The organism is Streptomyces sp. NPDC030820 (genome assembly GCF_055572075.1).
The window spans coordinates 1-57,671 of sequence record NZ_JBVIEB010000001.1 but is presented as its reverse complement, the minus strand read 5'-3'; the positions used below and the strand labels follow the sequence as shown (position 1 = coordinate 57,671).

Sequence of the window (57,671 nt, the reverse complement as noted above, 5' to 3'; positions counted from 1 at the left end):
TGCTGATCAGCGCCGACCGCTCCCGCCCCGTGGAGGAGCGCACGGCCGAGTGGTCCTGGCTGGGCTGGCTCCCGCATGTCCGGCCGGGCCACGGCCAGGACTGCCGGCTGCTGCTGGCCTACGACCGCGAGCAGGCGGCGGCCCGCACGGAGGAACTCCTGCGCCGGGTCGACGACCTCGCCGCGACCGGCAGAACCGCGGCCCACCCCACCCGCACCACGACGCCCGGCACCGCACCGGGCGCCGCCGTGCAGGGCTCCCTCTCGGGCACACTCACCCAGGCCGGCCCCTCCGAGGCGGGCCCGGCCACGAGCGACCGCGGCGGCGCCGCCATCACACCGGGCGCACCAGCCCAGGACCTCGTCCCGGGCACCCCCGCCGCGGGGTTCGGCCCTGCCGCGCAGGGCCCGGCCGACGGTGCTCAGGGGACCCGGGCCCAGGGAGCGACCTCCGCCCGGCCCGGCACCCCCGCCGCGGCGCCCGGGACCCAGGCCCATCCGGCGCTGGGCGAGTGGGACACCCCCGTCACTCCGGGCACCCCCACCCAGGAAGGCTTTTCCGGCCACCCCGGCCCCCCTGGCCACCCTGGCGGCACCCCTCGCCACCCTGGCCACCCCGGCACCCCTGGCCACCCCGGCCACGCCGGCACCCCTGGCCACCCCGGCCACCACGGCACCCCTGGCACCCTTGGCACCTATGGCCACCCTGGCCACCCCAGCACCCCCGCACACACCACCTCCGGCACTGCCGGCCCCCCGTCGCAGGGACTCGCCCCCGGCCGAACCGGCGATCCCGCACCCGGGCCCATGCCGACCACCCCTGCCCCCGGCGGCGCCCGCCCGTCGGCCACCGTCTCGACCCCCGCCCGACGTCCCTCCTGGGCCAAGGAGGACGCCGAGATCGACGCGCTGAGTGGTTTCCCCGGGCCCTACACCGTCGTCGTCGTGGACGGAGACCCCGGCGGCAGCGCGCTGCGGGACGCGGTCGCGCGGCTGGCCGTGGCCGGGCCGCGGGCCGGGATCCATGTGGTCTGTCTCGCCGAGACCGAGCCCGCCTCGCCCGCCTCCCCCGTGACGCGGACGTACGAGGCCGCGTGCGCGGCGACGCCGACGTTCCGGCACTGCGGTGCCGTGGCGCTGCTCAGCGGGGATGTCACGACGGCCCTGCGCCTGCTGCGGGTGGCGCCGGGCGGACCCGTCGGACCGGGGACGGTCGCCGCCGTGGACGCCGTGTCCGTCGCCTGGGCGGAGCGGTTCGCCCGGGCGCTGGCGCCGCTGCGGCCGGACAGCCCGGCCGGCGAGCGGGACACGCGCGTGGCGGCGCCCTTGCCGCAGTCCGCGCGGCTGCTGGACGAGTTGGGGCTGGCCAGGGCCACCCCGGCGTCGCTGATGGCGCGCTGGGCCGACGCGGCCGACGACACCCAGGCCCTGGGCGGCCGGGCGCGGGCCATACTCGGTGCCGGGCCGCGCGGGCCGCTCACCGCCGACCTGGTGGCCGACGGACCGCATCTGCTGATCGAGGGGCCGGCCGGCAGCGGTCGTACGGAGTTGCTGCGGGCCGTGGTGGCCTCGCTGGCCGCCGCCGAGCGGCCGGACCGGCTGGGCCTCGTGCTGATCGACGGCCGGGACGGGGTCGGGACCGGCCCCGCGCACGGTGAAGGACTGCGCGTGTGCACCGACATACCGCATGTCACCACCCACCTCATCGCCAACGACCCCGTACGCATGCGGGAGTTCGCCCAGTCGCTGGCCGCCGAGCTGAAGCGGCGCGCGGAGCTGCTGGGGCGGACGGACTTCGCGCAGTGGCATGCGGGGCGTGCGATGTCCGGCCGTATCGTCGCCCAGCGCACCCCGGCCCCCGCCGGCGGTGACATAGAGGCGCCGCCCAGCTCCACCCTGCGGCTGCGGCCGGGCGGGGCCGCGCGGCAGCGGGACGGGGCGGCGCCGCCGTTGCCGCGGCTCGTGGTCGTCGTGGACGACCTCGACGCGCTGGTCTCGCCCCCGCTCGGCTCGCCGGGCCGGCCCGCCGCCGGTTCGGTGATGCGCGCGCTGGAGTCGGTGGCCCGGGAGGGCGGGCGGCTCGGGGTGCATCTGGTGGCGGCGTCCGGGACCGGCGGTCGTACGGCGGAGACCGAGCCCGCGCGGCGGGCGGCCCTGCGGGTCGTGCTGGACGCTCCCCAGCAGGGGCCGGACGAACCGGCGCCGGGGCGTGGGCGGCTGGCGTACGCGGACGGGCGGGTCGTCGGTTTCCAGGGCGGCCGGGTGACGGGCCGTATCCCGCGTACCGCGACCCAGCGGCCCACGGTGGTCCCGCTGGACTGGCAGCGCATGGGCGACCCCCCGGCCCGCCGGCCGGTACGGGAGCTGGGCAACGGCCCCACCGACCTGGCCCTGCTGGCGAGCGCGGTGGAGCGGGCGGCCCGGGAGGTGTCGGCGGCAAAGGTGCCGTCCCTGCTGTAGCCGGAGACCCTGTTGTAACCAGGAAAGACGCATACACCGCCGGTCACGAGCCGGTCACGATGCGCCGCTCGACACCGCAGGCGCTCTTGCCGCCCCCGAGCGGCCCGGCGTAGACCGGACCGCACGGGACACACTCGACGACGTTCAACGAGGAACGACGAACGGGGAAGTGATGCGCACCCACAGCAGCAGCACCATCCGGACAAAGAGGACCGTCACCACACTCGCCGCTCTGCTCACCGGAGCCCTCGCCCTCGGCGCCTGCTCCAGCAGCAACGACAACGGCGAGAAGGGCAGCGGCGGGAAGACCGGCGCAGCCACCGGCTCCACCGTCAGCCTGCCGAAGCTGAACGGCGCGAACCTGGAGATCGCCGCCGTCTGGACCGGTCAGGAGCAGAAGAACTTCAAGCAGGTCCTGGCCGAGTTCGAGAAGCGAACCGGCGCGAAGGTCACCTTCGTGCCCGCCCAGGACCCGATCATCAACTTCGTCGGTTCGAAGATCGCGGGTGGCCAGCCGCCGGACGTGGCCATGCTGCCGCAGCCCGGCGCCATCAAGCAGGCCGTGCAGCGCGGGTGGGCCAAGCCGCTCGGGCCGGACGCCCTGAAGCAGCTGCAGAAGAACTACTCCCAGGGCTGGCAGGACATCGGCAAGGTCGGCGGCAAGCAGTACGGCATGTACTACAAGGCCGCCAACAAGTCGCTGATCTGGTACAACGCCAAGGTCTTCGCGAACGCGGGCGCCAAGGAGCCGAAGACCTGGCAGGACCTGCTGACCACCACCCGGGCGGTGTACGACTCGGGTGTCACGCCGTTCTCGGTGGCCGGCGCGGACGGCTGGACGCTGACGGACTGGTTCGAGAACGTCTATCTGTCCCAGGCGGGCCCGCAGAAGTACGACCAGCTCGCCCAGCACAAGATCAAGTGGACGGATCCCTCGGTCAAGCAGGCGCTGACGACCCTCGCCCAGATCTGGGGCAAGAAGGACTATCTCGCGGGCGGCCAGGACGGCGCGCTGCAGACGGAGTTCCCGACCTCGGTCACCCAGACCTTCACCGGCGGTGACCAGCCGAAGTCCGCGATGGTCTACGAGGCCGACTTCGTGCAGGTCAACATCGGTGAGACCAAGGCGAAGGTGGGCACGGACGCGAAGGTGTTCCCGTTCCCGACGGTCGGTTCCACCGCGCCGGTCGTCTCCGGCGGTGACGCGGCGGTGATCCTGAAGGACTCCAAGGCGGCGCAGGCCCTGGTCACCTTCCTCGCCTCCCCGGACGCGGCGACGATCCAGGCGAAGCTCGGCGGCTATCTCTCGCCGAACAAGAACGTGCCCATCTCGGCGTACCCGAACGCGGTGCAGCAGAAGATCGCCAAGGCGCTGATCGCGTCCGGCGACGACTTCCGCTTCGACATGTCCGACCAGGCCCCGCAGGCCTTCGGCGGCACCCCCGGCAAGGGTGAGTGGAAGGACCTGCAGGACTTCCTGAAGAACCCGACGGACGTGGCGGGCACCCAGGCGAAGCTGGAGAAGGACGCGGCGGCCGCGTACGGAAACGGGAGCTGATCCGGCCATGGCGTCGGCGGCAACGGCGGCGGGGGCCCCACCGGGTCCCGCCGCGCCCCGCAGTCGTAGGAGCGTGACCGGCACCCGCAGGACCGTGGCAGCCCTGTTTCTGCTGCCCGCCCTGGTGCTGCTCGGCGCGCTCGTGGTCTACCCGATCGGGTATTCGGTCATCCGCAGCTTCTACAACGCCTCCGGCGACGGTTTCACCGGCGTCGACAACTACCGGACGCTCTTCACCGACGACGGCATCCGCACCGCCCTGAAGAACAACGTCATCTGGGTGGTGTTCGCGCCCACGGTCTCCACCGCGCTCGGTCTGGTCTTCGCGGTGCTGACCGAACGGGTGCGCTGGGGAACGGCGTTCAAGCTGGTCGTCTTCATGCCGATGGCGATCTCGATGCTGGCGGCCGGGATCATCTTCCGGCTGGTGTACGACCAGGATCCGCACAAGGGCGTCGCGAACGCCGTGTGGGTGGGCGTCCACGACACGTTCGCGCAGTCGTCGGCGTTCCCGAAGGCCCACCCGGGCCGCGAGTCGCCGCTGGTCGCGCAGAACGGCGGCTTCATCACCAGGGCCCAGGTCCACGCGGGCCAGGCGGTCACCCTTCCCCTCGTCGGCGTCGCCCCGGACCAGATGCCGGACAGCGCGAAGAAGGCCGTGGCCGCCAGGCCCGAGCCGGGGAGGATCACCGGCACCACCTGGCAGGACTTCACGCGCGGCAAGGGCGTGGGACGGCTCGGCACGCCCGACCCGTCCGAGCTGGGCTACGCCGGGATGCGGATCGAGGCGGTGAAGGACGGCAAGGTGGTCGCCTCCACCAAGGCCGCCGGCGACGGCACCTTCACGCTGCCCGCCTCCGCCGACGGGGCCCGGCTGCGGCTCCCGGCGGGCAACTTCAAGGAGCCGTACAACGGCGTCGAATGGCTCGGCCCGGCGCTGGTCACCCCGGCGGTCATCGGGGCGTACGTGTGGATGTGGGCGGGCTTCGCGATGGTGCTGATCGCGGCCGGGCTCGCCGGTGTGCCCCGGGAGCTGCTGGAGGCGGCGCGGGTGGACGGCGCCACCGAGTGGCAGGTGTTCCGCAAGGTCACCGTGCCGCTGCTCGCGCCGGTCCTCGCGGTCGTCACCGTCACGCTGATGATCAACGTGCTGAAGGTGTTCGACCTCGTGTACATCATCGCCCCGGGCTCCTCCCAGGACGACGCCAACGTGCTCGCCCTGGAGCTTTACCGCAAGGGCTTCGCGGAGAACCAGCCGGGCGTCGCGAGCGCGATCGCGGTGCTGCTGCTGGTGCTGGTGATTCCCGTGATGCTGTTCAACATTCGCCGGCTCAGGCGGGAGGTGCGGCGATGACGGCGACCGCCGGGAGCATCGGGAAGGTGGGGCCCGTCCGGACGGTGAAGGCGCGGCAGTCCCTCGGCTCGAGGATCGCCGAGAAGCTGAGCGGCGGCCTGGTCCGGGTGTTCCTGATCGTCGTGGGCCTGTTCTGGCTGGTGCCGACGATCGGTCTGCTCATCTCCTCGCTGCGCGCGCCCGAGGACATGAGTGCGAGCGGCTGGTGGAAGGTGTTCACCAAGCCGTCCCAGCTGACCTTCGACAGCTACCGGAAGCTGCTGGAGAACGGCGACATCACCCACTCCCTCTGGAACACCGTGCTGATCACGGTCCCGGCGACGCTGCTGGTCGTCGTGGTCGGCTCCCTCGCGGGCTACGCCTTCGCGTGGATGGAGTTCCCGGGCCGGGACTGGTGGTTCCTGGGCGTGGTGAGCCTGCTGGTGGTGCCGGTGCAGGTGGCGCTGATCCCGATCGCCGAACTGTTCGGCAGGATCGGCCTGTTCGGGACCATCCTCGGGGTGATCCTGTTCCACGCCGGCTTCGGACTGCCGTTCGCGGTGTTCCTGCTGCGGAACTTCTTCGCGGAGATCCCGCGCGAGCTGCTGGAGGCGGCCCGCCTGGACGGCGCCGGTGAACTGCGGCTGTTCACACGGGTGGTGTTGCCGCTCGGCGGGCCGGCGATCGCCAGCCTCGGCATCTTCCAGTTCCTGTGGGTGTGGAACGACATGCTGGTCGCGCTGGTGTTCACCAAGTCGGGCACCCAGCCGATCACCGTCGCACTGCAGACGCAGGTACGGCAGTTCGGGAACAACATCGACGTACTGGCACCCGGCGCGTTCATCTCCATGGTGATCCCGCTGGCCGTGTTCTTCGCGTTCCAGCGGCAGTTCGTGTCCGGGGTGATGGCGGGCGCGGTCAAGTAGCCACAGCCACCGGCTGCGACGAGGGCGGGCCTTCCCGGGCCCGCCCTTTCGGGCCGGAGGTCTGGGGCTGTCCCCCGGAAGACACAGCACCTGGGGTCCCCCATATGCCGCACGAACCGTAACCAATTCACACCATCGGCCGTTCCGGTCAGAAACCCCCGCGCCGACCGACGACCCATGGATGTCCCTTGCCCAGGTTCAGTGTCATTGTCCCCGCGCACAAGGTCCAGGCGTATCTCTCCGAGTGCCTGGACTCGGTGCTCTCGCAGTCGTATCCCGATCTGGAACTGATCGCCGTCGACGACTGCTCACCGGATGCCTGCGGGGCGATCATCGACGAGTACGCGGCCCGGGACGCGCGCGTGCGGCCCGTGCACCTGACCGAGAACCAGGGGCTCGGGCCGGCCCGGAACGCGGGGATGGCCGAGGCGACCGGTGACTACCTGGTCTTCCTGGACAGCGACGACACCCTCACCCCGGACGCGCTGCGCTCGATGGCCGACCGGATCAAGGAGTCCGGCGAGCCGGACGTCCTGGTGTACGACTACGCGCGCACCTACTGGGACGGCCGGGCCGTGCGCAACCAGCTGTCCGCCCCGCTCACCGAGCAGGGCCCGGCGCCGTTCCGCCTGGAGGACCGGCCGGGTCTGCTCAGGGTGCTGATGGTGGCCTGGAACAAGGCGTGCCGGCGGGAGTTCGTGGCCGGCCACGGTTTCACCTTCCCGCCGGGCTACTACGAGGACACCCCCTGGACCTTCCCGGTGCTGATGGCGGCGGAGTCGATCGCCACCCTGGACCGGGTGTGCGTGCACTACCGGCAGCGCCGGCAGGGCAACATCCTCGGCACCACCAGCCGCAAGCACTTCGATCTCTTCGAGCAGTACGACCGGGTGTTCGCGTACGTCGAGGCCCATCCCGAACTGGCGCGGTGGCGGCCGGAGCTGTTCCGCCGCATGATCGACCACTACGCCACGGTGTTCACGAAGCGGGACCGGCTGCCGCGCGGCAGCCACGGCGAGTTCCTGCGCCGGGCCCGCGCCCACTACCGCCGCTACCGGGTCCCCGGCACCCGGATGCGGCGGCGCAACGTCCTGGTCCGCTTCGGTCTGCACCGCACCTTCCGCGCGTTCCAGCTGGTCTCGGCCGTGCGCCGGCGCATGTCCAAGACAGTGGTGAAGCTGGCCCGCGCGGTGCGCACCGGCGTGCTGCGGCTGCACTACCGGATCCAGCTGCGGCTGCCCGTCCGCACCGACCGGGCGGTGTTCACCTTCGGTGCCGGCCGGGGCCACGGCGGCGACCCCGGCGCCCTGGAGGAGGCGTTCCGCACCCACGCCCCGCAGATCCGCACCGCCTGGATCGCCCGCCCCGAGCACGAGCACGCGGTCCCGCCCGGCCCGCGCCGGCTGCGGCCCGGTACCGCCGCCTACTGGACGGCGCTGGCCCGCGCCAAGTACCTGGTCACCGACGACGTCCTGGACCCGGACCTGCGCAAGCGGCCCGGGCAGATCCTGGTCCAGACCCGGCAGGGCACCCCGCTCAAGCACATGGGCCTGGACCTCCAGGAGCGCCCCGCGGCCGCCCGCGGCACCGACTTCGCCCGGCTGCTGCGCGGCGTCGACCAGTGGGACCTCGTCCTGTCCGGCAACCGGCACTCGACCCTGACCTGGGAGCGGGTCTTCCCGGGCCACTACACCACACTGGAGTACGGCGCCCCGCGCAACGACGTCTTCCAGCGGGCGACCGCCGCGGACGTGGCCCGGCTGCGCGAGTCGCTGGGCATCCCGGAGGGCGCGGTGGCGATCCTGTACGCGCCGACCTTCCGCGACCATCTGCGCACCCAGCGTCCGCTGCTGGACCTGGAGCGGATCGTGCGCCGCCTCGGCCCGCGCTTCGTGATCCTGGCCCGCCCGCACCCCCTACACGGCGCCGGCCCCCTGGGCACGGGCGGCCGGATCATCGACGTCGGTGACCGTCCGAACGTGGAGTCGCTGTGTCTGGCCTCGGACGTGCTGCTCACCGACTACTCGTCGATCATGTTCGACTACGCCAACCTGGACCGGCCGATCGTGGTGCACACCGGCGACTGGGAGGCGTACCGGGCGGCCCGCGGTACCTACTTCGACCTGCGCGCCTTCCCGCCGGGCGCGGTCGCCCGCAGCGAGGACGAGCTGATCGACGTCTTCGCGACCGGGCACTGGCGCGGCTCGCGCTCGGCCCAGCTGCGGGCGGCGTTCCGGGAGCGGTTCTGCCCGTACGACGACGGACGCGCCGCCGAGCGGGTCGTACGGCATGTGGTGCTGGGCGAGACGGGTCTGCCGCCGGTGGTGCCGCTCCTGGAGCGCAAGCCGGTGCCGTCGGCCTGTGCGCGCTCGCCGCTGGCCACCGTGCCGCAACCCGCCGTCCCCCTTCCCGTCACCGAGAGGCGCTGAACGCCGTTGGTCCCTCCGGGAGTTCCCGTGCCCCTCAACAGAGAGAACAGAATGCCCCGCTTCAGCATCATCGTCCCGACCCACGGGGTCGCCGCCCGGCTGTCCCAGGCGCTGGACTCGGTTCTCGGCCAGTCGTTCGGCGATCTGCAGCTGATCCCGGTCTGCGACGCCCCCGACTCCCCGGCCGGCGCCGTGGCCGCCGGACACGCCGAGCGGGACTCCCGGGTGACCCCGGTCCACTCGCCGCCGTCCGCCGGTCTGGGCGGGGCGCGCAATGCGGGGCTCCAGGCCGCGACCGGCGCGTATGTGCTGTTCCTCGACGGCGACGACCTGCTGCTGCCGGGCGCGCTCGCGGCGCTGGACGCCCGGCTGACCGAGACCGCCGACGTGGACGTGCTCTATGTCGAGCACGAGCGCGCCCCCTGGTGGGAGGGGGAGCCGACCAACCCGGCCAGGCCGCTGTTCGCCGGGGCCCCGAAGGGCGCCTTCGCCCCCGCCGACCTGCCGGAGCTGACCGGCGTGCAGCTCCCGGCGTGGAGCGCGGTCCACCGCCGCAGCTTCCTCACCGAGCACGGACTCACCTTTCCCGACAGCCACTTCACCGACCTCGGCTGGGGCGGGCTGACCACGCTCGCGGCCGGCCGGATCGCGGTGCTGCGCCGGGTCGTCGTACGGCACCGGCTGCGCCGGCAGGGCAGCCGGCTCAATCTTCCGGGACCGCACCAGCACGACCTGCTCGACCAGGTGGAGCTGGTGCTGACCCGGGCCGCCGAGCAGGATCTGCCCGCCGAGCGAACGCGTGCGCTCTTCGATCAGCTGTTCACCCATGTGCTGAAGACCGCGTCCCGGCCGGAGCGGCTGCCGTCCGGGCACCGGGCGTTCTTCCGCCGTGCCGCCCGTCTCTACCGGCGCCACCGGCCGGCCGGTTTCCGGGCGCCGGACGGCAGCCTGGGGGTGCAGCACCGGCTGCTGGCGACCGGGGCGTACAGCGCGTTCCGGGCTTTGCGCGGCGCCAACCAGCTGGCCTCGAACGCAGCCGAGCGCCTGCCGCGCCCGCGCGCGGTGCGCACCCGGCTGCGCTACCACCGCGACCTGCACCGTCCGCTCGACGAGAACCTGGCCGTGTACTGCGCCTACTGGGGCCGGGGCTACGCCTGCAACCCGGCCGCGATCCACGCCAAGGCCCGCGAACTCGCCCCGCACCTGCGCTCGGTGTTCCTGGTCGAGGCCGACCAGGCGCACGCGATGCCGGAGGGCGTGGAGTACGCGGTCATCGGCTCCCGCCGCTACTGGGAGGTGCTGGCCCGGGCCAAGTACCTGATCAACAACGCCAACTTCGCCGAGGGGATCGTCAAGCGCCCCGGCAGTGTGCACCTCCAGACCCAGCACGGCACCCCGCTGAAGACGATGGGCGTGGACCAGTCGACGTACCCGGTGGTGGCCGCCCAGTCGGGCAGCTTCACCAGGCTGCTGGGCCGGGTGGACCGATGGGACTTCAACCTCTCCGCCAACCGCCACTCCACCCAGATGTGGGAGCGCGCCTTCCCCGGCTCCTGGGAGGCGCTGGAGTACGGCTATCCGCGCAACGACGTGTACTACACGGCGACCGCCGAGGACGTGGCGCGGATCAGGCGGCGGCTGGGGGTCCCGGAGGGCAGGACAGCCGTCCTCTACGCACCCACCCACCGCGACCACCACACCGGCTTCGAGCCCGGCCTGGACCTGGCGGCCTTCTGCGAGGCTGCCGGCGAGGACGTCGTCGTGCTGCTGCGCGCCCACTACTTCTACGACCAGGGGCGGCTGGGCCGCAGCGACGGCCGCATCATCGACGTCACCGCGCACCGCTCCTCCGAGGACGTGTGCCTGGCGGCGGACGCGCTGGTCACGGACTACTCATCGATCATGTTCGACTACGCGAACCTGGACCGGCCGATCGTCGTGTACGCCGACGACTGGGAGGTGTACCAGGAGACGCGGGGCGTCTACTTCGACCTGATGGCCGAGCCGCCGGGACCGGTCGCGCGCACCCCGGAGGAGCTGGCCGCCGTCTTCCGTGACGGCTCGTACGCGGGCGCGGAGGCCGCGGCGCTGCGGGCCGCGTTCCGGGGGCGGTTCTGCGAGTTCGACGACGGCCGGGCCGCCGAACGCGTCGTACGGCGGGTGCTGCTCGGCGAGCCGCCGGAGGCGCTCCCGCCCGTGATCCCGCTCGCACAGCGCGTCCCCGCCCCCGCCGCCGCGACCCTCGTGAGGAGCTGACCCGCCGTGCCCCGCTTCAGCCTGATCGTGCCCTGTTTCAAGGTGCAGGGCTTTCTGCGCGAGTGCCTGGACTCGGTGCTGCTGCAGTCCTTCGACGACTTCGAGCTGATCGCCGTGGACGACCGCTCCCCGGACGGCTGCGGCGCGATCCTCGACGAGTACGCCGAGCGCGACCCGCGGGTGAAGGTGCTGCACCTGCCGGAGAACATGGGCCTCGGCCGGGCCCGCAACGCCGGCATGCCGCAGGCCACCGGCGACTACCTGTTCTTCCTGGACAGCGACGACACCCTCACCCCGGGCGCGCTGCGGGCGGTCGCCGACCGGCTGGCGGAGGCCGAGGACCCGGACGTGCTCGTCTTCGACTACGCGCGCACCTACTGGTGGGGCGGCACCCGGCGCAACGCCCTGGCCGAGGTGCTCGCCGAGGCCGGCCCGGGCACCTTCACCGCGGACGAGTTCCCGCGGATCCTGGACCTGCTGATGGTGGTGTGGAACAAGGTCTACCGGCGGGAGTTCGTGGAGTCGGAGGGCTTCGCGTTCCCGCCGGGCTACTACGAGGACACGCCCTGGACCTTCCCGGTCATGCTCAGCGCCCGGCGGATCGCCGCGCTGGACCGGATCTGCCTGAACTACCGGCAGCGCCGGCAGGGCAACATCCTTTCCACGACCAGCCGCAAGCACTTCGACATCCACGACCAGTACGAACGGGTCTTCGCGTTCGTCGAGCAGCACCCTCGGCTCGCGCACTGGCGGCCGTATCTGCACCGCAAGATGGGCGAGCACTGCCTGGACATCCTCGCCAAGCCGGACCGGCTGCCGCCCGCCGACAAGGCCGAGTTCTTCCGGCGTACGCGGGAGATGTACCGCCGTCACAAGCCGGCACAGGGCGCCCTGGCCGGCGGCGGGGCCGGCCTGCTGGAGGGCTCCTGGACGGGGTACCGGATCAGGCGGCAGGCGGCGCGGGCCGGGGAGGAGGCGGCGCGCCGTGCCGGTCTGGTCCGCGGTGCGGCCGCCGCGCGGGCCCGCTCGGGCTGGGCGGCCGTGCACGTGCACCGCCCACTGGACCCGCAGCTGGTCGTCTACTCGGCGTCCTCGCACCGGGGCATGCTCGGCGATCCGGCCGCCGTGTACGCCAAGGCCCGGAAGGTCGCACCGCAGTTGCGCGGGGTGTGGGTGGTGAAGGACGAGGAGGCCGCCGCCCAGCTGCCGCCCGAGGTGGAGCACGTGGTCGTGGGCTCCCGGCGCTGTCTGGAGGTCACGGCGCGGGCGAAGTTCTTCGTGAACGACGTCAACTGGCCCGGCACGCTCGCCAAGCGGCCCGGCAGCGTGCACATCCACACCCACCAGGGCACCCCGCTGAAGTACATGGGCGCCGACCTGCTGGACAAGCCGGGCGCCCGACTCGGCCTGGACGTGCCGCAGATGCTGCGCCGGGCCGACCGCTGGGACTACAGCCTGGTCGCCAACCGCCACTCCGAGCTGGTCTGGGAACGGGCCTACCCCTGCCACTTCACCTCGCTGCGCACCGGCAGCCCGCGCAACGACGTGCTGGTGAACGGCGGCGCGAGCGACTTCCGGCAGCGGTACGGCATCCCGGAGACCGACACGGTCGTGCTGTACGCACCGACCCGCCGGGACTACCGACGCAGCGGGCATGTGGACCGGATCGACCTCGCCCGGTTCGCGGCGGACCTGGGCGAAAGCCTGGGCGGAGGCCGGGGCGAGGGGCTCACCCTCGTGGTCCGGCTGCACCCGTCGCTGGCGACCGGTCCCGCGCGCGGGATGGGGCTGGCCGAGCTGGCCCGGCGCGGGATCGTGGTCGACGCGACCGACGAGCCGCGCCTGGAGGACGTCCTGCTCGCGGCGGACGTGCTGGTCACGGACTACTCGGCGGTGATGTTCGACTACGCCTGCCTGGACCGGCCGATCGTGCTGCACGCCGACGACTGGCCCGCGTTCACGGCGAGCCGGGGCGCCTACTTCGACATCACCGCCGAGCCGCCCGGCCATGTCGCCCGCTCCTACCGCGAGCTGGCCCGGCTGTTCGCCTCGGGGTCCTGGCGGGACGAGGAGTCGGCCCGGCTGCGCGCGGTCTTCCGGGCCCGGTTCTGCGAGTTCGACGACGGCCAGGCCGCCGAGCGGGTCGTACGGACGCTGCTGCTGGGCGAGCCGATGACCGGCCCGGGTGCGGTCCGGATCCCGGGCCAGACGGCCGGCCGGGGCAGGCTGACGTCGGCGTAGGGCGCGGGGGTGCCGGTGCCGAGGCGGCCACCAGCACCCCGGGGCGCATGGGTCACTCGATGACGAGGTCGACGTCGATGTTGCCGCGGGTGGCGTTGGAGTAGGGGCAGACCTGGTGGGCGGTCTCGACCAGCTTACGGCCGGTCTCCTCGTCCACGGTGTCGGGCAGCTCGACGCGCAGCGTCACCTTCAGCCCGAAGCCCTCGCCCTGCTTGCCGATGCCGACCTCGGCGGTCACTGCGGCGTCGCTGACGTCGACCTTGGCCTGCCGGCCGACGAGGCCGAGGGCGCTGCCGAAGCAGGCGGCGTAACCGGCGGCGAAGAGCTGCTCGGGGTTGGTGCCCTGGCCGTTGCCACCCAGCTCCACCGGCGGGGCGAGCTGGAGGTCGATCCTGCCGTCGGAGGAGACGGCACGACCGTCACGGCCGTGGGTGGCGGTGGCGACTGCGGTGTAGAGCGCGTCCATGGGGACTCGTCCTCTCGGTGTTCGATGCGGTGTCCGTCGCGAGGCTGATGTCGCGTGGTTGCGGATATAAGTAGAGCACACAATTAAGTTGTGCACAACTAAATGGGCCGCAAGAGCTATCCTGGATCCATGACCACCTCGCCCGTCTCCCCCGCCGAAGCCGACTGGCTCCGCCTGGACCGTCAGATCTGCTTCTCCCTGCACGCCGCGTCCCGCGCCTTCAACGGCGTCTACCGCGTGATCCTCAAGGACCTCGGGCTCACCTACCCGCAGTACCTGGTGATGCTGGTGCTCTGGGAAGAGGGCGACCTGCCCGTCAAGAAGCTCGGCGAGCATCTGCGGCTCGACTCCGGCACCCTCTCCCCTCTGGTCAAGCGGCTGGAAGGGGCCGGTCTGGTGCGCCGGGAGCGCAGCGCCCAGGACGAGCGCTCGGTGCGGGTCCGGCTCACCGAGGAGGGCGCGGCGCTGCGCGAGCGGGCGCTGGAGGTGCCGCGCCGCATCGCCCGGGCGACCGGCTTCGACCTGGCGGAGATCACCGAGCTGCGCGAGCGCCTCGACCGGCTCACGACCGCGCTGGACGCGGCGGCCGCGACAGCGGCGGACGAGGAGAACCAGCCGGCGCCGACGGGGGCTTGACGGGGTCACGGGGCTCCATGGCGTCACGGACGTACAGCCGTACGGCCATCCCGCCCCGCAGGACCTCCTCCCGCACGGTGAAGTCCCGCCGCAGTACGGCGAGTTTGGCCCGCTCGGTGGGCTTGTGCGGGCTCCAGCGCCCGGCGAGCAGATCCGGGTCCGCCACGACCCACACCCGGTCCAGCCGCTCCATCCGCCGCCGCATCCGACGAGGCCCGGCCTCCCGCCCGTAGAGCGTGCCCGACCCGGCGGCCCCCTCCACCAGGGCCACGTCCCGAGCCCCCCGGAACGCGCCCGGATAGGTCAGCGCCACGTTCCGCGCACTCGCCGGCAGGAACAGCACGGCGTCACCGGGCGCCAACTCCCGTGCCACGACCCGCGAAACGGCCGCGAGATCGTCGGGCCGGGTGCCCGGGCTGCGGTCCGCACGGAGGAGGGGGAGCTGATGGAGAAAGGCGAGCGCGATCGCCAGGACGCCGGTGAGGGTGACGAGGCGGGACTGCAAGACCCTGCGGCGCTGCGGCAGAGGGCGCCGCAGCAGAGGGCGTCTCACCACCCCCGCCACCCGCTCGGCCCCCGCCGCCACCAGCAACGGCGCCCCGCTCAGCGCGTACAGCACATAGCGATCGACGAACAGCGGCGAGGCCTGGGAAGCCAGCATCAACACCGCGGGCGGCACCACCGTCAACGGCAGCGCCACCCCCGCAAGAGTGATGTCGCCCCGCCGCCCCACAAGCCCCGCCAACCCGAGCGACGCAAGGACCAGACACACCGCGCACACCGCACCCGAAGGCCCGAGAAACGCCCGCAACAGCCCTTCCGCCGTAACCGCCGTAGGCCTCCGCAGCCATGCCACCTGCGCCGCCTGCCCCCGCGACACGAGAACCATCGGCAGCAGGGACACCACGACCCCGCCCGCCGCACATCCCCACGCCCGCCACACCTGCCGCGCGACCCGGGCCGGCGCCAGTGACACCGCGTGGGCGCACAGCAGCAGCACCGCGAACTCGTGCAGCCAGCAGGTGAGGCCGAGGACGGTGCCGTACGCCGCCCAGGAACCCGAGGACCCGCGCCGCACGGCCCGTACGAACAGCAGGGTCGCCCCGGTGGCCCCGGCGGCCACCAGCGCGTAGGACCGGCCCTCCTGCGCATAGTGGCCGGCCATCGGCACGACGGCGTACAGCAGCCCGGCCCACAGTCCGACGCGCGGCCGGGCCAGCCGGGTGCCGAGCGCCGCCACCAGCGCGGCCGTGACCGCCGCCGCGCACACCGACGGCAGCCGCAGGACGACCTCGCCGGGGTGGACGGCGAGGACGGCGTGCACGAGCAGGTAGTACAGCCCGTGCACGGCGTCCACGTGGTGCAGCAGCAGCCAGATCTGCGGCACCGTACGCCGGCCGACCTGGAAGCTGACCGCCTCGTCGCGCCACATCCCGCCCCGGTCCAGTCCCCATGATCCGACCGCGAGCATCACCAGCGCGGGCACCCCCACGGGGGTCCGGCGGCGGATCCTGGCGCGGTGGCCGCGGGGCACGCGCGTCGCCCCGCCGGCCGGCGCGACGACTGCCGTCGCAGCCGCACTGCGCGACTGCGGTTTCACAGGAAGCCCGATGTTCACCACGGTCCGCCCGATCTTTCGCGATTGGTCAATGCTTTTCCGGTCATGACGGCGTATCAGCACGGATACGCCATCCGCGGCGCTTAGGCTCCCATGCGATGAACCGTCTCCGTGTCAACTCCCGTCCGGTGCTCGGGGTCACCGCCCTCTGGCTGGCGAGCCGCGCCCTGATGCTGTGGCTGCTCGCCCACGACAACGCCCCGCTGCTGGGCGGGGGCATCGTGTCCCGTGAGGTGTCGCTGCTGTACGTCGAGTGGTACGGCGTCCTCGCGCACGGCTCGTTCCCGACGCACGACACGCTGTGGCAGTACCCGCCGGGCGCCGGCGCGCTGCTGCTGGCGCCGCGCCTGCTGCCGTGGCTGACGTACTTCCATGCGTTCGTCGTGCTCACGCTGGCCATGGACGCGCTGGTCACGGCGGCGCTGACCCGCGCGGGCGGACGTCCCGGGCACAGCCTGCTCGGCGCGGCCCTGTGGACGGGCGGCCTGCCGCTGCTGCTGCACCTCCCGCTCGCCCGGTACGACGTCCAGGTCACCGCCCTCGCGGTGCTCTCCCTGCTGGCGATGAAGCGCTCCACGCGCGCGTGCGGGGTGCTCGGGGCACTGGGCGCGCTGGTGAAGGTGTGGCCGGGGCTGGTGCTGCTGGGCACGCCCCGGGGGCCGGCGTCACGCCGGGCGTGGGGGTGGGCGGCGGCCGCCGGAGGCGCCTCACTCATGGCGCTCGCCGTGTTGTTCGACCACCCCCTGTCCTTTCTCTCGGGGCAGGGCGGGCGGGGCGTGCAGATCGAGTCGCTCGGCGGTACGGTGCTGAACCTGGCCCGGCACGCCGGCTGGCCGGGCCGGGCGCGCTACCGGTACGGCGCCACCGAGCTGGTCGGCCCGCACGTGTACGCCGTCGCCACCCTCTCCCTGACGCTGACGGCGGCCTCCCTCACGCTGCTGGTGCTGTGGCGGTTGCAGGCGCAGCGCTGGAGCGAGGCCACGCCGTACGACGCGGCGCTGAGCGCGGTGCTGCTGTTCACGGTCACCAGCCGGGTGATCAGCCCCCAGTACATGGTCTGGCTGCTCGGTCTCGCCGCGGTGTGCCTGACCTCGCGGCACACCAGCCAGCGGCCGGTGGCGGCGCTGGTCCTCGCGGCGGCCGCGCTGAGCACCCTGGTGTTCCCGATGCACTACGCCGAGGTGGTCCAGGGCACCTGGGCAGGCTGTCTGCTGATGCTGGCCCGCAACGGGATCCTGGCGGCCGCGGCCGGGCTGTCGTTCATCCGGCTGTGGCGATCGACGGGTCCGGATGAAAAGACCGTGCAAACAACGGAACCCCGACCCGATTCCGACCGTCTTCCGGACCGGGCGCTAAGCCTCTCTTAACGGCGTATTACCGAACAAATCTACGCTCCCGGCCTGTGGACCCGATGCGATCAGACCCGACCGACACATCCGATACAGCTGGCACCGCCGAGTCGCCGCGCCCGGCGCAGGTCGGTGTCGTCGTCATCGGCTACAACGACAGTACCCATGTGGGTGAGGCCGTGCGCTCGGCGCTCGCCCAGGGGCCGGCGGTCGCCGAGGTCGTCGCCGTGGACGACTGCTCCACGGACGGCAGCGCCGAGCTGCTCGACCGGCTGGCCGCCGACGAGCCCCGGCTGCGTGTGGTGCGCCGGGACGTGAACAGTGGCGGCTGCGGCAGTCCGCGCAACGCCGGGATCGACGCGGTGACCACACCGTACGTGATGTTCCTGGACAGCGACGACGTGCTGCCGCCCGGTGCGGTGGACGCGCTGCTGACGGCGGCCACCGGGGCGCACGCCGAGGTCACGAGCGGGCTGTGCGTGCGCCGGGAACTGCCCTCGGGGCGCGAACAACCCTGGCAGGCGCCCCTCTACACGGCGCACACCGTGCTCGCGCGCCCCGCGCAGCGGCCGCGCCTGGTCCACGACACGCTGTGCGTCAACAAGCTGTACCGCACCGACTTCCTGCGCGAGCACGGCATCCGCTTCCCCGAGGGCCGCTTCCTCTACGAGGACATCGTCTTCACCGCGCGCGTGCTGGCCGCGGGCCCGCGCCTCGCGCTCGTACCGGACCGCGTGTACGTGTGGCATGTGCGCCGTGCCGCCGAGCAGCTGTCGCTCTCGCTGGACCGGGAGCACATCGACAACTGGAAGTCGCGCGTGGAGGCGTGCGCGCTGGCGTACGAGATCCTGCTGAGCGCCGGACAGAAGGAGCTGGCGCGGGCGGCGCGGGCCAAGTTCCTCGACCACGAGGTGCGTATGTACGCACGCGAGCTGGGGTTGCGCGACGCGCACTACCGGCGCGCGTGGTGGGAGCACACCCGGGAGTACCTCGCGCGCTACGACGCCGCCGACTGGGAGCTGAACCCGGGCGCTCCGGGCCGGCTGCTCGCCCGGGTCGTCCTGGAGTCGCCCGAGCCCCGCGACCTGCCCCGGCTGCGCGAGCTGGCCGCCCGCCCGGCGCGCCTGCTGCCGCCCTACGCCCGCACCCCCGACGGCGTCCCGATCTGGTCCACCGACCTCCCCCAGGTCACCCTCACCCCGCTCCTGACCCGCCCCACCAGCGTCCTCCCACTCGCGGTCGACGCGGAACTCCGACCACGCGCGCGTACCTCGCTGCTCCGTCTGCGCCTGCACGAGCTGTACGGCAGGCTGACCGAGGCGGGCCCACGCGAGGTGGACGTGGAGTGGCAGTCCCGCGACAACGACGACTGGACGCGGGGGCGCCTGACGGTTCCGCTCGTGCGTTCTGGGGCGGAGGACGGCGCGGACAGCTGGTGGTCGGCTGAGTTGCCCGTCGACCTGGCCGGGCTCGGTGCGGGCACCTGGGATCTGCGGCTGACCGTGCGCTTCGCCGACGGCGCACAGCGGGAAGTGACGGCGCACGCCCTGACGGGCGCCGGCCGACTGCGCCGACGCGCCGTCCCGAGTGCCCGGCACGGTGTGCTCCTGGTGCAGCCGTACGCCACGCACTCCGGCGCACTGGCCGTGCGTGTGGCGACCGGCGTGCGCGGGGTATGGCAGGTGGCGCGCGGCCGTCTCCGCCGCCTGCTTCACTGAGACCCCTGCGGGGCACCCGCTGATCCGGCGGGACTCCCACTGCTTCACTGAGAGAGACGCCCGCTGCTCCACCGAGCGGCTGAACGGGCCAACTGACGAGGAGACGGCCGCAATGACCTGGCTGATCACCGGCGGTGCCGGATACATCGGGGCACATGTCGTACGGGCGATGACCGAGGCGGGCGAGCGCACGGTCGTCTACGACGATCTGTCCACCGGCGTCGCCGAGCGCGTACCGGCGGAGGTTCCCCTGGTGCGGGGCTCGGTCCTGGACGCCGAGCGTGTGGCCCGCACGCTCGCCGAGCACGAGATCAGCGGGGTCGTGCATCTGGCGGCGAAGAAGCAGGTGGGCGAGTCGGTGGAGCGACCGCTGCACTACTACCGGGAGAACGTGGAGGGTCTGCGCACCCTCCTGGACGCGGTGACGAAGGCGGAGGTCCCGTCCTTCGTCTTCTCCTCCTCGGCCGCCGTCTACGGCATGCCGGACGTCGACCTGGTGACGGAGGAGACCCCCTGCCTGCCGCTGTCCCCCTACGGCGAGACGAAGCTGGCCGGCGAGTGGCTGGTCCGCGCGACGGGCAGGGCGACCGGCATGTCCACGGCATCGCTGCGCTACTTCAACGTGGCGGGTGCGGCCGGCCCCGAACTCGCCGACACCGGTGTCTTCAACCTCATCCCGATGGTCTTCGAGAAGCTGACCGAGGGCGCGTCGCCGCGCATCTTCGGCGACGACTACCCGACGTCGGACGGCACCTGTGTGCGCGACTACATCCACGTGGTCGACCTGGCCGAGGCCCACGTCACCGTCGCCCGCGCCCTGGCCTCCTCCCCCGGCACCGATCTGACCCTCAACATCGGTCGGGGCGAGGGTGTGTCGGTCCGCGAGATGATCGACCGCATCAACGCGGTCACCGGCTACGACCGCCCGCCGACCGTCACCGCGCGCCGCCCAGGCGACCCGGCCCGTGTCGTCGCCTCGGCCACCCGCATCGCCACGGAACTGGGCTGGCAGGCCAAGTACGACGTCCAGGACATGATCACCTCGGCCTGGGAGGGCTGGGTGCACCACCACCCGGAGGCGGCGCGGTCGTAGGCTCTGCGCCCGTTTCCCCCAGTCCCGGACACGGCGGTGAGATGGGCGGAGGCGGGGGCTGGGAGCCCGGCGAGACGACGGACGACACCCGGATGGCGGTCCTGGTCGCCGAGTCCTGCTGGACCACGGCGGCCTGGACCTGCCCGATGTCTTCCGGCGCTTTCAGCGGTGGAGCCCACCATGGACGCCGCCCGCCGCCTCTCCGTGCTCACGCACGGCGACCGCGCGGCGTGGGAGGGCACGGCGGCGCTGCACGACCTGCTCCGCGTGGCACTGGAGTGCCGGGACCCGCTCGACGCCGTACCGGAAACCCCGGGCGCGGTGTGGCCCTGCCTGGGCTCGGCCGTATGGGCGGTAGCCGGGCAGCCGTGCCGCAGCTCACAACGCCTTGAGCGCCCCCGCCGTAGCCCGGGCCAGCTTCTCCAGGTAGCCCTTGGGCAGTTTCGGGGAGCGGATCACCACCGCGCGCCAGTACAGCGGGCCCGAGATCAGGTCGAGCGCGAGGTCGGGATCGACGCCCGCGCGCACCTCCCCCCGCGCCTCCGCCGCCGCGACGATCTTGCTGGCCACGCCCTCCTGGCCGTCCCGCAGGGCCTTCTGGAAGGCGTCGGCGATGTCGGGGTTGCGGGCCGCCTCCGCCTGGAGGTCGGGGATGATCTGCGAGGCGACCGGGTGGCGCAGGGCCCGGGATGTCACCTCGTAGAGGAGGCGGAGGTCGCCCTCCAGGGAGCCCGTGTCGGGGACCGGCAGGCCGAGCACCGCCATCGCCGAGACGACGTCCAGGACCAGGTGCAGCTTGGACCGCCACCGCCGGTACACCGCCGTCTTGCCGACACCCGCGCGCCGCGCGATGCCCTCGATGGACATCCGCGCGTATCCGGCGGCCGCGAGTTCCTCGAAGACCGCCGCCCGGATGGCCTCGGTCACATCCTCCCGGAGTACGGCGGCCCCGGCAGGGGTCCGGCGGCGCGGACGCGTCGAGGGCTCGTCGGCGTTCGTCGTCATGACCCACAGCATAGGCCGTTACGACGAAACGGTTGCGTCCCGACGTCGATTGGTTCTACGCTCACGTTGCGACGATACGGTCCCGTTCCGACGTAAGAGAACGTGAAGAGAAACGTAAGGAAACGTCGGACCACGTGACCGTGCGCCCCGGCAGCCGGCCGGGCCGCGGCATCCCCTCCCCCGAGCGAAAGCAGCGGATGTGAGCCAGGTCCTCGACACACCGCCCCCCACCCAGGCCCCGGCCGACGACGACCTCGCGGCGCTGGCCGCCCGGCACGGCCTGTCGGTCAGTGGCGCCCGCCCCTCCCTGCCGGAGTACGTCCGCCAGCTGTGGGCCAGGCGCCACTTCATCACCGCCTTCGCCACCGCCAAGCTCACCGCCCAGTACAGCCAGGCAAAGCTCGGCCAGATCTGGCAGGTCATGAACCCGCTGCTGAACGCCGCGGTCTACTACTTCATCTTCGGCGTGCTCCTGGGCACCAGCCACGGGGTGCCGGACTACATCCCGTTCCTGGTCACCGGCGTGTTCATCTGGACGTTCACGCAGAGCTCGATCATGGCGGGCACCCGCGCGATCTCCGGCAACCTCGGCCTGGTCCGCGCCCTGCACTTCCCGCGGGCCGCGCTGCCGATCTCCTTCTGCCTCCAGCAGCTGCAGCAGCTGCTGTTCTCGATGACCGCGCTGGTCGTGATCATCCTGTCCTTCGGCCTCCCGGTCACCCCCCGCTGGCTGATCGCGATCCCCGCCCTGATCCTGCAGTCCCTGTTCAACGCGGGCGTGTCGATGCTCATGGCCCGGTGGGGCGCCAAGACCCCGGACATCGCGCAGCTGATGCCGTTCATCCTGCGCACCTGGATGTACGTGTCCGGCGTGATGTGGAGCATCAGCAAGCTCACCAAGAAGGACCACCTGCCGCACATCGTCACGATCATGCTGGAGACCAACCCGGCCGCCGTCTACATCGACCTCATGCGGTACGCGCTGATCCACAGCTTCCACGGCAAGCAGCTGCCCCCGCACGTCTGGGCGGCGGCCACGGGCTGGGCCTTGCTCGCCGGCATCGGCGGATTCATCTACTTCTGGAAGGCTGAGGAGACGTACGGCCGTGGCTGAGCAGACCCCCACCGAGAAGATCCCCACCGTCATCGCCGAGAACGTCGACATCGTCTACCGGGTCAACGGCACCGGCGCCGGCCGCGGCACCGCCACCGCCGCCCTCAACCGCATGCTGCGCCGCAAGCAGGCCGAGCAGGCGGCCGGCGTGCGCCGGGTGCACGCGGTGAAGAACGTGTCGTTCATCGCCTACAAGGGTGAGGCCGTCGGGCTCATCGGCACCAACGGCTCCGGCAAGTCGACACTGCTGAAGGCCGTCGCCGGACTGCTCCCGGTGGAGAACGGACACATCTACACCAACGGCCAGCCCTCGCTGCTCGGCGTCAACGCGGCCCTGATGAACGACCTGACGGGTGAACGCAACGTCTACCTCGGCGGTCTGGCCATGGGCATGTCCCGGGAGCAGGTCAGGGAGCGCTACGACGACATCGTCGAGTTCTCCGGGATCAACGAGAAGGGCGACTTCATCACCCTTCCGATGCGCACGTACTCCTCCGGCATGGCCGCCCGGCTGCGGTTCTCCATCGCCGCCGCGAAGGACCACGACGTCCTGCTGATCGACGAGGCGCTGGCCACCGGCGACCGCAAGTTCCAGATGCGCTCCGAGGAGCGGATCCGTGAACTGCGCGAGCGCGCGGGCACGGTCTTCCTGGTCAGCCACAACAACAAGTCGATCCGCGACACCTGCGAGCGGGTCCTGTGGCTGGAGCGCGGCGAGCTGCGCATGGACGGGCCGACCGAGGACGTCATGAAGGAGTACGAGGCCTTCACCGGCGACAAGAGCGACAAGACCGCGAAGAAGCCGGCACCCAAGAAGGCGGCCTGACCGACCCGAAGTAAGAACGTGGCATAAAAGTTACCGGGAGAGAAACCGCAGGCCACGGAATCTGGTCTTCCTTCTCGGGCCCTCTCTTACTCCGCGCGTGGTTATCCCTTTCATCCGCTTAGTGACAGTATGTTATGAAGGGTGCCTCAGCCGACCAGTCGAAGGAGTCCACTGCGATGCCCCAACTCAGCGTCATCGTCTACGGACCGAACGCACAGGGGCATCTGACAGAGTTGCTGGACTCCCTGGAAGCCCGCCCCCTCCCCGCCGCCGAGGTCATCGTCGCCGCGGTCGGCGACTGGGCGCGGGAGACGGCCGAGGGCCACGCCCCCGAGACGGTGGTCGTACCGCTGCCGGAAGGCACCGGTGACGCGGCGGCCCGGGCCGCCGGCGCCGCCCGCGCGACCGGCCGCTGGCTGCACTTCGTCCACGCCAAGGACAGCCTGCCGGCCGGCGCCTCCCGGCTGATCGCCGAGCGGACCGCCGAGCTGGACGCCGCCGAGGGCACCGGGACGGACGTACTCGTCTTCGACCACCTCACCACCACCTGGCAGACCGCCGGCACCCCCTCCCGCGACGGCCGGCTCCTCGCCGCCGTCGGCCGCGAGAGCCTGCCCCTGGACGAGGCCGCCGACCTGCTGCGCCTCACCCCGCTGCTCGGCAACCGCGCCCTGCGCGCCGAGTTCTGGCGGGCGCACGAGGAGCACCTCACCACCGACGACGAACCGCGGGCCGCCCACGCCGCCCTGCTGCACGCCGACCGCGTCGCCTGTCTGAACCAGGTGGCGTACGAGAACCGCGAGCTGCGCCCCGAGAGCCTGCCGCCGCTCGCCCCCGAGGACCGGTTCGAGCTGATCGGCCGCTACGAGTCGCTGCTCGCCCTCGCCAAGGACCGCCGCGCCGCCCGCGCGGTGCTCTACGACCTGATGATGCGCGACCTCGTGCGCACCTTCGCCGGCGAGAACCTGCCCGACGCGGTGGCCCGCGAGTTCTTCCGCCGCGCCTCCCTCGCCGCGGTCCGCTGGCGCCCCGAGAACCACGAACGCCCCGCGGGCGTGGAGGGCGTACGGCACGCCCTGCTGGAGGAGGGCGCGTACACCAAGTACCGCGCGTTCCAGGCCGCCAACCGCACCCGCCGCGCCGCCAAGAAGGCCGTACGGACCCGGAAGAAGCAGGTCGGTGCCAAGCTCCGCGACCAGCAGTACCACCGCGCCCTGAGCCGCCCGGTCGACCCCGACCTGGCCGTGTTCGCCGCCTACTGGGAGCGCGGAGTGGCCTGCAACCCGGCCGCGATCGCCGCGAAGCTCCGCGAACTCGCCCCGCACATCCACCCGGTGTGGGTGGTGTCGAAGAGCAACGAGGCCCTGCTGCCGCCCGGCACCGACCATGTGATCCCCGGCACCCGTCGCTACTGGGAGACCCTGGCCACCGCCAAGTACCTCGTCAACAACGTCAACTTCCCCAACGCGGTGGTCAAGCGCCCCGACGCGATCCACCTCCAGACCCACCACGGCACCCCGCTCAAGCGCATGGGCCTGGACCAGATGGAGCACCCGGCCGCCGCCAAGGGCCTGGACTTCGACGCCCTGCTGGCCCGCATCGACAAGTGGGACTACAGCGTCAGCGCCAACAGCCACTCCACCCGCATGTGGGAGCGCGCCTACCCGGCCCGCTACACCTCGCTGGACTACGGCTACCCGCGCAACGACGTCTTCTACTCGGCCACGGCCGCCGACGTCCGCGCCGCCCGCGCACGCCTCGGCATCCCGCGCGGCAGGACGGCCGTCCTCTACGCGCCCACGCACCGCGACTACGAGGCCGGCTTCACCCCGCGCCTGGACCTCGCGGCCCTCGCCGACCGCCTCGGCGAGGACACGGTCCTCCTGGTCCGCGCCCACTACTTCTACGGCGGCGCCGCCTCCCCGCTGACCGGCCTGCGCCGCTCCGGCCGGATCATCGACGTCTCCTCCTACGATCCCGTCGAGGAGCTGTGCCTGGCCGCCGACGCGCTGGTCACGGACTACTCGTCGATCATGTTCGACTACGCCAACCTCGACCGGCCGATCGTCGTCTACGCCGACGACTGGGAGACCTACCGGACCACCCGCGGCGTCTACTTCGACCTGATGGCGGAACACCCCGGGCAGGTCGCCCGCACCCAGGAGGAGCTGACGGACATCTTCGCCTCCGGCGCCTGGCGCGACGAGAGCGCGGCGAAGGCACGGGCCGCCTTCCGGCGCCGGTTCTGCGAGTACGACGACGGCCGCGCCGCCGAACGGGTCGTACGACGGGTGTTCCTGGGCGAACCGGAGGAGTCACTGCCACCGGTGATCCCGCTGGAGGAACGCACCCCCGCCCCGACCCCCGAGGAGGCCTCGGCATGACGACCCCCGACGTGACGGTGACGGTCATCGTCTACAACGACGCGGCCCGCCTGCCCCGGGCGGTCGCCTCGCTGCGCGCGCAGACGCACGCGAACATCGAGATCATCATCAGCGACGACCACTCGACCGACGACACGCCCGCGGTGGCACGCCGGCTGGAGTCGGAGGACTCCCGCATCCGCTACCTCCGCCTGCCGGAGAACAGCGGCGGGTGCAGCGCACCGCGCAACCGGGCCGTCGAGATCGCCCGGGCGCCGTATCTGATGTTCCTCGACAGCGACGACGAACTCCCGCCCCGTGCGGTCGAGTTGCTGCTCGCCGCGCACCGCGAGCGCGAGGTGGACTTCACCATGGGCGCGGTGCGCCGGGTGCGGGTGGACAACGGCCGCCGTACGACGTGGATGCCGCACCTGGTCGCCGAGCGCCGCACGGTGGAGGGCATCGAGGCCGACCCGCGGCTGCTGTTCGAGCACCTGTCGACGAGCAAGATGTACGCGCGTTCCTTCCTGGACCGGCACGAGCTGCGCTTCCCGGAGGGCATCCACTACGAGGACCAGCTGTTCTCGGCGCAGGCGTACTGCCTGGCGAAGGCGTTCACGATCATTCCGGACCCGGTGTACGTCTGGTACATCGACCCGTTCGCGGCGGCGGCGGCCGCCTCGATCTCGAACCAGCGGCACAAGGTCACGAACGTCCGCGACCGCGTCCACGTCCAGCGCCTGATCGACGACTTCCTGGTGGAGAGCGGGCATGCGGGGCTGCGCGAGGACAAGGACTACAAGTTCCTCAAGCACGACTTCCGGATGTACGCGGGCGACCTCCCCTACCGGGACGAGGAGTGGCTGAGCGCCTTCGCCGACATCATGAACCCGTACCTGGAGACACTGTCCCCGGGTGCGTACGCCCGCCTGCCCCGCCCCGAGCGAGTGGTGCTGGAGCTGCTGCGGGAAGGCCGCCTGGACGACGTACGGCTCGCGGCCCGTGGTCTCGGGCACGGGGTGGCGCCGCGGCAGGTCACGGCCGATGCGTCCGGTGTCCCGTACTGGGGCGACGGCGTGCCCTCGTCCGACCGCGCCCGCCGTGAACTGGACGTGTCCGACCTGGAGTTGGACACGCGACCGTTCCCGAGCGCGCAGTTCCGGCACGAGATCACGGAGCTGACTCCCGGCGCCGGCGCCTCGCTCACCCTGGCCATCCGCACGTACGACCCGGGTCTGCGCCTGCCGGTCGGCCCGCAGCGGGCCGGCCTGATCCTCTCCCCCGGCAATCGCCGGATGACGGTGCCCTTCCGCCTGGATCCGGTCCACCCCGGTGTCTTCGAGGGCACGGTGCACCTGGACCTGACCGAGGCCCCGCTCCCCTTGCAGGGCTTCGACGGGGTACGTCACCCCCTGGTCCGCCTCCAGCAGCAGGGCCTGTCCAACTCCGGCCTCCTGCTGGCGCCGCTGGCCTTCCCCACCCTCAAGGCCCGTATCGAGTACCGCTCCGGCGCGACCCCGCACGAGCTCACCATCGAACCGGAGGGCCGCAACCCCGGCCGCCTGCAGCTCCGCTGGCGCCCGGTGGGAGTCACGGCCCGTGTCATCCGCCCGGTCGTCCAGAGGGTGGCCCGCCCGAAGATCCGCAAGGCAGCGAAGCTGTTGTCCAGCGTGCTCAGGTAAAAGGGCCGGTTCCAAAGCGCCGTCGTACCAAGGGCGCGTGGGCGGCTGCGGGTCCGTCGTGGCTGATCGCGCGGTTCCCCGCGCCCTTTCGGGGCGCGGGGAACCGCAGCTCAGGGCACTACTCGGTACAGGACCTGTCCACCCGGACCCACGGTCACCTTCCGCAGTCCCGGCCCCGCCAGGCTCCCCGGCCCCACGACCCACTTCACGCCGTACTCCCGCAGAATCCCGGCCCGCTCGGAAGCAGACGTCCCCGCGGCGAAGTACCGAGCCACCGCCGCATCCCGCCGCGCAGCGTCCCGCAGGAACACATCCGGATACCCCGGCGCCACGGTGTACGGCCCATACGCGGGGATCTGCCGCGAAGGAGTCGTCCGGGCCATCACCACATCGCCGTACTTCACCCACGGCGTGATCCAGTGATACCCCACCCACGGCGTCCGGTACTTCGAGGCGACCGCGGACGGCAGAGCGGCACGCCCCGTCACATAGCCGAGCGTCCCCACCTGCGTCCACGCGCCGACAAGCAGGGCGGCACCGAACGCGCACGCCCAGCCCACCCTCGCCCACGCTCGGCTTCGCTCGCGCGGGGGTACCCCCATCGCCCGCCGCCCGGCCGACACGACCTCCAGCGCGGCCGCGAGCTGCGCCGGGATCAGCGCGGCGGGCAGGGCACGGCCCCAGGAGTAGTGGCCGGTCAGCCCGCCCGCGGCGAACACCAGCACGCCGAGGACGAAGAACAGCACCAGCGGGTCCCAGCGGTCGCGGCGGAAGCGAAGCACCAGCGCCGCCACCCCGAGCAGCACCAGGCCGAACCGTGCGGCCAGATGCCCGTACAGCGGCTTGTGGATGGCCTCCAGGTCCGCGCCGGCGGAGAAGAGGGAGAAGAAGTCGTAGTACGGCCACAGCCACAGCAGGACCAGGCCCAGGGCGAGCGCGGCGGACAGTCGCAGCAGCACCGGTCGGGGCGGTCGCGCCGCGATCACCACCGCCAGGGCGCCCAGCGAGGCCACCACGCCGGTGAACTGGTGGCACAGCAGAATCAGTGCCCACAGCACACCGAGCCACAGCCACCTTCCCCACGCGGCCTCCTCCCGCGTCGCCCGCGTGACCCAGGCCCAGAAGTGAAAGGTGAGGCCGAGCGCGAAGACGCTGGGGTACGACACCGTCAGCGCAAGGGAGTTCAGGCCCAGGAAACCGGACCAGTTGAACAGCAGCGGGCCCCAGAGGAAGAGCAGGCTGAGCAGCGCCAGGGCGGGTGCCATGCCATGGGAGCTGAGCGTGCGGACGTACCGCCAGACACCGGTGACCAGCAGGGACAGGCCGGCCAGCGCGGCCAGTCGCAGGACCACGAACACCGAAAGGCCGGTCAGCTTGGCGCCCAGGCCCAGGACCAGCATCCACGGCGAGTAGTAGGGGCTCGGCGTGTCCGCGTCGACCAGCGGGTTGCCGGGATGGAGCAGGTGGTGGCTCAGGCGCTGGACGGTGGCGGCGTGCATGCCGAGGTCGCCCGCCCAGGGCAGGCGGACGATGACCAGGAGCAGGAGGACCACGACGAGCGCGGCGGCGGCCTGCGGCAGCGCCCGGCCGGCCCGCGCGGCGCCCTGCGGGGACGGTGTGCGGCTCACCGGCTCGGTGTCAGACGGTGCGGTGTGCATCCTGCTGGAACACCCAGGTGCGGTAGACGAGGAAGCGGAAGGCGGAGGCGAGCACGATCGACAGTGCCTTCGCCACATTCGACTCGATCACGCTGTGCAGGCCGAGACCGTGGTAACCGGCCCAGAACAGGCCGATTTCCATGACGACACCGAGCCCGCTGAAGACGAAGAACAGGATGATCTGGCTGCGGGTGCGCGAGGACCGGTCGCGATAGGCGAAATAGCGGAAGCCCAGGTAATTGGTCGCCATCGCGACACAGCTGGCCAGCACCGTCGCGGTCATCGCCTGCCAACCGAGGCCGTGCAGCAGCAGGTTGAAGATCAGGAAATTGACGAGGACACCGCTGCCGCCGACGACCCCGAATTTCACGACCTCCAGCACGACACGCGTGACGGGCCGCCGGGCCGGAGCCGGAGCCGGCGCGGGTGCTGGTGCCGGGCGGGTCTCGGTGAGTTGAACAGTCACAGCGCAGACCCTATCCGAAAGGCACCGATTAGCAGGAAACGGTAAATTCGCTGATCGTTTTTGTATAAGGGTCGGCAAGAACGGGAACGCCCCGGGCCGATTTGTCGTCGGCCCGGGGCGTTCTCACCGTCGTACGGCTCTCAGTGCCCGACTGCTACGAATGCGTGCGCAGCAGCGTCCGCATCGTCCGCATCGCCACCGACAGGTTGGCGAGGTCGAAGGTCTCCGAACCACGGATCTCCTCCAGGGTGGTGCGCGCCCGGCTCAGGATGGGCGCGTTCTTCTGCTCCCAGGCCTTGTAGCGCTGCTCGGGCGTGGAGGTGCCGTTGCCGACCGCGAGGACGTCCGCGGTGAGCGCCGCGTGCGCCGCGTACAGGTCCTCGCGGATGGAGGCGCGGGCCATGGACTGCCAGCGGTCGGCGCGGGGCAGCTCGATGATGCGGTCCATCAGCTGGGTGATGTTCAGCCGGTCGGCGAGGTCGTAGTAGATCTCGGCGACGTCGAGCGGCTCCTTGCCCATGCGGTCGGCGACCGACACGATGTCGAGCGTCGGGAAGGCGGAGGAGAACCCGGCCACGCGCGTGGCGAGTTCGTCCGGGACGCCGGCCGCGGACAGCTCGTCGTACACGTGCTGGTACCACTCCAGGTCCGCGCCCCGCAGCAGCTTCGGCAGCTCCTGCCAGACCCGCTCGACCCGCTCGGCGAAGAACTCGACCGTCTCGGCGAGCTGCAGCGGCTGCGGCCGGTTGTTCAGCAGCCAGCGCGTGCCGCGCTCGACGAGCCGGCGCGAGTGCAGCCGGATCCGGGTCTGGACGGCCGCGTCGACCTTGTTGTCCAGGGCCTCCACCGCGTCCCACACCGGCGCCGAGCAGAAGATCGCGCGGGCCGCGGTCTGGGCCCGGACGATCTCCTCCAGGGAGGCGCCGGTCTCCTCGCGCAGACGGTGCAGATACGTCGTACCGCCCGTGTTGACCGTGTCGTTGACCAGCACGGTCGTGGTGATCTCCCGGCGCAGCGGGTGGTTGTCGACGGCCTCCGGGAACCGCTCGCGCAGTGCCGTCGGGAAGTAGGCGTGCAGCAGGCTGCGCAGGTACGGGTCGTCGGGCAGGGAGGTGGCCAGCAGCTCCTCGGCGACCGTGATCTTGGTGTACGCCAGCACGACCGCGGTCTCCGGGCTGGTCAGCCCCTGGCCCTGGCCGAGGCGCTCGCGGATCTGACGGTCGGTCGGCAGGAACTCCAGCGCGCGGTCCAGGTGGCCCTCGCGCACCAGGTGGCGCAGGAACCGCTGCTGGGCGTGGAGCATGTCCTTGGCCTGGAACAGGGCGTTGGCCAGGGCGGTGTTCTGCGCGTAGTTGTTGCGCAGGACGAGCGCGCCCACCTCGTCGGTCATCTCGGCGAGCAGCTTGTTGCGCTGCTTGACGGTCATGTCGCCGTCCGCGACCAGGCCGTTCAGCAGGATCTTGATGTTCACCTCGTGGTCGGAGGTGTCCACGCCGGCGCTGTTGTCGATCGCGTCGGTGTTGATCTTCCCGCCGTGCAGCGCGAACTCGATGCGGCCGAGCTGGGTCAGACCCAGGTTGCCGCCCTCGCCGACGACCTTGACCCGCAGGTCGGCGCCGTCGACGCGGATGGCGTCGTTGGCCTTGTCGCCGACGTCCCCGTTCGACTCCGTCGACGCCTTCACGTAGGTGCCGATGCCGCCGTTCCACAGCAGGTCCACCGGCGACCGCAGGATCGCCTTCATCAGGTCCGCGGGGGTCATCTTGGCGACCTTGCCCTCGATGCCGAGGGCCTCGCGGATGTGGCTGTTGACCGGGATCGACTTGGCGCTGCGCGGGAAGATCCCGCCGCCCGCCGACAGCAGCTCGGTGTTGTAGTCGGCCCAGCTGGAGCGGGGCAGCTCGAACAGGCGGCGGCGCTCGGCGTAGGAGGTGGCCGCGTCCGGGGTGGGGTCGATGAAGATGTGCCGGTGGTCGAAGGCGGCGACCAGGCGGATGTGCTCGCTCAGCAGCATGCCGTTGCCGAACACGTCACCGGACATGTCACCGATGCCGACGACCGTGAAGTCCTCGGACTGCGTGTCCACGCCCAGCTCACGGAAGTGCCGCTTCACGGACTCCCAGGCGCCGCGCGCGGTGATGCCCATGCCCTTGTGGTCGTAGCCGGCCGAGCCGCCGGAGGCGAAGGCGTCGCCGAGCCAGAAGTTGTACTTCTCGGCGACCCCGTTGGCGATGTCCGAGAAGGTCGCGGTGCCCTTGTCGGCCGCGACGACCAGGTAGGTGTCGTCGCCGTCGTGGCGGACGACGTCCTGCGGCGGCACGACCTCGCCGGCGACCATGTTGTCGGTGATGTCGAGCAGCGCCGAGATGAACGTCTTGTAGCTGGCGACGCCCTCGGCCAGCCAGGCGTCACGGTCCACGCTCGGGTCCGGCAGCTGCTTGGCGACGAAGCCGCCCTTGGCGCCGACCGGCACGATGACGGTGTTCTTCACCATCTGCGCCTTGACCAGGCCCAGGATCTCCGTGCGGAAGTCCTCACGGCGGTCGGACCAGCGCAGGCCACCGCGGGCGACCTTGCCGAAGCGCAGGTGCACACCCTCGACCCGCGGCGAGTACACCCAGATCTCGTACGCCGGGCGGGGCGCCGGCAGGTCCGGGATGGCCTGCGGGTCGAACTTCATGGAGACGTAGTCGTGCGGCTTGCCGCCGAGCGCCTCCTGGAAGAAGTTCGTGCGCAGGGTCGCCTTGATGACGGTCAGGAAGGACCTGAGGATCCGGTCCTCGTCCAGGCTCGCCACCTGGTCCAGGGCCGCGTCCAGCTCCTCCAGCAGGGCGTCCGTGATCTCGAGACCGGCCTTCTGCCGGTCCGGCGACATCCGCGCCTCGAACAGCGAGACGAGGAGCCGGGTGGTGTGGACGTTGTTGCGGAGGGTGTCCTCCATGTAGTCCTGCGAGAAGGTCGAACCGGCCTGCCGCAGGTACTTGGCGTAGGCGCGCAGCACCATCGCCTGCCGCCAGGTCAGCCCCGCGCTCAGCACCAGCGCGTTGAAGCCGTCGTTCTCCGCCTTGCCGGTCCAGGTGGCGGCGAAGGCCTCCTGGAAGCGCTCACGGGCGTCGTCGGCGAGGTGGTCGCCGCTGCCCGCCCTGGGCATGCGCAGACCGAAGTCGTAGATCCAGGCGGTGGTGCGGTCCGCACAGCGCAGCTCGTACGGCCGCTCGTCGGTGACCTCGACGCCGAGGCGGCTGAGCACCGGCAGCACCTTGGAAAGGGAGACGGTGCCGCCCTTCTGGTAGATCTTGAACCGGCGCTCCTCCGGTCCGGCGCCCACCGGCTCGTACAGGCTCAGGCTGAACGTCTTGTCCTCGCTGAGCTGCTCCAGGTGGACCAGGTCGGCGACCGCGGCGCGCGGCGTGTGGTCGGCCTTGTAGCCCTCGGGGAAGGCGTGGTTGTAGCGGCGCAGCACCTCGGCCGCGTGCTCCTCGCCGCACTCGGCGGTCAGCGCCTCGGCGAACGCGTCGGCCCAGGACCGGGCGGCCTCGACCAGACGGGCCTCGATGCGGTCCTTGTCGGCGTCCGACAGCTCGGGCAGCACGGTGCCCGGCGGGACGCGGACGACGAAGTGCAGCCGGGAGAGGATCGACTCGGTGTTCCAGGCGGTGAAGTCGACGCTGACGCCGCCGAGCTCCTCCTTCAGGATGTCGATGATCCGCAGCCGGACACCGGTGGTGTACCGGTCGCGCGGGAGGTAGACGAGGGCCGAGTAGTAGCGGCCGTACTCGTCCTGGCGCAGGTAGAGCCGCAGGCGCCGCCGCTCCTGCAGGTACAGGACGCTGGTCACGATGGACTGCAGCTCGGCGACGGGCGTCTGGAACAGCTCGTCGCGCGGGTAGGTCTCCAGGATCTGCAGCAGGTCGCGGCCGTCGTGGCTGTGGGGCGAGAACCCGGCGCGCTCCAGCACCTCGTCCACCTTGCGGCGGATGACGGGCACCCGGCGGACGGACTCGGTGTAGGCGGCGGAGGAGAACAGACCGAGGAAGCGCCGCTCCCCGACGACGTTCCCGTCCGCGTCGAACTTCTTGACGCCGATGTAGTCCAGGTACGACGGCCGGTGCACGGTGGCGCGGCTGTTGGCCTTGGTCAGCACGAGCAGCTTGTGCTCGCGGGCCTTGGCGCGGGCGTCGGCGGGCAGCCGCTCGAAGGAGGGGCTGACGGGGTGCTGCTCGTCCTCGGCGTGGTGCGGGTCCGAGCGCAGTATGCCGAGTCCGGTGCCGGGCACGGCGGCGAGCGTGTCGTCCTCGCGCAGCTGGTACTCGCGGTAGCCGAGGAAGGTGAAGTGGTCGTCGGCGAGCCAGCGCAGCAGCTCGCGGGCCTCCTCGACCTCGGGCCGGGGCAGATCGGCCGGGACGGGCTCGCTCTCCAGGCCGTCGGCGATCCGGGTCGCCGACTCCCGCATCTTCTCCCAGTCCTCGACGGCCTCGCGCACGTCGGACAGCACACGCAGCAGATCGGCGGTGATCTGCTTCAGGTCGGCGCGGTCGGTCTCCCGGTCGATCTCGACGTGGATCCAGGACTCGAAGTGCGCGTCGTGCGGCAGGTCGCCGCCCGGCGGGGTCGGCAGGACCTCGATGAGCTTGCCGGTGAGGTCGCGGCGGACCACGAACTGCGGGTGTACGACGACGTGGATGCCGCGCCCGCGCCGGGTCAGCTCATTGGTGACCGAGTCGACGAGGAAGGGCATGTCGTCGGTGACGACCTCCACGACCGAGTGGCTGCAGGTCCACCCGTTCTCCTCCACGGTCGGGGTGTGGACCCGCACGTTCGCCGTGCCCTGGGGGCGCATCTCGGCGAGACGGTAGTGCGAGACCGCGGCGCCGAAGACGTCGACCGGGTCGCGGTCGGTGAGGTCTTCCGGGGCGGTGTGCAGGTAGTAGCGCTGGAGGAACGCGAGCATGGACTCGCTGTCCGGGGTGCCCGGGGAGCCCTCGCCCTCGGTCCCGGTCGGTAGGTGCCCCCCGACCGGGCTGTTCTCAGCTACCCGGGCGGCCCTCTCGAGCAGCTCGGCCTTGGCTTCGTCCAGCTTGGTCTGCATTGTCCTCTGACTCCTGTCGCGCGCCGTTGCGTGACGTAGAAGGAAGTACGGTCTCTTTCCCTCCGGCTCGACGCCACGGCCCGGGGTGTCCGGTCCGCTTCGACGCTATGCCGCGAGGTGAGATGAGCGGGGGGTATTCGGCCATTCTCGACACGCCCGTGGGGTGTGACGCTGCTCTCGGCGCCGCCGTGTCCAGGGTTTTCCTCGGCGTCCCGGGGGCTGCTGCGGCCCCGTCCCGCCCGCGAAGACCAGCGACCGCCGCCCGGTCACGGAGGTGTTCCGTGCAACCCGGGCGCAGGGCAGGAGCAGGATCGCCCCCGCGAGATATCGCGCTGATCACGCCACAAGGCTATCGCTCCTTACCCGGGGCCCGTCATGAGCCGTATGTGTACAAAACCGAGGGGTGAAGTTTGACGTTCTGCACAGGGGTGGGTTGAGGCGCGGTGACGTATCCGGTGAGGTGCCCGGTCGCGCCGGACGGGGCCTGACCGCACTCTGAGAGCAGAGCACCCTGCCACGAGGTGCGCTCCCGGCGCTTGGACGTGGGCCGGAACCGCGACGGCCCTCTTGGCAAGCACGCCCGGTGTTGGCACGTTGCCAGGGACAGTGAGTCCCGCACAGGAGCACACACGTAGTACGGAAGCACCGGAGCACCCGGAGGAGCCGACATGCCCGCGAAGATCCTGATCGTCACCGGCGACGCGGCAGAGTCCCTGGAAGTCCTCTACCCGTACCAGCGCCTGCGCGAGGAAGGCTACGAGGTCCATATCGCGGCCCCCTCCCGCAAGACCCTCCGCTTCGTCGTCCACGACTTCGAACCCGGCTACGACACCTACACCGAGAAGCCCGGCTACACCTGGCCCGCAGACCTGGCCTTCGCCGACGTGGACCCCGGCGAGTACGCGGCCCTCGTCATCCCCGGCGGCCGGGCCCCCGAGTATCTGCGCAACGACCCCGAGCTCCGCAAGATCCTCAAGGCGTTCTTCGACTCCGACCGGCCGGTCGCCCAGATCTGCCACGGCCCGCTGCTCACCGCGGCGATCGACAGCCTGCGCGGCCGCCGGGTCACGGCGTATCCCGCGCTGGAGCCCGACATGCAGGCGGCCGGGGCGAGCTTCCAGGACACCGCGGCCGTGGTCGACGGCACCCTGGTCTCCTCCCGAGCCTGGCCCGACCACCCGACCTGGATGCGCGAGTTCCTCAAGATCCTGCGCTCCAAGGCGCCGGTGAGCTGAGGGGCGGGCGTAGCTGCGATAGCTGCGGGCAGTCGTGCCTCCCCCAGGGCCGTGAAGGCCTGGGGGACCCCCAGGCGGCACGACTGGGCGCCGGCGCCGGCAGGCGAACCCACCCCGCCACAGCCCAGGCACCGGCACCGCACCCGCGGCTACGCCGCTATTCGCTGCGCTTCCTCCACCGCCTCGGCCAACGTGTCCACCACCGGCACCCCCACTTCCTCAAGACTGGCCCGGCTGTGCGACCCCCCGGTGTACAGCACGGCCCGCGCCCCCACCCCCCGCGCGGCGACCGCGTCATCCGCCGCGTCCCCGATCACCACGGTCCGCGCCGGCTCCACGACCCCGCTCAGCGCCTCCAGATGCCGGGCCATGTGCGCGGCCTTGCTCCCCCCGGACGGACCCGTACGCCCGTCGACCCGCAGAAAGTGCGCCTCGATCCCGAACCCGCGCACGAGCGGCACCAGTTCCTCATGCACATACATGCTCAGCAGCGACTGGCTGTGCCCCGCCGACCGCCACCCCACGAGCAACGCCTCCGCCCCCTCGGTCAGACCACACCGCACCCGGTGCTCGGCGTAGTACCGGTGGAAGACCCCGTCCATCAGCTCCCACTCGGCATCGGTCGGCAGCCGCCCGATCAAGCGCTCGTAGAACTTCGGCACCGGCACGCAGTACAGCGACCGGTACTGCTCCAGCGTGATCGGCTCGAGCCCCAGCTCGGCGAAGGCCGCGTTCGTCGCCCCGATGATCGCGTCATTGTCGTGGAACAACGTGCCGTTCCAGTCCCAGACGATGTGCGCGCTGCCCTTCATCCCCATGCCAGAAACCGTACCCGCCCCCACTGACAATGCGGCCGGCCGGTGAATCCGCCAGGTCAGATCGGGTCAGGCGAGTCCGACGAGGTGGGGGATCTCCTGCGAGGCGTACCAGAGCAGCTCGTGATCGTCCGCGCCGTCCACGACGAACTGCGCGTCGTCGTCCCCACCGTCGGCCGCCTCCAGCGCCTCCGCCGCCGCGGCCACGTCCTGCTCCGCGCCCTCGGAGTCGACATGCACCGCGGCCGCCTTGGCGAGCGGCACGGTCGCCGTCACGGTCACCTCGCCGAGGGCGGACGGGTCCAGCCCACGGTCCGGGTCGACGCTCGCGGCGCCGTCGGCCACGTCCACCGCGACCACGACCCGGCGCCGTACCGCCCCCGGGTCCGCCGCCAGCAGCCGCAGGGAGGCCAGCGCGGCCCGGCTGAGCGCCGCGTACTCCAGCTCCTCGATGTCCTCGGAGAGATACCACTCGCGCAGCGCGGGCGTGACGGCATACGCCAGGAACGGGCCGGTCCCCAGCTCGCCCGTCTTGTGCGCCTCGGCGAGACCGGGGAGGGTCAGGGGGACGTAGACGCGCATGCTGGCCGCTCTTTCCTGCTCAAAGGCTCCGCTGAGCCCCGGGAAGGCCGACTGCCGCGTCTCCCGAGGGCCTTCAGGATACGTGCGCCGGTCCCCTTTCGGGTCTGTACCCAGGCCCCGGGAGCCGTCCATTCCCGGCCTCGAATTCACCCGGTACACCCGCCACACCTCGGGGTGCGACGCGCCCCGCATCCCTCGGATAGGTGAACCGTCCCGCGCCTTCGGAGCCCTCCCCGCCCTCCTTGCCACCTCGCTCGCGGCCCCCGTACAAGATCCCCACCAGCGAGTTACCGCCCGGTATCACCGGGCCCGCCGAACGGGGATCCCATGAACAAGGTCATGAGCCGCACCGCGCACCGGACGACGAACCGCACGCCCCACCCGTGCCACCGTCCGCCGACCCGCCACGACACCCGCCGCCCGGGCGGCGCCCCACCCCGCAAGCCGTCCATCAAGGGCAGGCACGCCATGCCACCGGCCGCGCCCCGAAACGCCGACACGGCCCGCACAACGCCGGAGACCGGCTTGCCCCCGGTACGCCCCACCGACCTCTTCGCCGACCGTCTGGTGGCCGTCCTGAGCGGTCAGCGGCCCGTTCACTGGATGCTCCGCCACACCGCCGGCCGCGCCTACGACGACCTGACCCGCCTCGCCGAACGCCGCCCCCTGCGCACACGCGGAGCCCGCCCGGTCGTCCACGACATCGGCTACTACGTGCCCAGCGAGGGCGCCTTGGAGGTCTTCGCCCGCATCGCCGCCGGCAACCAACTCCGCGCCCTGGCCTTCCGCCTGGAACGCGGCCAGGACCTCCGCTGGCGCTGCACAGCAGTGGAGACCGGCCCCCGCCCCTAGCAAGACAAGGGCCGGGCCCCCAGAGGAACCCGGCCCTGCGCAAACGGCTGAAGCGCCGCAGGCGACCGCTACTTCTTACGGCGCCGCCCGCCCTTGGCCTGCCGCCGCCGCTCCGCCCGCGTCAGCCCGTCCGCCTCGGAGCGCACCGGCTCGTCGTCCTCCAGGTCGCGCTCCACGATGCCGCCCTCGCCGTCGACGGTCGGCGCCGAGAAGTGCAGATCCCTCCGCTGCGGAACGTCCAGCCCCTTCGCGCGGATCTCCGGACGCGCCCCGGCCTGTGCCGGAACCGTCTCCGGAACACCCTCGCCGACCGGCTCCGCGGCCTCGACCGGGACCTCCTCGACCTGCTGCTCGACCTGGACCTCCAGGTTGAACAGATAGCCGACGGACTCCTCCTTGATGCCGTCCATCATCGCGGTGAACATGTCGAAGCCCTCACGCTGGTACTCGACCAGCGGGTCCTTCTGCGCCATCGCGCGCAGGCCGATGCCCTCCTGGAGGTAGTCCATCTCGTAGAGGTGCTCGCGCCACTTGCGGTCGAGGACCGACAGCACGACTCGGCGCTCCAGCTCACGCATGATCTCGGAGCCGAGCTGCGCCTCCCGGGCCTCGTACTGCTCATGGATGTCGTCCTTGATGGACTCGGAGATGAACTCCGCGGTCAGACCGGCCCGGTCGCCGGCCGCCTCCTCCAGCTCCTCGATGGTGACCTTCACCGGGTACAGCTGCCGGAAGGCGCCCCACAGCCGGTCCAGGTCCCAGTCCTCGGGGAAGCCCTCGGAGGTCTCCGCGTGGACGTACGCGTCGATGGTGTCGTCCATGAAGTGCTGGATCTGCTCGTGCAGGTCCTCGCCCTCCAGCACGCGGCGCCGCTCGCCGTAGATGACCTCGCGCTGCCGGTTGAGGACCTCGTCGTACTTCAGAACGTTCTTACGGGTCTCGAAGTTCTGCTGCTCGACCTGCGACTGCGCGGACGCGATCGCGCGCGTGACCATCTTGTTCTCGATCGGCACGTCGTCCGGCACGTTGGCCATGGACATCACGCGCTCGACCATCTGCGCCTTGAACAGACGCATCAGGTCGTCGCCGAGGGAGAGGTAGAAGCGGGACTCGCCGGGGTCGCCCTGACGGCCGGAACGACCGCGCAGCTGGTTGTCGATACGACGCGACTCGTGCCGCTCGGTGCCGAGGACGTAGAGACCGCCGAGCGCCTCGACCTCCTCCTTCTCGGCCTTGACCGCGGCCTCGGCGCGCTCCAGCGCCGCCGGCAGGGCCGCGGCCCACTCCTCGATGTGCTCCTCGGGGTCGAGGCCGCGCTGGCGCAGCTCCGCCTCGGCGAGGTCCTCGGGGTTGCCGCCGAGCTTGATGTCCGTACCACGGCCGGCCATGTTGGTGGCCACGGTCACCGCGCCCTTGCGGCCGGCCTGCGCGACGATCTGCGCCTCGCGCTCGTGGTGCTTGGCGTTCAGCACCTCGTGCTGGATGCCGCGCTTGCTGAGCTGCTGCGAGAGGTACTCCGACTTCTCGACGGAGGTCGTGCCGACGAGGATCGGCTGGCCCTTCTCGTGCTTCTCGGCGATGTCGTCGACGACCGCCTCGAACTTGGCGACCTCGGTGCGGTAGATCAGGTCCGACTGGTCCTTGCGGATCATCGGCTTGTTGGTCGGGATCGGGACCACGCCGAGCTTGTAGATCTGGTGGAACTCGGCGGCCTCGGTCATCGCCGTACCGGTCATGCCGGACAGCTTCGAGTAGAGGCGGAAGAAGTTCTGCAGGGTGATCGTGGCGAGCGTCTGGTTCTCGTCCTTGATGTCCACCCCTTCCTTCGCCTCGATCGCCTGGTGCATGCCCTCGTTGTAGCGGCGGCCGGCGAGGATACGGCCGGTGTGCTCGTCGACGATCATGACCTCGCCGTCGATGACGACGTAGTCCTTGTCGCGCTTGAAGAGCTCCTTGGCCTTGATGGCGTTGTTCAGGTAGCCCACGAGCGGGGTGTTCACCGACTCGTAGAGGTTGTCGATGCCCAGCCAGTCCTCGACCTTGGTGACACCGGACTCGTGGATGGCGACCGTGCGCTTCTTCTCGTCGACGTCGTAGTCGCCGGTCTCCTCCATGCCCTTCAGCGGGTTGCCCGCCTCGCCCCTCTTCAGGCGCGTGACCAGCTTGGCGAAGTCGCCGTACCACTTGGTGGCCTGGTCGGCCGGGCCCGAGATGATCAGCGGCGTACGGGCCTCGTCGACGAGGATGGAGTCGACCTCGTCGACGATGGCGAAGTTGTGTCCGCGCTGGACGAGCTCGTCCTTGGACCACGCCATGTTGTCGCGCAGGTAGTCGAAGCCGAACTCGTTGTTCGTGCCGTAGGTGATGTCGCAGTTGTACTGCTCGCGGCGCTGGGCCGGGGTCATGCTGGCGAGGATGCAGCCGACGCTCAGGCCCAGGAACTTGTGGACGCGACCCATCATCTCGGAGTCGCGCTCGGCCAGGTAGTCGTTGACCGTGACGATGTGGACGCCCTCGCCGGACAGGGCGTTCAGATAAGCGGGCAGGGTGCCGACGAGGGTCTTGCCCTCACCGGTCTTCATCTCGGCCACATAGCCGAGGTGGAGGGCGGCGCCACCCATCAGCTGCACGTCGTAGTGCCGCTGGCCGAGGACGCGCTTGGCGGCCTCACGGACGGTGGCGAAGGCCTCGGGGAGCAGGTCGTCCAGGCTCTCACCATCGGCGTACCGCTGCTTGTACTCATCGGTGAGGGCCCGCAGCTCGGCGTCGGAGAGGTTCACGAAGTCCTCTTCGATGGAGTTGACCTGGTCCGCGATGCGGTGCAGCTTGCGCAGGATCTTGCCTTCGCCTGCACGCATGATCTTCGAGAGGACGGACACGGGGGTTTGTCTCCTTGCCGGTCGGGCCTGGGACGGTCGGTTTCCATTTGACGTACTGAGCAACGGCCATCGTATGCGAGACCCCGGCTGGGCCGGGAGGCCTGGCGGTCCGACGGCTGCTTCGTGGCTGCTTCATCCCGGACAACGGACGGGGCACACGGATAGTGCCGCATCCGCGCGAGGAATTGCGCGAACTGTGATCACGCGCTCACATATAGCGAAAACCGATGGCCCGGCCGCGTACTGCCGAGCACAATCAGCCGATGGAACCCGTCACACTCACCACGGACCGCCTGATCCTGCGCACGGTCGGCCCGCACGACACCCAGGCGGTCCACGACGCCGCGCAGGACCCCGAGATCCAGCGCTGGACCACGCTGCCCTCGCCGTATCTGCCCGAGCACGCGAGCGGCTTCACCGAGCAGCTGGTCCCCGACGGCTGGGCGGAGGGTTCGATGTTCACCTTCGGTGTGTTCCTCACCGGCGGGGAACTCGCCGGCATGCTCGGTCTCACCATGCGTTCGCTCGGCGTGGCGGAGATCGGCTTCTGGGCGGCCAAGGAGCAGCGCGGCCACGGCTACGTCACCGAGGCCACACTCACCGCCTGCCGGTGGATCTTCACCGAGATCGGCGTCGACCGGGTCGAATGGCGCGCCGAGGTGGGCAACCGCGCCTCCCGCGCGGTGGCGGAACGCGCGGGGTTCACCATCGAGGGCACCCTGCGCTCCGCGCTCAACAACAAGGGCGTGCGTCGGGACTGCTGGGTCGGCTCCCTGCTCCCCTCGGACCTGGGCCTGCCGTCCACGGCGCCGTACCTGCCCGCCCGCGGCTAGCGAAGCCGCAGCTCACTGCGGACTGTCAGTGGCGCCCTCTATCGTCCGGGGCATGACGACCCTTCCGCGCCCGACCACCACCTTCACTGCGGACGACGCCCGCCGTATCGCCCTGCGGGCCCAGGGCTTCCTCGGTGCGCCCGACCGGCGGGCCGGAGTCCGCGGCGTGCTGCGCCACCTCGGCGCGGTCCAGCTCGACACGATCTCGGTCCTCGCCCGCTCCCACGAATTGGTGCCGTACGCCCGGCTCGGCGCGGTCGGCCGCAAGACGGTCGAGGCCGCCTACTGGACGGGCGCCCACGCCTTCGAGTACTGGTCGCACGCGGCGTGCATCCTGCCCGTCGAGGAGTGGCCGCACTTCGCCTTCCGCCGCCGCGCTTATCGCAACCGCCCGCACTGGAACCACGAGCTGCCCGAGGGTGTCTACGACCAGGTCATCAAGCAGCTGCGCGCGGAAGGCCCGCTGACCTCCACGGAGCTGGGCGGCGCGAAGAAGACGAGCGACTGGTGGGACTGGTCGGGCACCAAGGTCGCGGTGGAGCGCGCGCTGATGTACGGCGAGGTGGTGTGCGTCGAGCGGCGCGGCTGGAAGCGGGTGTACGACCTCGCCGAGCGCGCGGTCCCGGACGCGCTGCTGCACGACGAGCTGGACGACTCCGAATGCCTGCGCCGCCTGGTCCGGCTGGCCGGCGAGTCCCTCGGCGTCGGCACGCGCGCGGACATCGCCGACTACCACCGCCTCAAGGGCGAGCAGGTCGACGCGGTGATCGCCGACTCGGGTCTGGTGCCGGTCGAGGTCGAGGGCTGGGGAAAGCCGGCCTGGGCCGATCCGGCGGCCCTGGCGACTCCGCCGCGCGGCCGGCACCGCACCACCCTGCTGTCGCCGTTCGACTCGCTGATCTGGGAGCGGGCGCGCACGGAGCGGATCTTCGGCTTCACCCACCGCCTGGAGGCGTACGTACCCAAGCCGAAGCGGGTCCACGGCTACTTCTCGATGCCGGTGCTCGCGGGCGGCCGACTGGTCGGGCGGGTTGACCCGGCGCGTGAGGGCCGCACGCTGGTGGCCAGGCAGGTCACCCTGGACGGCCCGAAGGCGGTCCCTGCGGTCGCCGAGGCCCTGATCGAGGCGGCGACCTGGGTGAACTGCACGGACGTCCGGGTGGAGCGGGTGGATGCGCCCGGCCTGAGCGAGCCCCTGACGAGGGAACTCGCCGGCCTGCTCGGGTAGGCGCTAACGGATCTCGAGGATCTTCTCCCGCATCGCATAGACCACGGCTTCCATCCTGGAGTGCAGCTGGAGCTTCTCCAGGATGTTGCGGACGTGGTTCTTCACGGTGTTCTCGGAGATGAACAGCTCCTTGGCGATGTCCCGGTTGTTCATCCCGGTGGCGACGAGCTTGAGCACCTCCAGCTCCCGGTCGGTCAGCCGCGGCGCGGGCACCAGCCGGCGCTCGTCGGTGCGCTGGATCATCGACTTGAACTCGGTGAGGAGCTTGGACGCCATGGACGGGCTGATCTGCGACTGGCCGTCGGCCACCGCGCGAATGGCGGTCGCCACCTCGTCCGTGGAGATCTCCTTGAGAAGGTATCCGGTCGCGCCCGCCTTGATCGCGTCGTAGAGGTCGGCCTCCTCGTCGCTGATCGTCAGCATGATGATCTTGGCGCTGGGGGCGACCTCCTTGATGGAGGTGCAGGCCTCGATCCCGCCGCGCTTGGGCATCCGGACGTCCATCAGCACGATGTCGGGCAGCAGATCGGCGGCCTTGTCCACGGCCTCGGCCCCGTCACCGGCCTCACCGACGACCTGGATGTCCTCCTCGGCCGCGAGCACGATCTCCAGGCCGCGCCGGAAGAGGGCATGGTCGTCCACGACCAGGACCCTGATCGGCTCCGCGCGTACGGAGCCCGGGTCCGTGCCCATGCCGATGACACCGTCGTCGCCATCCTCGTCCCGCATCGGTCCGAAGGTGTCCGCCATCGTTCCTCCCCCTGAAGGCTGTGGCCTGTGGTCCTGTGCCATCGCCAACCCAAGGCAGCGGCCCACCGGTTGGGCCGGTCCGGCCATGATTTCATGCCCGGGCGGCACCGGGGTGACGGGCGAGGCGTGAAGTGGTCGCACACAGGTGCCCCTGGGGGCGCACACGCGCTTCCAGGGGCACCGGCTCGACGTGGGCCGGACGGGTCAGCCGCCCAGCGTGCCACCTGCCGCGGGGTGCTGCGCGTCAGCGACCATCGGGTCCGTGCTGAGGTGGATCACGCCGTAGTCGTAGGCGTGTCGCCGGTAGACGACGCTGGGTTCCTTCGTCTCCGCGTCGACGAACAAGTAGAAGTCGTGGCCGACCAGTTCCATCTCATAAAGGGCCTGGTCGAGGCTCATCGGGGCGGCGACGTGGGTCTTCTCGCGGACGACGAGGGGGCCTTCTCCCTTGACCTCCAGCGAGCCGATCTTCTTCGTCGGCACTCCGTCCGTCTCTTCCTCCTGGGCGGGGAGGCCGTTGCCGTTCAGCGTCGCCGCGCCCGGCACGTGGTCGGGAACCTCGGCCGCCGAGATCCGGCGTGCGCCTCGGCGGGAGAAACGCTTGTCGTGCTGCTTGCGCAGCCGGGCGTCCAGCTTCTCCGCCGCCAGGTCGAGTGCCGCGTACGGGTCGCTGGCCGCTGCCTCCGCCCGGATCACCGGACCGCGGGAGCGGAGCGTGATCTCCACTCGGTCACTGCGGTCGGCCTGTCGGGGGTTGGGCTCCTTGGACACCTCGACGTCGAGGCTGATCACCTTGGCATCGAGCCTCTGGATCTTCTCCAGCTTCAGCTTCTCGGCCACGTGCTTGCGGAACCGCTCGGGCACCTCGGTCTTGCGGCCTTTGACGACGATGTCCACGCAGAACTCCGTTCCCGGATCGCTCCGCTCCATCGGCGGAGCATCTCCCTTTTGCACCAGGTCCGGTGAGCACCGGACCTCGGACTCGGTGACTTCCACCTCCTCCTCCCCCAAGGGCGAGATCTCCACCCCACCGCCACGGGTGATTGCCGAAAACCCGCGGCACGGCATTCCGATATGAGAGGTGTGGCCTGCGCCTTTCCTCCCAACCGAACATATCTCGCCCGGACGGATGTCGTCACCCTCTACTCCGGCGTACCTCCGTTCAGGTGAATTACCCCTCTCACTACCTGCAACGATGCAGGTCGGCGGTCAGTTCCTGTTCATTTCGAAAGAATCCAGCGGAGCAGCGATCACGGCCGCATGGAGGGCATGCCGGAGGGTGTTCACGGACGCCTTTTCCGGTGCACCATGCACCCACTTCCCGCTCTCCCACCGCGCTCCGATCCGTCGTTCATCCCTTCCTTCCCGAGTTACGGCTCCGTACACGACTCTTCTCACTCCAGTTCCCTCCTCTGCCACCTCCCGGACAGCCCGCGCCGCCTCCGCGAGGCTGGCTCCCGTCGTGATCAGGTCGTCGACGAGCACGACGCGACCCACGCCAAGCAGCCGGCCAGCGCCCGCCGTCACCTCCAGCGCGCCCGTGAGGTTCGCCAGGCGCCGCCGAGCGTCCAGCCCGGCCTGGTCCGCCACCGGCCGCCGCTGCCGCAGCACGGCCGCCACCCTGGCCGGCGTACCGGTGCGCCGCAGCTCCCCGGCCGCCGCGAGCGCCATCCGCCGCACCGGATCGTGCCCACGCGCCCGCACGGCCCACCGGGCGGAGGGCACGGGCACGAGCAGCACGGGCCCGAAACCCGCGTCGAGCCCCGCCCGCACGGCTCGCGCCAGGGCCGCGCCCAGGGCCCCCGCGAGGGCCAGCGCGCCCCGCTCCTTGTGCGCGAGAAGCAGCGTGCGCACCTCCTCCGCGTACGGGGCCACCGCATGCACCACCGGCAGCCCGGCCGGCTCCGGCACCGGCCGCACCCGCCTCGGCGCCCGGCCGCACAGCGCGGCCCGGCACCGTGGGCAGAGCACCGTACGAGGTGCTCCGCAGCCCGCGCAGTCGGTCGGCAGCACCAGGTCGGTGAGGTCCTGCCACCACCCCCGCATGTCCACCACTGTGCCAACACGGAAGCGGCCCGGCCACCCCTGTGGAAAACGCCCTGTGGACAACCCGGGGAAGCGCACACCGCCCCTCACCCACACGGGGGAAGGGGCGGTGCGTGACGCCAGGCTCAGCCCGGATAGACCGGCGCCGTGCCGTCCTTGTCCACCTTCTGCCACTGCGACCCGGACGGCAGCCGTACGATCCCGTCCTCCGAGCAGGCCACCAGCGGCACCCGCTCGTCCTCGGACGCGGCGATCGACTTCACGCCGGTGAGCGCACCCGGCGCCGGCCCGTCGAGCGTGGAGCCGTCGACCTGGACGTACCGCATCTGCAGCACGCCGCCCTGCTCCCGGCCGGCCACGAGCAGCCTGCTGTCCCCGGCCCACGACAGGGCGCTGACCTGCTCCAGGTCTGGCGCAGCGGAGCGCAGTTCGACCACCGACGTGCCCTGCCCGGTGCCGTCGTCACGCTGGACCCGGCCGATGAGCAGGGACTGCTTGCCGGCCTTCTCCACCACGAGAGCGATCCGCACCCCGTCGGCGGCGACCCGCGCGTCCTTGATCCGGCCGGACAGGTCGGAAACCGCGACCTCCTCGGGCTTGGCGGCGCCCTGTTCCAGGACGTACAGCCGCGGACGGCGCGGATCCCGATCGGCCACCCACAGGTCGCCGCGGGCGTCCCAGCTCGGTGTCGTCAGCCGGTCGTCCAGGGTCGCGCCCTGGCTGGTCACCAGCGCGTTCCCGAGCGAACCACCCGACACCAGCGACGCCACGTACAACGACCGGCCCTGGTCGCCGACACCGGCCCCGCTGTGCTCGTCCCGCGACACCGCCACCGACTCGAACGTCTTGCCGCCCTCGCCCAGCGGACCCGGCACCGGTACGGCGCTGGTGGTGGTGCTCCCGGTCGGCATCCGCACCAGTCGGTGCTTGCCGTCGAGGTAGTACAGGTTGTCGGGGCTCTTGGCCGACCCGTGCCAGGCGGTGGCCTCGGCGCGCTCCTCGCTCAGGTCGCACAGCCGGTGGCCGCCTACGCCCTGCAGCTCGACGGACTCCAGCGTCGGCGCCAGGTTCCGCAACGTGAACAGCACCTGCGTCGCCATCTCGGTGCACTTGGTCGCCGCGACCTGGGACTCCTTGAGGTTCAGCGGCACGGTCAGCTTGTTCTGGTCGTCCGGAGCCAGCCCCGACACGTCCTTCTGCAGGGCCGTACCGGTCGGGAAGCTGGACCTGACGACCGGCCGGAGCCAGCGGGTGGGGCCGCTCAGCAGCGAGCGGACCATCTGCGTCATCGGATCCACCTTGCTGCGCACGAACACCGGATCGGCGACCGCCACCGGCTCCCCCGCGGACCCGACCGTCGTGCCGGAGGCAAAGTAGTACTTGTCGACGGGCGTGTAATTGCGCTGGAAGTCCGACTTGCCCATGACGACGCCGTCGGGCAGCGCGTCGATGCGCCACTGCCCGCTCTTGGCGTCCCGCGTCAGGTGCACCTTCTTGTGGTAGGAGCCGCCGGCCGGCTCGTACGCCTGCTGCGCGTCCACGGTCGCGACCATGCTGCCCGCGAGGACACAGGTGACGCTGCCCGTCCGCTCCGGTCCCGCGCCCGGCCGGCAGTCGGGCTCGATGCTCGGCCCGTTGGCGAGGACCGTGGTCGACCGCTCCGGCCGCCAGGTGTGCGCCGCGTCGGACGTCAGATACTTGCGGGCCGTGTCGTACGCCGGGTCGTCGCTGGTCAGCGCCTCCAGGAAGCCCTGCATGATCTCGGCGGGCCCGGCACCCTCGGCCGGCGGCATGGCGAACACCCGGACCCCGGTGTCCTGCCGCGGCGTGGACTCCACGTTCCGCAAGTCCCCGCTGTCCGGCATCGAGGCGCATCCGGCCAGCAGTACGGTCCCCAGGGCGGCGTAGGCCACCGCGCGTCCCGGCCGGGGCCGGACGCCCCCCTTGCGGTCAGCGCCCACGAAATGCCTCCCCTGGCTCGGTCGAGTCCTCCTTGCCGACCGCATCCGGCCGGGCCGCGCCCGCATCGGGGGCCGGGCGCGTGGTGGGCCCGTCGTCCGCACGCCGTGCGCCACCGGTCGGGCGGGGCACCACACGCGCGCCGTTGCCGGGCAGCGCGGCCGGATCGGCGGTGGGCGCGGCAGGGGCGAACCGCGGCGCGATCGGGGCGCGCGACGGCAGCCCGGGCGCCTGGGCGCCGCTGTGCTGCACGGGAAGGGTCGCCCGCTTCTCCTCGCCTCCGCCGGGCAGACCGGCCTCGTCGAGGCCGCGGTTGCGGCGCGAGTCCTTGGGCTCCAGCGGTATCGGCGAGCCCCGCAGCGGCTCGTCGGCGGTCCTGGGCAGCGTCAGCCGGAACTGGGAGCCGCCGCCCGGCTCGCCCCAGGCCTGCAGCCAGCCGCCGTGCAACCGCGCGTCCTCCAGGGCGATCGACAGCCCGAGGCCCGTACCGCCGGTGGTACGCGCGCGTGCCGGATCCGCCCGCCAGAAGCGGCTGAAGACCCGCGTGGCCTCGCCCGGCTTGAGTCCCACGCCGTAGTCGCGCACCGCGACGGCGACCGCGCCGCCCGCGGCAGCGAGCTTGACGACGACGTCCTTGCCCTCGCCGTGCTCGACGGCGTTGACGACGAGGTTGCGCAGCACGCGCTCCACACGACGGGCGTCGGCCTCGGCCACGACGGGCTGCTGATCGCCGACCACGCGTATGTGCGTGCCCTTGCGCTCGGCGAGCGGCTCGGCGCCGCTGACCACACGCCGGACGACCTCGCGGAGGTCTATCGGCTCGGCCTCCAGGGCCGCCGCGCCCGCGTCGAAGCGGCTGATCTCCAGCAGGTCCGCGAGGAGCGACTCGAAGCGGTCCAGCTGGTCGGCGAGCAGCTCGGCCGAGCGCGCGGTCACCGGGTCGAAGTCCTCGCGCGCCTCATGGATGACGTCGGCGGCCATGCGAACGGTGGTCAGCGGGGTGCGCAGCTCGTGCGAGACGTCCGACACGAAGCGGCGCTGCATCCGCGACAGGTCCTCCAGCTGCTGGATCTTCACCTGGAGGTTCTGCGCCATCTTGTTGAAGGCCTCGCCCAGCCGGGCGATGTCGTCCTCGCCGGTGACCTTCATCCGCTCCTGCAGCCGCCCGGCGGACAGCCGCTCCGCGATCCCGGCCGCCATCCGCACCGGCGTGACGACCTGGCGCACCACCAGCCAGGCGATGGCCCCGAGCAGCACGACCACGAACAGCCCCGCGGTCGCGAGAGTGCCCTTGACCAGGCTCAGGGACTTCTCCTCCTGCGTGAGCGGGAAGAGGTAGTAGAGCTCGTACGGCCGCCCGTTGGGGTCGTTGACCTGCTTGCCGATGACCAGCGCCGGCTGCGACTCCTTGCCGTTGGCGTAGACGATCCGGGTGTAGCTCTGGGCGGCCGTCGTACCGCTGTTGACCCGTTCGCGCAGGTCGTCGGGGATGCTGGAGGTCGGGTTGACGTTCCCGGAACCGCGCGGGCTGCGGCCGCCGCCGCTGTCGTCGCCGACGGGCAGCGTGACGACGTCGAAGGCGCCCGCGCCGCCGCTGGACAGCGACTCCACGAGGTCGCTCATCCACGGGATGACGTTCTGCGCCTGCCGGCCGTCCGCGGTCGCGGTGCCGTCGGCGGTGCCGCTGCCGGCGGCCGCACCCGCACCGGCGCCGCTGGCCGCCTCGTCCGCCTTCTGCTTGGCCACGGCGAAGCCGCCCGTGGCCTGGCTCTGTGAGGCCCTCACCTTCGCGTCCAGCAGACCGTTGCGTACCTGCCCGATCACGACGAAGCCCAACAGCAGCACGACGCCCAGGGACATCACCAGCGTGGTGGCGACGACCCGCAGCTGGATGTTGCGCCGCCACAGCCGCATCACCGGCAGCAGCGGACGGCGCACCCAGCGCAGCAGCAGCCTGATGACCGGACTGCCCTGGACCCCGCCCTCGAGCAACCCGCCCTCGAAGAGACTCCTGAACCGGGCACCCGCCGTCCGGCCGACAGGCCGCCCCGGACGGGCCCCGGACCGGCCGGGAGCCGAAGCGGCGCTGTCCCCGGACATGTCAGCTCGGCCCCGCCTTGTAACCGACACCACGGACGGTCACCACGATCTCCGGCCGCTCCGGGTCCTTCTCGACCTTGGAACGCAGCCGCTGGACGTGCACATTGACAAGCCGCGTGTCGGCGGCGTGCCGGTAGCCCCACACCTGCTCGAGCAGCACCTCACGGGTGAACACCTGCCACGGCTTGCGGGCGAGCGCGACCAGCAGGTCGAACTCCAGCGGGGTCAGTGCGATCGACTGCCCGTCCCGCTTCACCGAGTGCCCGGCCACATCGATGACCAGGTCACCTATGGTCAGCTGTTCCGGCGCCGGCTCCTCCGACCTCCGCAGCCGCGCCCGGATCCGGGCGACCAGCTCCTTCGGCTTGAACGGCTTGACGATGTAGTCGTCGGCGCCCGACTCCAGGCCCACGACCACGTCGACGGTGTCGCTCTTCGCCGTGAGCATCACGATCGGCACCCCGGACTCGGCCCGGATCAGCCGGCACACCTCGATGCCGTCCCGCCCGGGCAGCATCAGATCGAGCAGAACCAGATCCGGCTTGGTCTCCCGGAAAGCGGCCAGCGCCTTGTCGCCGTCGGCTACGAAAGACGGCTCAAAACCTTCACCACGCAGCACAATGCCGAGCATCTCGGCCAGTGCGGTGTCGTCGTCGACGACAAGGACTCGTCCCTTCATAAACGACATCATCCCATTCTCATAACAGCGACAGGCGCCCTGGTGAGGGAGGTCACTGGCCGGTGACGATAGTCGTACGGAGCCGTCACTGTCTGCCCCCGTCCGCCGACGGTCGAGCCGGCATCAGCCCATCAGCCGCTCGTGACCTGGTGCGACCTGGCGCACAGCTCCGCAAGAGCCTCGGCCGTCACGGGTGAGACGGCCCCCTCCTCGGTGACGATGGCCGTCACCAGCTCGGGCGGCGTCACGTCGAACGCCGGGTTGTACGCGTGGGTCCCCAGGGGCGCCACCGGAACCCCGCCGCCCGCTCCCGTCACCGGAACCTGAGGCGCCGCGATCTCGGTGACCTCGAAGCCGGGTCGCTGCTCGACCTCGATGGACGCCCCGTCGGGCGTGCCCGGATCGACCGTCGTCACCGGCGCCACCACGATGAACGGCACATGGTGGTACCGCGCCAGCACAGCGAGCGGATAACTCCCCACCTTGTTCGCCACCGAGCCGTCGGCCGCGATCCGGTCCGCCCCGATCAGCACCGCGTCCACCTCACCGGCCGCAAGCAGCGAACCCGCCGCGTTGTCGGTGAGCAAGGTGTGCGCCATACCGGTGCGGGCCGCTTCGTACGCCGTGAGGCGCGCACCTTGCAGCAACGGACGTGTCTCGTCCACCCACAGCCGCCGCAGCCGCCCCTCACGATGCGCCTTGAGAGCCACCGCGAAGGCCGTGCCCTCACCCCCCGACACCAGCGAACCGCTGTTGCAGTGGGTGAGGATCCGGTACCCGCCGCCGGGCACCAGCTCGTCCAGCAGCGCCAGTCCGTGAGCCGCCATCCGGGCGCTGGCCTCGGCGTCCTCCCGGTGCAGCGCCCGCGCCGCGGCCAGCGCCGCCGTCGCCGCCTCGGTGGGATCGCCGCTCTTCGCCAGCCCGGCCTGATACGCGGCCTGGGCGCGGCGCACGCCGACGGACAGGTTCACCGCGGTGGGCCGGGCACCCTCGAGGGCCTGCGCCGCCTCGGCCACGTCGAATCCGCGCGCGGCGGCGAGCGCGACACCGTACGCCCCCGCGATCCCGAGCAGCGGCGCCCCGCGCACGGCGAGCGAACGGATCGCCTCCACCAGCGCCGGCGCGTCCGTGCACACCAGCTCGACCTCTTCGGCCGGCAGCCGCGTCTGGTCGAGAAGCACAAGCACCGGGCCTTCGGGTGGTTCCTCCCATCGGATCGCAGGTATCTCGGTCGGCCGCTTGTCGTCGGTTCGCGCCTGTTGATCAGCCATGCGGTCAGTCTGCCCCGGATCCGGCTGACAATTGAAGGCATCCAGCGCCCACCGCGGCTGGTCCCTTGATGACCACCCCATGGCACGATGGCTGCCAACCTGCCGCCGCGACCGCGGACGGGCACCGAGAAGGAGCTTCGATGACAGACACTCCGGGCTGGGCCTCGCCCGGAACCGCACCGTCGAACGAGGGGCGGGAACCCGGCGAGTCCGGTCCCGCCGAGCCTGCCGACCGCCCCGGCGACACCGCATCCCCGGCGCAGCCGCATGCCGACACGCAGGGCCCAGGCGTGAAGTGGTCCAAGGACCAGCCGCCACCCAGCCAGTGGTCCGCGCCCACCGGTGCCCCTGGCGCCCCCCAGACCCCGCCGCCCCTGCCGCCCGGCCCGGGTTGGACCGGACAGCCGCCCGGCGGCCCCGGCGGCTACGGAGGCGGGTACGGCGGCCCTTCCCGCGGTCACGGCGGTTACGGCGGCCCTGGCGGTTACGGAGCCTGGGGCGGCGGCTGGGGCGGTCCCCCGCCCGCGGCCAAGCCCGGTGTCATCCCGCTGCGCCCGCTCGGCGTCGGCGAGATCCTCGACGGCGCCGTCTCCACCATGCGCACCCACTGGCGCACGGTGCTCGGCATCTCGCTTGCGGTGTCCCTGCTCCTGAACACCAGCATGGTTCTGCTGCAGGGCCTCGTCCTGAACGACACCGTCGTCCAGACGACGATCAACGACCCGAACAACGCCAGCCCCGACGAAGCGCTCCACGCCCTGCGCGAGACCATGATCGGCACCGGCATCGTCTCGGTGATCCGCACGGTCGCCATCATCCTTTTGACCGCCCTGCTCACGATCATCACCAGCCGGGCCGTCCTCGGCAGGTCGATCACCGCCGGCGAGGCCTGGCGAGAATCCCGCCCGCAGATCCTGAAACTCTTCGGACTGCTCATCCTGCTCGGCCTGATCTTCGCCGGTGTCGTACTCGTCGGTGGACTGCCCGGCCTCCTCGTCCTGCTCGCCGGGAACAGGGACGGCGGAGCCGCTCTGCTCGTCCTCGGCTTCCTCGCGGCCACCGTCGTCGCGGTATGGCTGGGGATCCGCTTCTACCTGGCCGCGCCCGCCCTGATGCTGGAGCGACAGGGCATCGTGCAGTCCCTGAAGCGCTCCGCGAAACTCGTCCGCGGCTCCTGGTGGCGCACCTTCGGCATCGTGCTGCTCACCCTGCTCATCACCGTCATCGTCGCGTCGGTCATCTCGATCCCCTTCACCCTCATCGGGGCCGCCGTCAGCGGCGACAGCACGGGCGACGTGCTCGGCACCAGCGGCGGCCACATCGGCTGGACCGCCCTGATCATCCGGGGTATCGGCGCCCTGATCGGCACCACGCTCACCCTGCCGATCAGCGCGGGCGTCACCGTGCTCCTCTACATCGACCAGCGCATCCGCCGCGAGGCTCTCGACCTCGAACTGGCCCGCGCCGCCGGTGTCCAGAGCACCGGCGGGCCCGGTCCCGTCCCGGGGAGCTGATGCGGTGAGTCTCACGGGGGGAGTGCACGCGGCGGCGGCCACGTCCGGCGCCGGCGGCACGGTCGTACGAGGCCTGCTGCGCGCGGCGGACACGGCCGTCCGCGCAGCGGGCGGCTCGGGAGACGGGTCGCCCGTGACCATTCCGCGCGATCCCGCGCGGAAGGCGGCACGCCGCGAGCTGTCCAAGCGGCTGTACCACGAGAACGACCCCGGGCTGTTCCAGCGTGCACTGAACGCGTTCTGGGACTGGCTCGGCCGGCTGTTCGACTCGGCCGCCTCGGCGACACCCGGCGGCATGATCGGCCTGGTCGTCGTGGTCCTGATCGTCCTCGCCGTCCTGGCCGCGCTGTGGTGGCGCCTGGGCACCCCGCGCCGGCAACCCTCCTCAACCGCCCCCGCCCTGTTCGACGACCGCCCCCGCAGCGCCGCCGAACACCGCGCGGCCGCCGAGGCACACGCGGCCCAGGGCCACTGGACCCAGGCCGTGCAGGAACGCATGCGGGCCATCGTCCGCTCCCTGGAGGAACGCACCCTGCTCGACGTCCGCCCGGGCCGCACCGCCGACGAAGCGGCCGCCGAAGCCGGCCGGACCCTGCCCGCACACACCGACCGACTGCGGGCCACGGCCCGCGAGTTCGACGACGTCACATACGGCGGGCGCAGGGCGACCGAGCAGTCGTACCACCGCATCGCCGAACTCGACCGCGACCTGGAACGTGCCAGGCCCGCCCTCGCCCACAGCACCACCAGCACGGCCCACACCGCCCACCAGGGGGCCGTCGAGTGACCGCCGAGGCCACCCTGCCGACGACCTCCACCGCGCCCACCGTCCGCCAGGTGTGGACCCGCGCGCGAGGTATCGCACTCGCCGCCGTGCTGATCCTGGTGGCGGCCGTCGCCATGGCGGCCGTACGCTCCACCGTCCGGCACGGCGCACTGGACCCGCGCTCCGCCGACCCCTACGGCAGCCGTGCCGTCGCTCAACTCCTCGCCGACCGGGGCGTCTCCACACGCGTGGTCACCACGCTCGGCGCCGCACGGGACGCCGCAGGGCCGGACACCACTCTCCTGGTCGCCGTACCCGACCTGCTGACGAGCCGTCAACAGGCCCGGCTGCGCGAGGCCACCGCCGCCTCCGGCGGGCGCACCGTCCTGGTCGCGGCCGGCACTCCCTCCGTCGAACGGCTCGCCCCGGGAGTCACCGCAGACCCCGCCACCAGCAGCGCCACCACGCTCGCCCCCCACTGCACCCTGCCCGCGGCCCGGCGTGCGGGCAGCGCCGACACCGGCGGCATCCGCTACACCACCACCCGCCTCGGCGCCGACCGCTGCTACCCCAGTGCGCGCCTCGCCACTCTGCTGCGCGTCCCCGAGACATCCGGGGGCGGCGACACCGTCGTGCTCGGCGCGCCCGACATCCTCTACAACGACCGCCTCGACAAGCAGGGCAACGCCTCGCTCGCCCTCCAACTCCTCGGCTCCCGCCCCCATCTGGTCTGGTACCTCCCCTCGCTCTCCGACACCTCGGCCACCGGCACCGGCGACCAGAAGAACTTCCTCGACCTGCTCCCCTCGGGCTGGCTCTGGGGCACGCTGCAGCTCTTCATCGCAGCGGTCCTCGCCGCCTTCTGGCGGGCACGCCGCTTCGGCCCTCTCGTGCCCGAAAGACTCCCCGTCGCAATCCGCGCCTCCGAGACCGCCGAAGGACGCGCCCGCCTCTACCGCAAGGCCGACGCCCGCGACCGCGCGGCCGACGCTCTTCGCTCCACGACCCGCACCCGCCTCGCCCCCCTCGTCGGCGTCCCCGTCACCCAGGCGCACACGCCCGAGGCTCTGCTCCCCGCTCTGTCCGCCCACCTCACCGGCGAGCAACAGGCCCTGCACTCCCTCCTCTTCGGACCGCCGCCCGCCGACGACGCGGCTCTTATCGCACTCACCGACCGACTCGACGCCCTCGAAAGAGAGGTACGCCGTTCATGATGGACCCGACCACTGACAACGCCGGGAACACCGGGGACCTGGGCACCGCCCGAGCCTCCCTGGAAGCCCTGCGCGCCGAGATCGCCAAAGCCGTGGTCGGCCAGGACCCCGCCGTGACCGGCCTCGTCGTCGCCCTCCTCTGCCGCGGACACGTTCTCCTTGAAGGAGTCCCCGGAGTCGCCAAAACGTTGCTCGTCCGCGCTCTGGCATCCGCACTCGAACTCGACACCAAGCGCGTCCAGTTCACTCCCGACCTGATGCCGAGCGATGTCACCGGATCCCTCGTCTACGACACCCGCACCGCCGAGTTCTCCTTCCAGGAGGGCCCGGTCTTCACCAACCTCCTGCTCGCGGACGAGATCAACCGCACCCCGCCCAAGACCCAGTCCTCCCTCCTCGAAGCCATGGAGGAACGCCAGGTCACGGTCGACGGCACCCCGCGCCCGCTCCCCGAACCGTTCCTCGTCGCCGCGACGCAGAACCCGGTCGAGTACGAAGGCACGTATCCCCTCCCCGAAGCCCAACTCGACCGTTTCCTGCTCAAACTGACGATCCCTCTGCCGTCCCGCCAGGACGAGATCGACGTCCTGACCCGGCACGCCTCGGGCTTCAACCCGCGCGACCTGCGCGCCGCCGGCGTACGCCCTGTCGCCGGACCCGCCGACCTGGAAGCGGCCCGCGTCGCCGTCGCGAAGACGACCGTGTCCCCCGAGATCACCGCCTACGTCGTGGACATCTGCCGCGCCACCCGCGAGTCGCCCTCCCTCACCCTCGGCGTCTCCCCGCGCGGCGCCACCGCCCTCCTGGCGACCTCGCGCGCCTGGGCGTGGCTGACGGGCCGCGACTACGTCATCCCCGACGACGTGAAGGCCCTCGCCCTGCCCACTCTGCGGCACCGGATCCAGCTGCGTCCGGAGGCCGAGATGGAAGGCGTGACGGCGGACTCCGTCATCAACGCCATCCTCGCCCACGTCCCGGTCCCCCGCTGATGGCACTCACCGGACGCGCCGCCCTCCTCGCGGCCCTCGGTTCGATCCCGGTCGGCATCCTGGAACCCGGCTGGGCGGGCATCCTCGCCGTCAACGGCCCCCTGGCCCTCGCCTGCGCCTGCGACTACGCGCTCGCCGCCCCCGTACGGCGCCTCATCCTGTCCAGGTCCGGAGACACCTCCACCCGCCTCGGGGAGACCGCCGACGTCACGCTCACGGTCACCAACCCGTCCCGCCGCCCCCTGCGGGCGCAGCTGCGTGACGCATGGCCGCCCAGCAGCTGGCAGCCGGGCACCGAGATCGAGGCTTCCCGGCACCGACTGACCGTCCCCCCGGGCGAACGCCGACGCGTGACGACAAGGCTGCGCCCCACCCGCCGCGGCGACCGCCACGCCGACCGCGTGACCATCCGTTCCTACGGGCCCCTCGGCCTGTTCTCCCGCCAAGGCACCCACAAGCTGCCCTGGTCCGTACGAGTTCTGCCCCCTTTCACCAGCCGAAAGCATCTCCCGTCGAAACTCGCCCGATTGCGTGAACTCGACGGCCGCACGAGTGTGCTGACCCGCGGCGAGGGAACGGAGTTCGACAGTCTGCGCGAGTACGTCCCCGGGGATGACACCCGCTCGATCGACTGGCGCGCCACCGCCCGCCAGTCCTCCGTCGCCGTCCGCACCTGGCGCCCCGAACGCGACCGTCACATCCTGCTCGTCCTGGACACCGGCCGCACCTCCGCCGGCCGCGTGGGCAACGCACCACGCCTCGACGCCTCCATGGACGCCGCGCTCCTCCTCGCGGCCCTGGCCTCCCGAGCCGGCGACCGCGTGGCACTCCTGGCGTACGACCGCCGGGTACGAGCCCTGGTCCAAGGCCGCTCGGCAGGTGACGTACTGCCGGGCCTGGTGAACGCGATGGCACCGCTGGAACCGGAACTCGTCGAGATCGACGCCCGCGGCCTCACTGGAGCAGCTCTGCGTACGGCACCTCGCCGCTCCCTGATCGTGCTGCTCACGACGCTCGACGCAGCCCCCGTGGAACAGGGTCTGCTCCCCGTGCTTCCACAGCTCACTCAGCGGCACACCCTTCTGGTCGCTTCCGTGGCCGACCCGCACATCGCCCGAATGGCAGAGTCCCGGGGCAGCGCGGAGGCGGTTTACGAGGCAGCGGCGGCGGCTCAGGCCCAGAGCGAGCGTCAGCGCACGGCTGAGCAGCTACGACGGCATGGCGTGACGGTTGTGGACGCGACGCCGGAGGATCTGGCGCCGGCATTGGCGGACGCATATCTGGCTCTGAAGGCGGCGGGCCGGCTCTGATCCGCCTGGCTCTGCCGCCCTTCGGGATATTACGGCCCCCCTAAACGCAGAAAGGCCCACGCCTGGTGGCGTGGGCCTTTCTCAAGAATTGTTCGGCGGCGTCCTACTCTCCCACAGGGTCCCCCCTGCAGTACCATCGGCGCTGTGAGGCTTAGCTTCCGGGTTCGGAATGTAACCGGGCGTTTCCCTCACGCTATGACCACCGAAACACTATGAAACTGTGAACGCCGCACCGCCATCATGGCGGGGCTGTTCGTGGTTTCAGAACCAACACAGTGGACGCGAGCAACTGAGGACAAGCCCTCGGCCTATTAGTACCGGTCACCTCCACCAGTTACCTGGCTTCCAGATCCGGCCTATCAAC

At 71.5% G+C, this 57,671-nt stretch carries 40 protein-coding genes, 1 rRNA gene and 1 pseudogene (1 of these 42 running past the window's edge); 25 read left to right on the top strand and 17 right to left on the bottom strand.

Annotated elements, in window-relative coordinates; genetic code table 11:
• The 7 genes from ACZ418_RS00210 to ACZ418_RS00180 form a co-directional block, all read left to right on the top strand.
• Positions 1–2,459 carry the 3' portion of an FHA domain-containing protein gene (locus tag ACZ418_RS00210; RefSeq protein ID WP_468354512.1) on the top strand. Its footprint begins 1,429 nt before the window's first position, so the window shows 2,459 of its 3,888 coding nt (coding positions 1,430–3,888); the start codon falls outside the window, past its left edge; its stop codon occupies positions 2,457–2,459.
• Between the two features lie 172 nt (positions 2,460–2,631).
• Entirely contained in the window at positions 2,632–4,017 is a 1,386-nt protein-coding gene (locus tag ACZ418_RS00205; RefSeq protein ID WP_468354509.1) for an ABC transporter substrate-binding protein, read from the top strand.
• A 73-nt stretch (positions 4,018–4,090) separates the two neighbouring features.
• Positions 4,091–5,371, top strand: a complete 1,281-nt coding sequence (locus ACZ418_RS00200; RefSeq protein WP_468354506.1) for a carbohydrate ABC transporter permease — start codon at positions 4,091–4,093, stop codon at positions 5,369–5,371.
• A complete protein-coding gene (locus ACZ418_RS00195; RefSeq protein WP_468354503.1) occupies positions 5,368–6,276 on the top strand; it encodes a carbohydrate ABC transporter permease in 909 nt (302 codons plus the stop codon). Before ACZ418_RS00200 ends, ACZ418_RS00195 begins: the two co-directional genes overlap by 4 nt.
• 188 nt (positions 6,277–6,464) lie before the next feature.
• Positions 6,465–8,705, top strand: a complete 2,241-nt coding sequence (locus tag ACZ418_RS00190; RefSeq protein ID WP_468354500.1) for a bifunctional glycosyltransferase/CDP-glycerol:glycerophosphate glycerophosphotransferase — start codon at positions 6,465–6,467, stop codon at positions 8,703–8,705.
• A 51-nt stretch (positions 8,706–8,756) separates the two neighbouring features.
• Entirely contained in the window at positions 8,757–10,961 is a 2,205-nt protein-coding gene (locus tag ACZ418_RS00185; RefSeq protein ID WP_468354497.1) for a bifunctional glycosyltransferase/CDP-glycerol:glycerophosphate glycerophosphotransferase, read from the top strand.
• A gap of 6 nt (positions 10,962–10,967) precedes the next feature.
• A complete protein-coding gene (locus ACZ418_RS00180; protein ID WP_468354494.1) occupies positions 10,968–13,202 on the top strand; it encodes a bifunctional glycosyltransferase/CDP-glycerol:glycerophosphate glycerophosphotransferase in 2,235 nt (744 codons plus the stop codon).
• Between the two features lie 52 nt (positions 13,203–13,254).
• Here ACZ418_RS00180 and ACZ418_RS00175 read toward each other — a convergent pair whose 3' ends face one another.
• Entirely contained in the window at positions 13,255–13,668 is a 414-nt protein-coding gene (locus tag ACZ418_RS00175; RefSeq protein WP_351615717.1) for an organic hydroperoxide resistance protein, read from the bottom strand.
• Between the two features lie 129 nt (positions 13,669–13,797).
• Here ACZ418_RS00175 and ACZ418_RS00170 point away from each other — a divergent pair, with 129 nt between their 5' ends.
• Positions 13,798–14,304, top strand: a complete 507-nt coding sequence (locus tag ACZ418_RS00170; RefSeq protein WP_468354490.1) for a MarR family winged helix-turn-helix transcriptional regulator — start codon at positions 13,798–13,800, stop codon at positions 14,302–14,304.
• On the opposite strand, the gene ACZ418_RS00165 is transcribed toward ACZ418_RS00170, so the two are convergent.
• Positions 14,231–15,775 carry a glycosyltransferase family 39 protein gene (locus ACZ418_RS00165; RefSeq protein ID WP_468356821.1) on the bottom strand — a complete coding sequence of 515 codons (1,545 nt, stop codon included), beginning with the start codon at positions 15,773–15,775 and terminating at the stop codon, positions 14,231–14,233. The two genes, ACZ418_RS00170 and ACZ418_RS00165, sit on opposite strands and share 74 nt — an antisense overlap.
• 245 nt (positions 15,776–16,020) lie before the next feature.
• Here ACZ418_RS00165 and ACZ418_RS00160 point away from each other — a divergent pair, with 245 nt between their 5' ends.
• From ACZ418_RS00160 to ACZ418_RS00145, 4 genes and pseudogenes are all read left to right on the top strand, one after another.
• Positions 16,021–17,289: a glycosyltransferase 87 family protein gene (locus ACZ418_RS00160; protein ID WP_468354487.1), complete on the top strand. Its 1,269-nt coding sequence runs from the start codon at positions 16,021–16,023 to the stop codon at positions 17,287–17,289.
• Positions 17,290–17,333: 44 nt separating this feature from the next.
• A complete protein-coding gene (locus tag ACZ418_RS00155; protein ID WP_468354484.1) occupies positions 17,334–18,989 on the top strand; it encodes a glycosyltransferase family 2 protein in 1,656 nt (551 codons plus the stop codon).
• Positions 18,990–19,101: 112 nt separating this feature from the next.
• Positions 19,102–20,082, top strand: a complete 981-nt coding sequence (galE, locus tag ACZ418_RS00150; protein ID WP_468354481.1) for a UDP-glucose 4-epimerase GalE — start codon at positions 19,102–19,104, stop codon at positions 20,080–20,082.
• Positions 20,046–20,439: pseudogene (locus tag ACZ418_RS00145) on the top strand (ADP-ribosylglycohydrolase family protein); the annotation flags it as partial. The gene galE and the pseudogene ACZ418_RS00145, both read left to right, overlap by 37 nt.
• Positions 20,440–20,460: 21 nt before the next feature.
• Here ACZ418_RS00145 and ACZ418_RS00140 read toward each other — a convergent pair.
• Positions 20,461–21,087, bottom strand: coding sequence for a TetR/AcrR family transcriptional regulator (locus ACZ418_RS00140; RefSeq protein WP_468354478.1), 627 nt, complete (start codon positions 21,085–21,087; stop codon positions 20,461–20,463).
• 199 nt (positions 21,088–21,286) lie between these two features.
• Between ACZ418_RS00140 and ACZ418_RS00135 the strand changes: the two genes are divergently transcribed.
• From ACZ418_RS00135 to ACZ418_RS00120, 4 genes are all read left to right on the top strand, one after another.
• Positions 21,287–22,201 (top strand): ABC transporter permease, encoded by a 915-nt coding sequence (locus ACZ418_RS00135; protein WP_468354475.1) that lies wholly within the window; start codon positions 21,287–21,289, stop codon positions 22,199–22,201.
• Positions 22,194–23,027, top strand: a complete 834-nt coding sequence (locus tag ACZ418_RS00130; protein WP_468354471.1) for an ABC transporter ATP-binding protein — start codon at positions 22,194–22,196, stop codon at positions 23,025–23,027. Before ACZ418_RS00135 ends, ACZ418_RS00130 begins: the two co-directional genes overlap by 8 nt.
• 176 nt (positions 23,028–23,203) lie before the next feature.
• Entirely contained in the window at positions 23,204–25,411 is a 2,208-nt protein-coding gene (locus tag ACZ418_RS00125) for a CDP-glycerol glycerophosphotransferase family protein (protein ID WP_468354468.1), read from the top strand.
• On the top strand, positions 25,408–27,072 hold the full coding sequence (locus ACZ418_RS00120; RefSeq protein ID WP_468354465.1) for a glycosyltransferase family 2 protein: 1,665 nt from the start codon (positions 25,408–25,410) through the stop codon (positions 27,070–27,072). Before ACZ418_RS00125 ends, ACZ418_RS00120 begins: the two co-directional genes overlap by 4 nt.
• Positions 27,073–27,182: 110 nt before the next feature.
• On the opposite strand, the gene ACZ418_RS00115 is transcribed toward ACZ418_RS00120, so the two are convergent.
• The 3 genes from ACZ418_RS00115 to ACZ418_RS00105 all read right to left on the bottom strand — a co-directional run bounded on the left by ACZ418_RS00115 (position 27,183) and on the right by ACZ418_RS00105 (position 34,285).
• Positions 27,183–28,730 (bottom strand): hypothetical protein, encoded by a 1,548-nt coding sequence (locus tag ACZ418_RS00115; RefSeq protein WP_468354462.1) that lies wholly within the window; start codon positions 28,728–28,730, stop codon positions 27,183–27,185.
• Positions 28,711–29,112: a GtrA family protein gene (locus ACZ418_RS00110; RefSeq protein WP_468354459.1), complete on the bottom strand. Its 402-nt coding sequence runs from the start codon at positions 29,110–29,112 to the stop codon at positions 28,711–28,713. The genes ACZ418_RS00115 and ACZ418_RS00110 overlap by 20 nt, the downstream gene beginning before the upstream one ends.
• 238 nt (positions 29,113–29,350) lie before the next feature.
• On the bottom strand, positions 29,351–34,285 hold the full coding sequence (locus ACZ418_RS00105; RefSeq protein ID WP_468354456.1) for an NAD-glutamate dehydrogenase: 4,935 nt from the start codon (positions 34,283–34,285) through the stop codon (positions 29,351–29,353).
• A gap of 668 nt (positions 34,286–34,953) precedes the next feature.
• Between ACZ418_RS00105 and ACZ418_RS00100 the strand changes: the two genes are divergently transcribed.
• On the top strand, positions 34,954–35,520 hold the full coding sequence (locus ACZ418_RS00100; protein WP_468354453.1) for a DJ-1/PfpI family protein: 567 nt from the start codon (positions 34,954–34,956) through the stop codon (positions 35,518–35,520).
• Positions 35,521–35,669: 149 nt separating this feature from the next.
• On the opposite strand, the gene ACZ418_RS00095 is transcribed toward ACZ418_RS00100, so the two are convergent.
• Both ACZ418_RS00095 and ACZ418_RS00090 read right to left on the bottom strand, forming a co-directional pair.
• Positions 35,670–36,338 (bottom strand): HAD family hydrolase, encoded by a 669-nt coding sequence (locus ACZ418_RS00095; RefSeq protein ID WP_468354450.1) that lies wholly within the window; start codon positions 36,336–36,338, stop codon positions 35,670–35,672.
• Positions 36,339–36,404: 66 nt separating this feature from the next.
• A complete protein-coding gene (locus ACZ418_RS00090; RefSeq protein ID WP_468354447.1) occupies positions 36,405–36,917 on the bottom strand; it encodes a DUF6912 family protein in 513 nt (170 codons plus the stop codon).
• A 327-nt stretch (positions 36,918–37,244) separates the two neighbouring features.
• Here ACZ418_RS00090 and ACZ418_RS00085 point away from each other — a divergent pair, with 327 nt between their 5' ends.
• Positions 37,245–37,769: an Rv3235 family protein gene (locus ACZ418_RS00085; RefSeq protein WP_468354444.1), complete on the top strand. Its 525-nt coding sequence runs from the start codon at positions 37,245–37,247 to the stop codon at positions 37,767–37,769.
• 68 nt (positions 37,770–37,837) lie between these two features.
• On the opposite strand, the gene secA is transcribed toward ACZ418_RS00085, so the two are convergent.
• Positions 37,838–40,648, bottom strand: a complete 2,811-nt coding sequence (gene secA, locus ACZ418_RS00080) for a preprotein translocase subunit SecA (RefSeq protein ID WP_468354441.1) — start codon at positions 40,646–40,648, stop codon at positions 37,838–37,840.
• Positions 40,649–40,911: 263 nt separating this feature from the next.
• On the opposite strand from secA, the gene ACZ418_RS00075 reads away from it, so the two are divergent.
• Positions 40,912–41,481 (top strand): GNAT family N-acetyltransferase, encoded by a 570-nt coding sequence (locus tag ACZ418_RS00075; protein WP_468354438.1) that lies wholly within the window; start codon positions 40,912–40,914, stop codon positions 41,479–41,481.
• A gap of 52 nt (positions 41,482–41,533) precedes the next feature.
• A complete protein-coding gene (locus tag ACZ418_RS00070; RefSeq protein ID WP_468354435.1) occupies positions 41,534–42,709 on the top strand; it encodes a winged helix-turn-helix domain-containing protein in 1,176 nt (391 codons plus the stop codon).
• 3 nt (positions 42,710–42,712) lie between these two features.
• On the opposite strand, the gene ACZ418_RS00065 is transcribed toward ACZ418_RS00070, so the two are convergent.
• From ACZ418_RS00065 to mtnA, 7 genes are all read right to left on the bottom strand, one after another.
• Positions 42,713–43,459 (bottom strand): response regulator, encoded by a 747-nt coding sequence (locus ACZ418_RS00065; protein ID WP_468354432.1) that lies wholly within the window; start codon positions 43,457–43,459, stop codon positions 42,713–42,715.
• A 204-nt stretch (positions 43,460–43,663) separates the two neighbouring features.
• Positions 43,664–44,356 carry a ribosome hibernation-promoting factor, HPF/YfiA family gene (gene hpf, locus ACZ418_RS00060; protein ID WP_468356818.1) on the bottom strand — a complete coding sequence of 231 codons (693 nt, stop codon included), beginning with the start codon at positions 44,354–44,356 and terminating at the stop codon, positions 43,664–43,666.
• A 312-nt stretch (positions 44,357–44,668) separates the two neighbouring features.
• Positions 44,669–45,505 carry a ComF family protein gene (locus ACZ418_RS00055; RefSeq protein ID WP_468354428.1) on the bottom strand — a complete coding sequence of 279 codons (837 nt, stop codon included), beginning with the start codon at positions 45,503–45,505 and terminating at the stop codon, positions 44,669–44,671.
• Positions 45,506–45,630: 125 nt separating this feature from the next.
• The gene (locus ACZ418_RS00050) at positions 45,631–47,466 is read right to left on the bottom strand and encodes an LpqB family beta-propeller domain-containing protein (protein WP_468354425.1); all 1,836 of its coding nucleotides are present in this window, start codon (positions 47,464–47,466) and stop codon (positions 45,631–45,633) included.
• On the bottom strand, positions 47,456–49,564 hold the full coding sequence (mtrB, locus tag ACZ418_RS00045; protein ID WP_468354422.1) for an MtrAB system histidine kinase MtrB: 2,109 nt from the start codon (positions 49,562–49,564) through the stop codon (positions 47,456–47,458). Before mtrB ends, ACZ418_RS00050 begins: the two co-directional genes overlap by 11 nt.
• Position 49,565: 1 nt before the next feature.
• Positions 49,566–50,255, bottom strand: coding sequence for a two-component system response regulator MtrA (gene mtrA / locus ACZ418_RS00040; protein ID WP_191870552.1), 690 nt, complete (start codon positions 50,253–50,255; stop codon positions 49,566–49,568).
• A 119-nt stretch (positions 50,256–50,374) separates the two neighbouring features.
• Positions 50,375–51,514 (bottom strand): S-methyl-5-thioribose-1-phosphate isomerase, encoded by a 1,140-nt coding sequence (mtnA, locus tag ACZ418_RS00035; RefSeq protein ID WP_468354418.1) that lies wholly within the window; start codon positions 51,512–51,514, stop codon positions 50,375–50,377.
• Positions 51,515–51,654: 140 nt separating this feature from the next.
• On the opposite strand from mtnA, the gene ACZ418_RS00030 reads away from it, so the two are divergent.
• Genes ACZ418_RS00030 through ACZ418_RS00010 form a run of 5 tightly spaced genes read left to right on the top strand, consistent with a single transcriptional unit; the run spans position 51,655 to position 57,307 of the window.
• Positions 51,655–53,028, top strand: coding sequence for a glycerophosphoryl diester phosphodiesterase membrane domain-containing protein (locus ACZ418_RS00030; RefSeq protein ID WP_468354415.1), 1,374 nt, complete (start codon positions 51,655–51,657; stop codon positions 53,026–53,028).
• A 4-nt stretch (positions 53,029–53,032) separates the two neighbouring features.
• Positions 53,033–53,815 carry a DUF4129 domain-containing protein gene (locus tag ACZ418_RS00025; RefSeq protein WP_468354412.1) on the top strand — a complete coding sequence of 261 codons (783 nt, stop codon included), beginning with the start codon at positions 53,033–53,035 and terminating at the stop codon, positions 53,813–53,815.
• Positions 53,812–55,008: a DUF4350 domain-containing protein gene (locus ACZ418_RS00020; protein ID WP_468354409.1), complete on the top strand. Its 1,197-nt coding sequence runs from the start codon at positions 53,812–53,814 to the stop codon at positions 55,006–55,008. Before ACZ418_RS00025 ends, ACZ418_RS00020 begins: the two co-directional genes overlap by 4 nt.
• Positions 55,008–55,997, top strand: a complete 990-nt coding sequence (locus ACZ418_RS00015) for an AAA family ATPase (RefSeq protein WP_468356815.1) — start codon at positions 55,008–55,010, stop codon at positions 55,995–55,997. Before ACZ418_RS00020 ends, ACZ418_RS00015 begins: the two co-directional genes overlap by 1 nt.
• Entirely contained in the window at positions 55,997–57,307 is a 1,311-nt protein-coding gene (locus ACZ418_RS00010) for a DUF58 domain-containing protein (protein ID WP_468354406.1), read from the top strand. The genes ACZ418_RS00015 and ACZ418_RS00010 overlap by 1 nt, the downstream gene beginning before the upstream one ends.
• A gap of 90 nt (positions 57,308–57,397) precedes the next feature.
• Here ACZ418_RS00010 and rrf read toward each other — a convergent pair.
• Positions 57,398–57,514 (bottom strand): 5S ribosomal RNA (gene rrf, locus ACZ418_RS00005).
• Positions 57,515–57,671: the final 157 nt, after the last annotated feature.

Excerpts from the sequence above, each read along its gene's own strand:
- ACZ418_RS00090 (WP_468354447.1), bottom strand. The coding sequence starts at position 36,917 with ATGCGCGTCTACGTCCCCCTGACCCTCCCCGGTCTCGCCGAGGCGCAC.
- ACZ418_RS00030 (WP_468354415.1), top strand. The coding sequence starts at position 51,655 with ATGACAGACACTCCGGGCTGGGCCTCGCCCGGAACCGCACCGTCGAAC.
- ACZ418_RS00115 (WP_468354462.1), bottom strand. The coding sequence starts at position 28,730 with ATGCACACCGCACCGTCTGACACCGAGCCGGTGAGCCGCACACCGTCC.
- ACZ418_RS00165 (WP_468356821.1), bottom strand. The coding sequence starts at position 15,775 with ATGCTCGCGGTCGGATCATGGGGACTGGACCGGGGCGGGATGTGGCGC.
- ACZ418_RS00195 (WP_468354503.1), top strand. The coding sequence starts at position 5,368 with ATGACGGCGACCGCCGGGAGCATCGGGAAGGTGGGGCCCGTCCGGACG.
- mtnA (WP_468354418.1), bottom strand. The coding sequence starts at position 51,514 with ATGGCTGATCAACAGGCGCGAACCGACGACAAGCGGCCGACCGAGATA.
- ACZ418_RS00170 (WP_468354490.1), top strand. The coding sequence starts at position 13,798 with ATGACCACCTCGCCCGTCTCCCCCGCCGAAGCCGACTGGCTCCGCCTG.
- galE (WP_468354481.1), top strand. The coding sequence starts at position 19,102 with ATGACCTGGCTGATCACCGGCGGTGCCGGATACATCGGGGCACATGTC.
- ACZ418_RS00185 (WP_468354497.1), top strand. The coding sequence starts at position 8,757 with ATGCCCCGCTTCAGCATCATCGTCCCGACCCACGGGGTCGCCGCCCGG.
- ACZ418_RS00095 (WP_468354450.1), bottom strand. The coding sequence starts at position 36,338 with ATGGGGATGAAGGGCAGCGCGCACATCGTCTGGGACTGGAACGGCACG.
- ACZ418_RS00070 (WP_468354435.1), top strand. The coding sequence starts at position 41,534 with ATGACGACCCTTCCGCGCCCGACCACCACCTTCACTGCGGACGACGCC.
- ACZ418_RS00010 (WP_468354406.1), top strand. The coding sequence starts at position 55,997 with ATGGCACTCACCGGACGCGCCGCCCTCCTCGCGGCCCTCGGTTCGATC.
- ACZ418_RS00155 (WP_468354484.1), top strand. The coding sequence starts at position 17,334 with ATGCGATCAGACCCGACCGACACATCCGATACAGCTGGCACCGCCGAG.
- ACZ418_RS00100 (WP_468354453.1), top strand. The coding sequence starts at position 34,954 with ATGCCCGCGAAGATCCTGATCGTCACCGGCGACGCGGCAGAGTCCCTG.
- mtrB (WP_468354422.1), bottom strand. The coding sequence starts at position 49,564 with ATGTCCGGGGACAGCGCCGCTTCGGCTCCCGGCCGGTCCGGGGCCCGT.
- ACZ418_RS00140 (WP_468354478.1), bottom strand. The coding sequence starts at position 21,087 with ATGACGACGAACGCCGACGAGCCCTCGACGCGTCCGCGCCGCCGGACC.
- mtrA (WP_191870552.1), bottom strand. The coding sequence starts at position 50,255 with ATGATGTCGTTTATGAAGGGACGAGTCCTTGTCGTCGACGACGACACC.
- ACZ418_RS00205 (WP_468354509.1), top strand. The coding sequence starts at position 2,632 with ATGCGCACCCACAGCAGCAGCACCATCCGGACAAAGAGGACCGTCACC.
- ACZ418_RS00125 (WP_468354468.1), top strand. The coding sequence starts at position 23,204 with ATGCCCCAACTCAGCGTCATCGTCTACGGACCGAACGCACAGGGGCAT.
- ACZ418_RS00065 (WP_468354432.1), bottom strand. The coding sequence starts at position 43,459 with ATGGCGGACACCTTCGGACCGATGCGGGACGAGGATGGCGACGACGGT.
- ACZ418_RS00085 (WP_468354444.1), top strand. The coding sequence starts at position 37,245 with ATGAACAAGGTCATGAGCCGCACCGCGCACCGGACGACGAACCGCACG.
- ACZ418_RS00175 (WP_351615717.1), bottom strand. The coding sequence starts at position 13,668 with ATGGACGCGCTCTACACCGCAGTCGCCACCGCCACCCACGGCCGTGAC.
- ACZ418_RS00160 (WP_468354487.1), top strand. The coding sequence starts at position 16,021 with ATGAACCGTCTCCGTGTCAACTCCCGTCCGGTGCTCGGGGTCACCGCC.
- ACZ418_RS00015 (WP_468356815.1), top strand. The coding sequence starts at position 55,008 with ATGGACCCGACCACTGACAACGCCGGGAACACCGGGGACCTGGGCACC.
- ACZ418_RS00055 (WP_468354428.1), bottom strand. The coding sequence starts at position 45,505 with ATGCGGGGGTGGTGGCAGGACCTCACCGACCTGGTGCTGCCGACCGAC.
- ACZ418_RS00120 (WP_468354465.1), top strand. The coding sequence starts at position 25,408 with ATGACGACCCCCGACGTGACGGTGACGGTCATCGTCTACAACGACGCG.
- ACZ418_RS00105 (WP_468354456.1), bottom strand. The coding sequence starts at position 34,285 with ATGCAGACCAAGCTGGACGAAGCCAAGGCCGAGCTGCTCGAGAGGGCC.
- ACZ418_RS00075 (WP_468354438.1), top strand. The coding sequence starts at position 40,912 with ATGGAACCCGTCACACTCACCACGGACCGCCTGATCCTGCGCACGGTC.